Raw genomic sequence first — 57,671 nt, forward strand, 5'->3', positions numbered from 1 at the left:
TATGTACCTCAAAGTAAGGTAAATACGGCTCTTACAGATCCAGATAAGATATCATATCCCAAAGATGGATCTCTGGCGTTTATTTCTCAAAGTGGTGCCTTAGGATTGTTGACAATGGATTCTTTTGCAGATTTAAATGTTGGTTTTTCAACATTTGTAAGTTTAGGAAACAGGATTGATATAGATGAGAACGAGCTTTTAAAATATTTTTCAAGTGATGAAAAAACAAAAGTAGTATTATATTATATCGAAAACTTTAAGAATGGGCATGCATTTGCGCAGTTAGCCAGAGAGTTTACTAAAAAAAAGCCCTTAGTAGTATTGAAGGCAGGCAGAACTGACCAAGGGGCTAAAGCTGCCTCATTACATACTGGTGCATTAGGTAGCGATGATAAAATAATAGATGGAGTATTCAAACAATCTGGTGTTATAAGGGCTTACAATGAAACAGAACTTGTAGACTATGCGCGTGTATTGGCTTATCAAAAGCCTCTAACCGGTAACAGATTGGCAATACTTACCACTGCGGGGGGAGTGGGCGTCGTAACTACAGATTATGTTTCAGCATCAATTAACGGCATAGGATTGAAGATGGCAAATTTAAAAAAAGAGACAAAAGAACAGATAAAAAATATCATCGCTCCATTTGCATCTGCTGAAAACCCTATTGATATAACCGCTGGCGGTGGAGATCAACAATATCGAGAAATTTTAAAGATTCTTAATAATGATGATAATGTAGATGGCATTATAGCTTATGCGCTTTTCCAAACGAAATATGTAACAGAAAACATAATTGATATACTAAAGGAGAACATTAGAGAAAAGCCGATTGTAGTTGGAGTTATTGGTGGAGCATATGCAAGAACTATGTTAAGAAAATTTGAAATGTATAATATTCCTGCATATCCAAGTATTGAAAGAACAGTTAAAGCAATGAAAGTGCTATATATAAGAGGAGAATATTTAAGAAGGAGAGCAGATCAAAATGGAAGTTATTGAATTTTTGAAGAATTTAAAAAGAGACAATTTAGAAGAATACGAAGCAAAAGAGATACTGAAAACATATAAAATTCCAGTGCCAGCATATAAGATAATAAAAGGAGATTATATAAATCCAAATTTAAATTATCCATTGGCAATAAAGGTATCTGATCCAGAAATTTTGCATAAGACTGATGTAGGCGGAGTAATTTTAAATATAAAAGATGAGGCAGAGTTAATAAATAAATTTAATATTTTAAAAACTAAGTTTCCAAGATCCAATATTTTGATAGAAGAAATGCAGAGGCCTGGTGTTGAGATAATAATAGGAATAATAAAAGATCCCACGTTCGGATTATCTATAATGTTCGGAATGGGCGGAATATATGCTGAGCTATACAAAGATGTGACATTCAGATTAATTCCAATAAGCAGAATCGATGCCGAAGAGATGTTAGAAGATATTAAGGCAAAACAAATTTTTTATGGATTTAGAGGAATGAAGGTATACAGAGATGGAGTGATAGATTTATTATTGAAAATATCTAAAATTGCAGAAGATCTAAAACAGTATATAAACCAGATGGATCTAAACCCTGTGTTTGTAAGAGAAAATGATATAGTAGTTGTAGATGCAAAAATGATAATTAACAGCAAAAAGTAATGATAAAGTTTTTAATCAGATGCAAATATCTCTTTCTCGATGAATGATCGAGAATCAATAGTAAAGTATCTGATACGGGAAGGAAAGATCCCAGATCCTGAGAGTATCGAGCAGGTCAGGAAGGAATGGAATGGAGAAAAAGATGAGAATGAGATTAAGGTTTTATCTGAAGACCCAGAGAATTTTATAGGGGGGAATCCGCTTGAAAACTTTAAAAAGCTTTTTGCGGACAGATTTACAAATATCAAGAGCATAATTACCAGAAAGGCGGGATATGCTGGCGTAATGGATATAAATTATATTTTAAATACAGACGGAGAAGTAAGATTTGTGGGCATTGTGGACAATGTACACGAAACTAAGTATGGGTTTGCAATCGAATTTGAAGATCTTTCTGGCTCGATTACAGGTTACTGTTCTCGAGATTTTAAGACTTTACCTATTAAAGATGATATAGTTGGGGTTACTGGAAACTTTAGAGCTGAGAAAAAAACATTGCAGGTAAGAAGCATAGATTATCCGAACATAGATAACTATTCAAAAAAGGAAAAAGTATTAGATGCAGATACTGTAATTGCTATGATCTCAGATATTCATGTGGGTAGCAAAATGTTTTTAGAAGAAAAATGGAACAAATTAATAGAATGGATAAATAGTAACAAAGATACCCCCAGTAAATTAAAATATATACTTATTGCGGGAGACGTTGTTGATGGTGTTGGAATATACCCAGATCAGAATTATGACCTTTTAATACTGGATATTTATGAACAGTATCAGAAACTTTCAGAGTATTTAAAAAAAATACCAGAAAACATAAAGATAGTTATTATTCCTGGAAATCATGACATAGTGAGGGTAGCAGAACCTCAACCATCCTTGCCAAAAGAGGTCCAGAGTATGTTTAGTGAAAATATTATGTTTTTACCAAATCCAGCATATATCTCTATAGAAGGGTTAAAGATACTTATGTATCATGGTGGTAGCTTAAATGATATTGCAGAGCTTATACCAGGAATGAAATATAATGTTGCAGATAGAATGATGATGGAACTCATAAAGAGGAGGCATCTAGCACCGGTATATGGGAACAAGGTACCTATCGTGCCTATGAGCAAGGATCTTATGGTAATAAAAGAGATACCTGATCTATTTATTACGGGTCATATACATACTTATTCCGCCAATGTTTTTAATGGAATTGAGATAGTTAATGCATCAACATGGCAAGCGCAAACAAATTACCAAAAAATGCTTAATTTTAATCCAGATCCAGGGAAAGTTGCTATTAAGCAATTAAACAAATTAGGAATCAGCACAATAGAATTTTAAAAAAATAAATAGTTATTGTATCGAACCGATCTTAATTATGTACTCTTTGTATTCTTTTGCTATATAGGATTCTTGAAATATTTCTTTTGCCTCTTTTTCCAGCTTGTAAAGGTCATCTGATAATTTGTATCTTGGACTTATGTGCGCAAGCAATAACATTTTACAATTTGCTTTTTTAGCAATCTCCGCTGCCTGCCTTGAAGACGAATGACCATAATCATTAGCCTTTTCTTCAAACTCAGAGCCTGTAGTGGAATCATGCACTAGAATATCACAATTCATTGCGAAGTTAGCCAAATCTGCCATTGGAGCAGTATCTCCTGTATAAACAATTTTTCTACCGGTTCTCGTGCCAGCTATTATATCTTTAAAATATACTTTTCCATTATTTTTTAAAATATATCCTTGGTCCCTCAGGACCTTTACTTCTTTGCTTTTAATGTTGTACATATCCATTTTTTCCTTAGAAATCTTGAGTTGGGATTTCTCTTCAACAGAATAAGCAAGGGTAAATACCGGATGGAACACTCTTTTTGTTTTAACAGAATAACTTCCAAAGTCCAGCTCTTCATTATCAGATAACTCTATGATTTTAATATTGAATGGCAAGCTATAGTATCCAATCTGCAAGAAAGAAGATATCATGTTGATAGCATTTTCCGGGCCGTATATTTCCAGATCATTTTTCCTGTTATTAAGAGCCATTGTCTGTATCAACCCAGCCAACCCCAAAAAGTGATCACCGTGAAAATGAGATATGAATATTTTTGATATTTTCATAAAACTCATTGAAGAACTCATAATCGCCTTTTGTGTGCCTTCTGGGCAATCAAATAATAAAATCTCGCTATCTATCTGCACTCCTAATGATATTAAATTTCTCTCAGGTACTGGCCAAGAACCGCCTATTCCAAAAAACACCAGCTTGAATGTAGATACCATACAGAATGGTAATGTGTCTCTTTATAAGAACATTTTTAGTTTTTATGATTATGCAGATAAATCTTTAAATATAAAGTTGTAATTGTGAAATTACCCGGCTTAGCTCAGAGGTAGAGCGGCGGACTGTAGTGTTGGCATAGAAATTTCCGCCGCAGAAATCCGCTTGTCCCCGGTTCGACTCCGGGAGCCGGGACTATTTTAAAAATCAACTTGCTTTGGCAATATTTGAATAAAACATTATAATGATCATAAAAAAGTTACGCATCTTATTTAAGATGCTATATTTAAAAATTAAGAAGGTACTTCTATGACTAACTTTTCATTTGAAGCATCTTCCAGAGATTTTCTCATAGGCTCTTTCAAAAAGAATGATGTTATACCTCCAATAATCGATATCACGCCCAGCAACAGCAACAGTTCCTTTATGCCGATTACCAACAAGAGAGTAGGGAAAAGGAAAGTGCTTATTGCTGCACCCGTTTTTCCAGCTGCTGCAGATAAGCCATGTCCAGTGGTTCTGTATCTTACTGGGAAAAGCTCTGCGGGCAATATGAATGTGGTTTGATTTGGTCCAAAATCTATGAAGAAAAATGTAAGTGAATACAGTAAAAATGCTATATCGACAGGTATAATAAATCCCACAACCTTAACTCCTTTAGTTATCATCACAGAAGATACAATAATATATAAGATAGCCATCATAAAGAACCCCTGGATCTGAATGGTCTTTCTTCCCATCTTATCCAGAAGTGCTACAGCAGTAAAATAACCAAAGAATCCGACCATGAACGGCAATCCAGCAATCAATACTTTCATTGGTAAACTTGTTGAAGGAAGTATGCTGGAAACTATAGGACTTGAATATATACCCGTGCCATAAAAAGCCATATCTAGCATAAACCAGGTGCTCATAGTTATTACAAGTGTTTTCCAGTAAGATCTAATAAAGATTGAGAAAGTAGACACTTTTGTAGACGCTTTAATATTTTCAGCATTTTTTACGCCCACTACTTCTTTGGCTTTCTCAGTTATATCTTTGTTATTATTAACGAGCAAAGAATATCTCGGTGTTTCAGGCAGCTTTCTTCTTAAATATATTACCGTAAAAGCTGGAATTGCCCCAAAAGCCAGCATGAATCTCCAAGCAAAATCTGCAGGTAAAGCAATAACAGAAATAACCCCAACAGCCACTGCAACAACGGATCCTATGCCTTGGTTTGCAAAAACCAATCCTATAAGTTTACCACGATCTTTAGTGTTAGAATATTCGCTCATTATAGTTGCGCTAACTGGATAGTCTCCGCCAATCCCAATACCAACTAAAAATCTGGTAAGGAAGAGAAAAATAAAGCTTGGAGAAAAAGCGCTCAATACAGCGCCTATGGCCAATATAGTAGCTTCAATGCCATAAACCTTCTTTCTACCGAAAATATCAGCAATTCTTCCAAATAATAGCTGCCCGATTACAGCGGCAGCTATGGCAGAAGTTCCTATAAGGGCAGCCTGTATAGTATCTAGATGGAACGTTGTGGAAAATGGTCCAGTAAGAAGTATCAGAACTATTCCGATAATAAATAGGTCATATGCGTCAGTAAAAAAACCCATGCCTGATGTAAACCATATTTTAAGATGTCCCATGTTCAATCTTACAGAATCGACATCTTCAAATGGACTTTTTTCATTCATATTTTTAATCACCAATAAATGTAAAGTCTACAAATTATATATATATTTATTACATAATCTATATACCTATATATATAATATATAAAAATGTAATGTTTATATAGGAAAAAGAGATTATTATGTTTATGGAATACAGAAAACTCCAAAAAACTGGCGGAGCAACATATATTTTATCTCTTCCAAAAAAATGGATCACAACAAATAATCTTAAAGAAGGGGACATGTTAGGCATAGATATCATGTCTGGTGGAGAATTGCGAGTTCACACAAAAATTAATACTGTGGAAGAATTGCGAGAGATAACTTTATTTATAGAAGAAGGGCAGAATGAAAATCAGGTTATACGAAAACTTATCGCTCTATATTTAGCTGGGTATAATATTGTAAAGATTGTTACACAAAAGGTAATTACTGAACAAACGAGGAAAGCGATAAAAAAGTTTTGTGCCTTAGTAATTGGTGTAGAAATAATAGAAGAAAAATCAAATACGATAGTGCTTCAGGACCTATCTAATACTGTTGAATTGCCCATGAACAAGATGCTGAACAGAATGTATATTATGTGTGAAAATATGGTTAATGACAGTAAGACATGCTTTGCGCAATATGATGAATCTTTTGCAAAGGAAATTATTGAAAGGGATGTTCAGGTAGACAGGATTTACTGGCTTATTTCCAAACAATATAATTTGTCACTTCGAAGCCCAAGTTTTGCTGAAAAAATGAATATTAACTTAATAACAGCACTTAACACAAGATCCGTGGCAAAATCTATTGAAAGAATAAGTGATCATGCAGAAAATATAGTATCTATAATTAACACAATACGACATTTTGACATTAAAAAAGAACAAATAAAAGAAATAATTTCTTTATTTGACAGAGCAATAGATATACTAAAAAAATCATACAGATCATATATTTTAAAAGATGGAAACATGGCAAATGAAGTCATAGAAAATGCAGAAATATTCTCTTTTGAAGCGCAGAAGAATATTAATGAGCTTGAGGAAAAAAGATACAAAAACTTTGTTGCACTTTCATTTATTATAGAAAGCCTCATAAGAATATGTATGTACTCAGCAGATATCTGTGAAACGGCTATTAATGAAGATATAAGAGAATAAATCTCACAGTGAGTATTGGGGATGAAATTAAATATGTATGATTTGATTGAAAAAATAAAAGAGTTAAAAAAATCAAAGCTGAATATAGAGATTGAGAACAGAATAAATGAATTTGAGAATATGCAAAAAAAAGATTCTAGATGTTGGTTCTCAGAGCTTTGTTTCTGCATATTAACCGCTAACTCTTCAGCAGAAAGTGGCATAAAAGCTCAAAAAAACATTAGTAAAGACGGGTTTTGCACATATTCTTTTGAGGATTTGAGAGAAAGATTAAAGAGTATAGGGTACAGATTCTACAATAAGAGAGCTGAATATATAATTGAAAACCAAAAATATTGCGATAAAATAAAAGAGAATTTGTTGAGTTTAGAAGATAGCGATAAAAGAAGAGCATGGCTTATCTCGAACGTGAAGGGGATTGGTTATAAAGAAGCATCTCATTTCTTGAGAAATATTGGATACAAAGACATGGCCATTATTGACAGGCACATTTTAAACATACTTCATGAAAGCGGGTACATAACAAGTAAAAAAATAAATGCAAAAAAATACATAGAGTATGAGAACATATTGAAAGAAATAGCTAAAAAATGCGAATTAGATCTGGCAAAATTGGACCTTTATCTGTGGTATATTAAAACAAAAAAGATTTTAAAATAAATCTATCTGTAGAATGGAGTGCATGGTATGTCTTTGTGTTGTGCTTCTTTTATTTCACTACAAGCCTCTTCCCATTCTGGTTTTTGAATTTTCCTGTACGTCATATTAAAATATTTTAATATTCCTTCAACTGCTTTATTTCCATCCGCCACAGCTGTAATAAAGTCCTTGGTTTTGTTAACAGCATCTCCCCCTGCAAAAATCTTTGGATTTGAAGTTTGACCAACAGAATTTACAATAATTTCATCATGTTTGATATCTACAGTTTTTAATAGTTCAGGAGGTAATAGAGACGAATCAAAAACCTGACCAGTAGCCTCAATGACATAGTCTATGTTTATAAAATACTCGGTATCTTTTATTGGCACGGGTGAAGCACGCGTTCCTTCTTTTATCATTCTGTTTTTCCAGTACTTAATTCCCACGATCCTATCATTTTCTTTCACGTATTCGAAGGGGGTAACTTCCCACATAAATTCCACACCTTCTTCCAAGGCCTCTTCCAGTTCTTCCTCAGCATTGCTGGTGCCATAACCAGGTCTGTCTACTTCTCTTCTTCTATACATGATCACTACTTTTTTTGCACCAAACCTCAAAGCAGTTCTTGCCGAGTCCATTGCCGTAAATCCACCACCTACTATCGCCACGTTTTCCCCAATTTCCAGGCTTTCTCCAAGATTTGCTTTTCTTAAAAAGTCTAGGGCATGGGAAAAATTTTTTGCATCAGAACCTTTAGTGCCGGTAAATCTAGGTTTCATTGTACCGCCACCAATATACACTGCATCAAAGTTGTCTAATAAATACTCAAACGTTATATCTTTTCCAATTGTTACATTATACTTAATGTCTATCCCTAATGAAAGTATAAAATTTACATCTTTCATTATCTTCTCAAATGGTAATCTATATTTCGGTATGCCCAGCATAAGCATTCCTGCAGCTACAGGAGCAGCCTCAAAAATTGTGCATTTTACGCCATACAAGGTCAGATAATATGCTACAGTAAGTCCTGAAGGACCGGCTCCAACAATCGCCACTTTTTTACCAGAATCTGGAGCTTTTACTAAATTTAATGCTTTTCCATAATCTTCTACATGTTCGGCCGCAAATCTCTTTAAATGCCTTATTGCTATTGGCTCTTTATAAACGCAGGCATCTTCGCAGTTATGTGTGCAAATATATCCGCATATGAGGGGTAATGGTAAGTCTCTGAATATTATTTTTATTGCAAGATCATTGTCATGCCTCGCGATGGCTTTAACATAACCAGGAATGTCTAATCTATCAGGACAACCTTCTATACATAGACCGCATCCAAGGCATCTTTTAGCCTCTTCATATCCTTCTTCATCTGTGTAAGCAAGAATGACAGGCATTTTAAAATCTGAAATCCTTTTTTTAGGATCTTCAGTTTTTATTTTAACTCTTTCAAAATCTAATTTTTGGTCTAACATTGAGATGGTAATAACTCATTAATATAAAAAATTTGTAGTGGTATGCAAAATTATAATTATTGGTTATACAGTTTAAAAATATTATATAAAGATATGTTAAATAGCAATAAAATAACGTTAAACTATGTTTTAGCAACGATCTTTATAACATCTCCGTCTTTTAAGATGTGGTCACTACCAATAATTTTCTTGGTTTTTGCATCTATGCCACGTATAAAGTTTTCACCTAGATCTGTATGAACTTTGTACGCGAGATCTATTGCAGTAGAACCATTCTTTACTAGATATACGTCTGGAAGAACATTTCCATTTTTGTCACACCATTTACTTTCATCTTCGACAGGATAAACAGATATCAGATCCAGCAGAGTAAAAGTTGTATACTCTAAGACAGATTGAACACCAGTACCTCCAAACCTGCTCATATACTCTGAAATTCTGTCAAGTGCTTTTTTTTGTTGGTCTGTAAGTGAATCAGGCCTTAATATTTTAAAATCTTTTGCACCAGGATAATATTCAATAAGGCCAGCCTTCTTTGCTTTCAATAGGGCCAGTTCATAATCTGCTGAAGTAGGTATAATCTTATAGTCACTATTTTTAAACTTTTTAATAAACTCCTCTGGAGTTTTATCCGCCTTATTTGCGGCGATGAGTATGGGCTTAGAAAGGTGCAGAATATTCTTGGACAACCTCAAAAAGTCTTCATCTTTCCATTTTGTAGGAGCATCCAGGTAAGAATCTTTTACAGCTCTGATCACCTCATTTTCTGAGATTCCAAGTCCAGTCAACTGTTCGTATATTACGGTCTCTATTTTTATGTTTTCAGACTCTATTTTCCTAGCCATCTTTTTAAAATTGCTTTCAATTATGTCTTTAATCCAGTAAGATATTTCATTTTCCAGAAAAGAGATGTCATCCATAGGATTGTGAGATCCTAGATCCACAGTATTTCCCTCAAAATCAGTGCTTCCAGAAATATCTATAATATGTATTAATGCCTTGGCATTTCTCAGATCATCCAGAAATTTATTTCCCAGCCCTTTTCCTAAATGTGCATTTGGAACTAAACCCGCCACATCAATTAATTCTACAGGTATGTAACGTACATCATTCTGGCAAATTGAGTTTCTTGGGTTGCATGGTTTTCCTAAAATAGTATGGGCACAAGGTTTTCTTACATAACCGATGCCACGATTTGCAGAAATGGTTGTGAAAGGATAGTTTGCAATAGGAACCTCATGCATAGTAAGTGCCGAAAAAAAAGTAGATTTCCCCACATTTGGCTTACCTACTAAACCAATCTGCATAGTTACCATTTTACATGCACTTTTACAAGATCTAGCCCCTTAGGGCAATCAATTTTTTCGCCAACATCTATAATTGTAATTTTCATGCCATCTTTGAGACCCAACATTTTACAAAAGCTGTAATTATCACAGTCAATATTATCACAGTTGAGTTCAGAGTATGTAATTATGCCCCCATCAATCGCTTGTTTCTTTGGCAAGTTCAATTGGGCAGGAATCTCCTCTATCTCAATGCTTACCACTTTATTATCCTGGTACAATATACAAGCATGTTCTTTCGCTCTTAATCCTGTAATTCTGTAAAATTTTCCAAAATCTAGGTCAAAGCATACATTTTTTAAAGAACAATCTTTGCAATCTACCAGAGGCCCCAAAAACTGAAAAACAGTTCCGGGTTTAGCAAGTTTTTTACTAATTAAAGTTACGCTAACTTTCATGAAATCACTCCAGTATTTCTGGCTGCTTTCTCAGCAGCATCTTTTGATAGCCCCTCATCTCCAAGTATCGTATATCTATTTCGAATCTTATGGGCAATGGTCAAAGCATATACTACCTCCTCGTCCTTTAAATTCAGGTCTTTTGCAGTGGTAGGCGCACCAATTCTCTGGAGCGTATCTTTCACTTTTTGCCAGTCTTGCCCTTGCAAATAGCTCATTATTATAGTCCCTACTCCAACAAGTTCTCCGTGCAAAGATCTGTTATCTGTACTTTTTTCTATTGCATGAGCAAATAAATGTTCACTACCACTAGCAGGCCTAGAAGATCCAGCAATGCTCATTGCCACACCTGAAAATATAAGATTTTTGACAATGATCCATACAGAGTCCTCATCATTAGGCTTGATTTTTGTGCTGTATTGGAATATCTCTTCTGCAGCATATTTAGCCAGAGCATAAGCAGAACTACTAAATTCTTCGTTTTTAATTTTCTCTCCAAGCTCCCAATCTTTTACAGCTGTATAATTTGCAATTAAATCTGCTGCACCTGCAATAAGGTTTCGATATGGTGCTTTTACTAATATAGCAGTGTCTGCAATAATTCCAATAGGTACTGCAGCTTCCAGTGATATTGGACTATTATCATCTCTCAGAGATGCTCTTGGACTTACTATTCCGTCATGAGAAGCTGTGGTAGGTATACTTATAAATGGCTTACATAGGTCATATGCTGCTTTTTTTGCAAGATCTATCTTTGATCCCCCGCCAACTCCAATCAAAAAATCAGCCTTTATTTCTTCGCCATACTTTTTTATTTTTTCTAAGTTACTTAAATTTGCAATGTCCACGCTTATTACTGATACATTAAATCCTGAATTCTTCAATATTTCCTCCACTGCTTTTCCTGCAATAGTGTATGAGATAGGGCCAGTAACAATCAACACATTTTTTTTCAGTTCGAGATGTCTGCATACATTATCCAGCTTTTCCAGTGCATTATGCCCTGCATATATCTCTCTCGGCAAAACCATATGCTTTGATTTGCTAAATTCCATTTTAGAAAGATAAGTATATAATGGTTAATTAAAATTATGCTTTTTGATATTTTAATATAAAGATAATATAAAAATACGAGTATATTTAAAAAACAATTTCTCATACCAAAGAAAAGTTAAGGAAAGATAAAAAAATTAAAATAAAGATATACTTTATCAATAAGATGAGCTGATATATGTGGAGCTTAGTAACGTAGAAAAAACTGTATTATTGCGCATTAAAGAAAGAAATGGCAAAAGTGTTTTGGTATCTGAGCTTTTAAAAGAAGGATTCAAGTCTATGGTAGAGCTAATGAACGCACTATCTTGGCTGAAAATGAAAGGACTTTTAAAACTTGATGAGGTTATCAAAACAGAATATATACTTACTGATGATGGAAAATATGCCATAGAAAATGGTCTGGCAGAAAGAATAGTGTTTGATTACATAAAGGATAATGAGATCAATACGATTGAAAACTTAATTCAAAATATAAATAAGAAGATAGTGACATTAGGTATCTCTCATTTAAAAGATCTAGGATGCAGAATAGCTAATGGAAGAATTGAAATATTGGATCCTGCAAAAGTGGATATGAAAATAAGGGAAAGAGAATTATTTTTAATGAATTTTAAAACAGAAAAAAATGAGGAGTTACTTAAGCATTTTTTAAAAAGAGGTATACTAGAAAAGAAAGATATAGTAGAAAGAACAGTTACTTTAACTGATAACGGAGTAAAAATAATAAATGAAGGTATTGAGCTAAAAGAAGAGATTTCTCAGATCACATCTGAACTGATACAGTCAGGCAGATGGAAAGAGGTTGAGTTTAGAAAATACGATGTATCTCTGTTTGCGCCGAAAATATATCCCGGGAAGATTCATCCAATCACTAGCTTTATTCAACAAATACGATCTATTTTCTTGAGAATGGGATTTGAAGAGATAACGGGGGAGTATATACAAAGCGCATTTTGGAATATGGATGCTCTGTATATTCCTCAGGATCATCCGGCCAGAGAGATGCAGGATACGTTCTATTTATCTTACAAAAACTTTGAGTTGCCAGAGTATAAAAATACGGTCAAGTCAGTGCACGAAAATGGTTTTAAAGAGTCGATAGGATGGGGGTATAAATGGAATGAAGATATTGCTAAAAAGCCATTATTAAGAACCCATACCACGGTTAACTCTATCCATTACTTATTTGAAAATAGGGAAAAAGAGGCGTTTAAAGTATTTACCATTGGCAGAGTGTTCAGGAGAGAGAATATGGATCCCACCCATCTCCCTGAATTCACGCAGATAGAAGGAATATTGACTGAAAAAAATGCAAATTTATCTATGTTAATGGGACTAATAAAGGAATTTTACAGGGCTATGGGGTTTACAGAAATTAAACTTAAACCCTCATATTTTCCGTACACGGAACCTAGTGTTGAAATAGATGTTAAATATAATGATAAATGGTTAGAACTTGGAGGTGCTGGAATATTTAGAACCGAAGTTACAGAGCCGCTGGGCGTAAAAACACCAGTACTTGCCTGGGGATTAGGATTAGAGAGGCTAGCGATGCTATACTTTGGTATTGAGGATATAAGAGAACTATACGTCAGCGATATTGAAAAACTTAAAAATTTAAAAGTTTTATGACCTACCAGCCCTGCAGCTATCACAGATATTGTTTCTAATATGATCTTTACAGGCAGGTCTACCACATATCATACAAATCTCAGTGGCAGGTTTTCCACAAATATGGCAGAGTCCGACAATCATTTTTGCCTCACATATTTTATATAGAAATCTGGGTAGTAAGCATAATCGATAGGATCTTGCTTGCCGGCTTCCATAAATCCTTTAAGTCTTAATAAACAAGAATCGCATTTACCGCAAGCTTTTTTCTTACCTTCATAACATGACCAGGTAAGGTTGTAAGGAACCTTTAACTTGGTTCCGAGTTTTATTATCTCCGCCTTGCTCATGTTTAATAAAGGGGCCTCAATTTTTATCTTAGATCCTTCAACTCCGGTTTTGGTTGCAAGATTTGCAAGTTTATTAAATTCTCTGAAATATTCAGGTCTGCAATCTGGATATCCGGAGTAGTCTATTGCATTAGCTCCGATAAATATTTTTTTAGCATTTATAACTTCTGCAAAGCCTAAAGCATATGATAAAAATATTGTATTTCTTGCTGGAACATAGGTGACAGGGATCTCATTAGACATATCATCAATATCTCTTTGCTGCGGTACTGGAATATTTGAGGTTAAAGCACTACCTCCAATTGCACGCAAATCTAGTTTTATGATTTTCAAAGGCAACTTATAAAAATCAGCCACTTTTTTTGCACTATCTAGTTCTTTCTTATGCCTCTGCCCATATAAAAAAGTTAAGGGAAACACATCATAATGTTTAGATAAGGCATAAGCCGTAACAGTAGTGCTATCTAGTCCTCCTGACAATAAACTAACTACTTTCATTTTTTTCCACTTTTAATATTTTTAGAGGTATACGCGCCCTGTCCTTTTCCCTCTTCTATACCTAACTCTACCTTTTCAATATTAGAACCAAATATGTTTTTGGCAATTAATTTATCTAGTATATACTCTGATAAAGATTCAGCAGTAGTGACATTCAAGTCTAATAGCGCTACATCTCCAACAGGAAAAACATATTCTTTGTCAGAGAATGATACAATCACGCGATCCTCTATAATCTGAACATTCATAAAATCTGATTTTTTCGGAATAAGTACACGATGATCGATGGTTTCTAGTAAATCTCTCAGTATTTGTTTTATTTCTATAAAATCCATCAACATATATTTATCGTTTATGCTACCGTATATTCTAACTATTACTCCGTAATCATGTCCGTGTAATCTAGAGCACTTGCCATGGAAAGGTATAAAATGAGAAGCAGAAAATCTCAGATTAAGATCCCAACCATTTAACTCTAACATCATATTAATCCCATATTATATCTATTCTATTTAAATTTAACCTCAGCTCATTTCTAATTTTTAAGCATCAAAAAATAAAGCAAAGATTGAAAAGATAAAAGTAGGGTTGGTACGGCCAGAATTTATGCCTGTGTATATTGCAACATCCTGCTAATGATAAAATATATCTGTGCAGGCAGAAGTCGGTCATTGATGCAGAAAACACCGATACATTAGCTTAGGAATAGCTCCATGCAAAATATTATTAATGAATGTAAGTATTGAGATATCATATGATAAAAAAACATCAAAAGAACATAATACTAGGGTTTGAAATTGGTGCCAGCAAAATAATTGGAATTTTAGGGGATCTTAGTGGGACCATTAACAAAAAAGTTTATGAAAAAACAGAACATGGAGAAACAATAAGCATATTAATTAGTCAATTATGGAAACTTAAAAATAAAATAGTTAGTGAGAAAGAATATGAAGAAGTGAACTACATAAGCATTACTTTTCCCGGAATCATAAATGAAGGAACGATTGTATATTCCCCAAACTTACCAAATCTAGCCAATGTAAAATTTTCAGAACTATTAGAATCTAAGTTTCACAAAAAGATATACATCGAAAATGATGCAAATTCACAGGCTCTAGCACAGAAGATATTTGGAAGAAATCATATAAGTAATTTTGTATATATAGCAGTTGGATCTGGTATTGGAGGTGCAATAATTATAAATGATAAGTTATACAAGGGATACAATGGTTGGGCGGGGGAGTTTGGACATACGGTCATTATGACAGATGGACCATTGTGCGGTTGTAACAGAAAAGGGTGTGTGGAAGCACTTGCTTCAGGGTTTTCTATAACAAGGAGAGCAAAAGAAAAACTGCCAGATAAGAGATCTATATTAAATACTATATCATTAAGAGAATTAGATGCAAAAGCAATATTTAATGCTAAAAAAGCAGGAGATAAACTTGCAACAGAGATTGTTGAAGAAACTGCTAAATACATGGCAATTTTTATTGCAAACATAATAAATATATTAGATCCAGAAGCAATTGTAATGGGTGGTGGAGTTACAAAGAACAATGCTGATTTTATAAAACTGATAAGAGAGAAAGTTAAAACAGAACTAGGATATTATAGAAGGGATGTAAAAATAAGCATAGCAAGTGAAAAGTTGATTGAGAAAGCACCAATTGCAACAGTAAGATATTTTAAGGAATTACAATAATAATTTATTTATGTAGAATAGTAATATGGATAATAATGATAGAAATACCTGCTATTTTGATATATAAGAAGAAAATAAAGGGTTTTGGAAGCGTAGAAGAGTTGATAAGCAGTACCAGTTCAAAAACGTTATATCTTTATGATTACGACTCTTTTTTAGGCAAAGAATTTAATTTTAAATATTATTCGGATTTAGGGGATATATATAAGCTTTGGATTGAGGCAAATCTAAAGAAGATAAGGGATCTGATCGATATTTTAGTAGCAGGTGGTGAAATAGTGGTGCTGGATCCGAAATCAAAATTTTACAGAAAAAACGATGAGATCTTAAAATATACAGATCAAGTGGCTATAAAATTAGATGACTCTGTAGATTTAAAAAAATATAAATTGTTTGGTGGCAAATATGTTATATATAATAAAGATCTTGAGGATAGAGAACTGGAGGTTACAAAGCCTGTATTTTTAAGAGGTGTGATATATGATAGAGAGGTTTAAAGAAATAATATACATAGTTTCAAAGAAACTAGATAAAAAAGAGCTGACCGAGTCTGATTTTAAAAAAAGTCTGGTATACGATAGACAATGGCTTAGCCCAGACCATCTCAAAAAGTTTTTGGACATATGTTTAGAAATCAGATTATTGCAAAAAGATAACGATACTTATGTACCTACATTCTCTTTCAAGGATATACAGGTGACATTAGACACAAAGATAAGTGATAAAGATATTGATGACTATAAACCACCAACAATCCAGAAAGATATTTTTATAGAAATACTGGAATATATAGAGCAAAAAGTAGCAATGCAGAGAAACGAAATTGTAAAAAATGTGAATAAAATCAAGGGAAAAATGAGATTTGTAACCATAGAGATTGCAGCACTAATTTATGCAAAAGATTTAAATTTGGATATATCTAAATTTTTAGACCCTGTGAAAGATAAGATTTTGAGTGGTATAAAATGAGAATTGTTCGAGCATCTGAAATTTCTGAGTTTGAATTCTGCTCTTTGAAATGGTACTATCGCGTTAAAGGCATAAAAGTATCAAAAGCGAAAGAAGCAGAAAGAACCTCAGCATTTGAGAGAGGAGAAGCGATGCATAAGAAGATGGGAGAAAGCATTGTTAAAACGCATAGATTTGCATCAACATTAAAATATTTGATACTATTTTTAATAATAATATTATTGGTGACATTATGGATCTCTGGAATATTTACGTTTTTATTGCAATTATTTTAATTTTATTAATCTTCTCAATCTTAGCATATTTACGTTCTAAAAGATCATTAAAAAGAATTGGTTTAAGGGGAAATGAGATATATGCAGACATGGAAATAAGGGCGACAACATCTTTATATTCAGAGTCTCTAGGACTGGTAGGTAAGCCTGACAGAATTACCAGGCAAGGCAATGAAATCATAGTTTGGGAATTTAAATCAAGAGAAGCGCCGGCAATTCCTTTTGATAGCCATATAATGCAATTAGCTGCATATGCAATTTTAGCAGAAGAAAAATTTAAAACAAAGGTGAGCAAAGGGATTATCAGGTACAGTAACAAAACATTCGAGATCGCAATTGACAAAGCATTAAAAGAGAGAGTAACAGAACTGATTAAAGAGATACAGCGATACCCTCCGGAAGGGCAGGTATATAGAAATCATAATGACAAAGCTCGATGTTTAAAATGTGAATATAGAGAAATATGCAAATATTCTCTTATCTAACCTTTTTTATAGATACGTAGGTGGATTGCAGTGCTGTTCCAGATCCATAGCGTTCTTGAACGAGGTCTTCAACCACAAAATTGATGTTTTTTCCATCATTCAGTTTAGGCCAAGCACCTTTATATGCTGCTACTACACCTTCAGGAATATCATCAGATATTATTGCGGTCATATTCAAAGCACCTGCAGTGCTTTTTACCTCTATCAGATCTCCATCTTTAATTCCCAAATTTAAAGCATCGTTTCTGTTGACTCTTAAAGCAGTGTCAAACGAAGTTAAAATATTGAACTGAGAGTGCATGGACTTAATATGAGTTAAGCTTAAAAATATAAATTTTCCATCTATGCTATTCTTCTTTAAATCAGTATCTATATAATTAAAATTTATCTTACCACTGGAATTTGGAACCTTTATCTTTGCAAAGCCATGGTTATAAAATTCTTCTGTGTTTATATTTAACTGGCTCAGTACCTTTGAGATAATTTCAGATTCAGATTCTATAAGCGCAGGATCAGGCAATTTCATATGCTTTGCCAGTAAAGTGAATAGTTCATAGTTTGATTTGCACTCTCCTCTTGGCTCTACTATTTTCTGGTTTAAGTTGATATAATTGTGAAAATATGAAACTACCAAATCATTTTGCTCAAAAAAAGTAGTGGCAGGCAAAACGATATCTGCAAAATCAGTAGAGTCTGTAAAAAAGAGATCATGAACAACAATAAACAAACCGTTTTTGACTGCGTCTCTTAGAGCCTCTTGATTTGGTAAAGTAGCAAATGGATTACTATTGTATACAAACATGAACTTGATGTTTTTTTCTTTTAATTCTCTTCCGAGCTGAGACTGTTTAATCAGTACTCTATTATCATTTGAGCCTGCAAGATATTTATAATCCAGGTCATTTTTAAGACTGTATATAAGCCCATTCATGTTACCCAAAAGTGCTGGCAATATAGCAATTGCTTTAACGGTATCTCCACCATGCAAGCTTCTCTGAAATCCATATCCTATATGTATAATGCTTTTTTTTGTTAGATAAAGCTCTGCCAGAGCTATAATATCCTCCTTTTTAATGCCTGTGATTGAGGATGTATAATCTAAACTGTACTTTTCAACCTTAGCTGCAAAATTATCAAAACCGATCGTTGATAGACTTATAAAATCTTTATCATATTTTTTATTTTTTATGATATAATTTGCCAATCCGAGAGCTAGCGTAATATCTGTTCCTATCTTGATTTTTATATGCCAATCTGCTTTTTTAGACGTTTCAGTAGCTAAAGGATCTATAGCTATCATATATGCCTTGCTCTTTTTAGCAAGATAATAGCCATGAACATTGGTCCAAACACTGTTAATTCCCCAATATATTATCAATTCAGAATTCAGGATCTCTAATGGATCTACGCTATTGAAAGAGCCATACAGTTGTTCCAGTGCTCTAGCACCGGCTTCGTCACATGCGCTATGTAATAGTTTTGCAGTGCCAAGATAATTAAAAAAACGTTGCGGAAAATAATATGAAATCAAACCTTTATTGCCGGCATATTCTACATTTAATATGCTTTCAGGTCCATAAGTATCCATAGTTTCTTGAATTTTATCAGAAATGATTTCTAATGCTTTATTCCATTCCAATCTTTCAAATTTACCTTCTCCTTTTTTACCAACTGCTTTCATCGGATAAAGCACTCTTTTTTCTGAGTAATATGCGTCCACAAAAAATTTAGATTTATAGCATAAGAATCCATTTGTTACCGGATGTTCTTTATTGCCATTAATATATAGTTTATCATCTAGATCTGTCCATATAGAACAAGAGTCATAGCAGTCTTTTGGGCATGCACTGAAAAACCTCATAGTTTAAAATATATGAATTCTATGATTTATATTTTTGGGAAACTCCTGAAAAATATTAATAATATGATTTTCATTGTGCATCTTGTATGGAATCAACAGCACCGGCAAAAATAATATTGTTCGGAGAGCATGCGGTCGTTTATGGAGAGCCTGCCATAGCGATGGCCATAAATATACGAAGTACGGTCAAGTTAACTCAGGCAGATAAGTTTTTGATAAATGGGGAAATTCCCGATTCCAAGTTTCATAGCTACATAAAAAAGGCCATAGAACTTTACTGGAAAGAAGGACCTTTGAATGTAACAACAAAGAGCATGATTCCACATGCTTCTGGTCTAGGATCTTCAGCATCTATTACAGTTTCTACTGTTTCTTCTATTTTAGCGCTGCAGAATGATTGGAGCAAAGAAAAAATTGCAAAAAATAGTTTTGAGATAGAATATTTAGTGCAGGGCGCAGCAAGTCCTACTGATACATCTACAGTAACTTCAGGCGGTGTAGTTTTGGTATCTAGACATAAACCGGCCCTATTATGGGAAATTGAAAAAGAAGGAAATAGATGGTATATAAACAATATAGATATCAGCCAGCTATCGTTGATAATAGGTTGCTCAAGCATAAAAGGAGTAACTCATGAGCAGGTAGAAAAAGTTAGGAAATATGTAAATAACAGCAGTTTTGCAAGAGAGGTTATAAAGGAAATAGGAGATATTACAGTTTCTTCGATTTCAGCACTAAAAAATGGAGACTATGAAACATTGGGAAATTTAATGAAAAAAAATCAAAGTTTATTGTCAATTTTGGGTGTCAGTCATCCGCAGATACAGAGCATGATAAACGAAGTTGAAAAATATTCATACGGCTCTAAAATTACAGGTGCAGGTGGCGGGGGATGCATTATTATACTCACTGATGAAAAGGATGAAGTATCAAAAATATTAAAGGCCGGGGGTTGGGAAGCATACCAAGTAAAAATGGATAAAGAAGGTGTGAAGGTTTACTGATTTGTTTTCAATTTTGTAACTGCGGATACAAAATCATTCTCTTTTAAGTCAATCAGTTTCACTCCCATTGTCTGTCTTCCCAGTAATGGAACCTCTCTGATCTTAAATTGTATAGTGCTACCATTTCTAGTAATGATAATCACTTCATCATCCTCTGTTACAGATAATATGTCCACCATAGCGCCAGTTAAATTTGTAATCTTATGTCCTATAACACCAGTGCCGGCTCTCTTAATTTTTCTAAATTTATCGATTCTGGACCTTTTTCCTTTTCCAAGCTCTGTCACAGTAAAAATTTCAGTGCCTTCAGAGTCTAGACAACTACCAATTACTTGATCATCTTTCTTCAGTCTTATGCCACGTACACCCATGCCGGTCCTGCTAAGAGGCCTTATGTCTGCTTCTGAAAATCTAATAACTTTTCCATCTTTTGATCCTATAAATATATCGTTTTTGCCATTGGTAAGCTTTATACTCACAATCTCATCATCATCCTTTAAGGTAATTGCAATTTTTCCGCTAATACGTATGTTTTTATAATCTTCAATATGCGTTTTCTTAACAATCCCTTTCTTCGTAACGATCAGAATGTAAGAGCCCTCAAACTTAGATACACGTATTGTAGCCTGAATCTTTTCATTATCCTGCAATTTTGGCAAAAAGTTGACAATAGCCTTACCTTTAGCTCTTCTAGAGACCTGTGGGATCATGTATGTTTTGATGCTGTATACTCTACCCAGGTTTGTAAAAAATAGAAGATAGTCATGGGTATTTGCAATAAATAGGTCTTTTGTAAAGTCAGTCTCATCGCTGTCTGTCAAAATTCCAGTACCACCTCTTCCTTGTGTCCTGTATTCTTGCATAGAAATTCTTTTTATGTATCCGTTATTGGTTATCAATATTACCACATCTTCCGATGGGATGAGATCTTCAGTTTCTCTTCTTTCTATCTCCTCTTTCAAAATCTCGGTTTTTCTATTGTCCCCATATTTTCTTATAAGCTCTAAAAATTCATCTTTCATAATATTATATCTTAGGTTTTCGTTATTCAGGATATCTTTTAAAGATTCAATGTTTTTTAATAGATCCTTTTCTTCATCGTCTAGATTTTTTCTCTCTAACCCTGTAAGTTTTTGCAGTCTCATATCAAGTATAGCTTTAGCCTGAATCTCCGTAAAACCAAATTTGCTCATTAAATTATCTCTGGCAACTGAAGTGTCATTAGATGCTCTAATCAAAGAGATGATCTCATCAATGTGATCCAGTGCTTTAATTAGCCCTGATACAATGTGTTCTCTTTCCTGTGCCTTTCTAAGCTCAAATTCAGATCTTTTTATTATAATATTCATTCTAAACTTGACAAACTCTGAAATAAGCTCTTTTAAGTTGAGAATCTTTGGGACATTATCTACAAGCGTGAGATTTATAACATTATACGATATTTCTAATGGTGTATGCTCAAATAATTGATTTAATATTACATCAGTATTTGCATCTTTTTTTACTTTTATAAGTATTCTAATTCCCTCTTTATTAGATTCATCCTTTAAACCTATAATGCCGGTTAAAGTGCCTTCTTTTGATAGTACCCCAATAGCTTTTAACAGTTCTGATTTATTGACTTCATAAGGTATCTCTGTAAATACTAGATCCACGTACCCCTCATGTTTTTCTATGTGGTACTTTGATCGTATTTTAAAAGATCCTCTCCCTGTAAGATATGCCTGTTGCATAGAACTATGCCCAATAATAATGCCGCCAGTGGGAAAATCTGGTCCCTCAATAAAATTTAAAAGTTGTAAAATATCGCAGTCTCTGTTATCAATATAATATATTATAGCATTTAAAATTTCAGAAATGTTGTGTGGTGGCATCTTGGTAGCCATCCCTACCGCAATTCCTGAAGTTCCATTAATCAGTAGATTTGGAACTTTGGAAGGCAACAGTAACGGCTCCTCGAGTGAGCCATCAAAGTTTAGAACTTTGTCAACAGTATCTTTTTCAATATCCTCCAGCATATCCCCAGAGATCTTTGTCAGACGCGCTTCAGTGTACCTCATAGCTGCGGCAGAGTCTCCATCAATGCTACCAAAATTACCTTGGCCATCAACAAGTGGATATCTCATAGAGAAATTTTGAGCCATATGAACAATAGAATCATATATGGCAGTATCTCCGTGTGGGTGATATTTACCCATAACCTCTCCCACTATTCTAGCACATTTTTTATACGGTTTATCATGTTCCAAATTCAATTCGTACATAGAATACAATATTCTTCTCTGCACAGGTTTCAGACCATCTCTAACATCAGGCAGAGATCTGCCCACTATTACGCTCATTGCATAGTCCATGTATGATTTTCGCATTTCCTGCTCAATTGCAGTAATTTTTTCTGGCATAACAAATTCCTCCCTAAATATCTAAGTTAAGTACCTCTTTTGCATGTCTTATTATGAAAGCTTTTCTTGGTTCTACTAAGCTTCCCATCAAAATGGAAAACAATCGGTCTGCTTCGGCCATGGTTTCAACACTTACTTTCAAAAGCCTTCGAGTCTCAGGGTTCATGGTAGTATCCCATAATTGTTGAGGGTTCATCTCTCCAAGCCCTTTGAATCTCTGGATCGTAACATCTTTGCCAAGCTCTTTGACAGCAATGTTTTTCTCATCTTCTGTGTAAACATATCTTACATCTTTGCCTTTCTGTACTCTATACAATGGTGGCTGGGCAATGTATATGTGTCCTACCGTGACTAAATCTCTTGCAAACCTGTAGAAAAAAGTAAGTAATAATGTTTGAATGTGTGCCCCATCAACATCTGCATCCGTCATTATTATTATTCTATTGTATCTCAATTTGGTGAGATCAAAATTATTATTTACGCCAGTGCCTATAGCAGATATTAATGCTTTAATTTCTTCATTTCTAAACACTTTTTCCTCATACGCTTTTTCTACGTTCATAATCTTTCCACGCAATGGTAATATTGCCTGGAAATTTCTATTGCGAGCCTGCTTAGCCGATCCTCCTGCTGAATCACCTTCTACAATGAAAAGTTCAGCTTTGGTCGGATCTTCTTCTGAACAGTCTGCAAGCTTGCCCGGAAGGCCAAAAGTATCAGAGATCTCTTTTCTTTTTACATTTTCTCTAGCTTTTCTGGCAGCTTCCCTTGCCATACCTGAAATAACAATTTTCTTAACAATGTTCATAGCATCTTCAGGATGTTCTTCAAAAAAGCGTTTTAGATTCTTAGTAGTAACAGAGGTAACAATCCCTTTAACTTCACTGTTTCCGAGCTTTGATTTTGTCTGCCCCTCAAATTGTGGCTCAGGGTGCATGATCTGAATGACACATACAAGTCCTTCTCTAACATCCTCTCCCGTTATAGAAGGTATCTCTCTTAATAACTGGTGCTCTTTGGCATAATCGTTGATAACTTTAGTTAGTGCGGCTCGAAATCCAGTAATATGTGTACCCCCCTCACTGGTTTGTATGTCATTTACATAACCTAGGAGAGTTTCATAAGAAGAGTTATTGTAAAGCATAGAAAGTTGAACTACGATAGAGTCCATCTTCTCTTCAAAATAAATAACATTTTTGTGGATGGGCATGTTTCCCTCGGTCAAAAACTTAACAAATTCAACTATGCCCCCATCATATTTATATTCTTCAAACGTCTCAGATATTTTATCTTTTAGTGTTATTCTTAGTCCCCTATTTAAAAAGGCCATATTCCTTAATTTTCCTTTAATTGTCTCATAATCAAATTCTAAGGTTTCAAAAATCAAAGGATCTGCCTTGAATTTTATAAACGTGCCAGTAGGACTGTTCTCTATAATATCTTCCCTATACTTTTCATCCCATAGAATGCCATTTTCAGTGATTGTGCCAACCTCGAGAATTTCGGTCATTTTCTTTCCCCTAGAATATTCTTGGTAATACACTTTCCCGTTTCTTTTGATATATATTTTTAACCACTCAGAAAGAAAATTTACCACATGCACACCTACTCCATGCAATCCGCCAGACACACTGTATACTTTTTTATCAAATTTTGCGCCAGAATGAAGATCTGTGAGTACAATCTCTAGTGCTGGTTTTTTATATACAGGGTGGATTTCTACGGGAATTCCCCTCCCATCATCTTCGACACTGGCTATTCCATCTCCGTAAATGGTGACGTGTATATTTTTACATGCTCCAGCAAGTGCCTCATCAATACTGTTATCCACAATTTCCACCAATAAATGATGTAGTCCCCGCTGATCTGTGCTTCCAATATACATTCCCGGTCTTCTTCTAACTGCTTCTACGCCACCTAAAACCTGAATTTCATCTGCATTGTATTCCATTAATTTCTCACCTATTTTTTATCTAAATATATACTTAATGCTTACATTAAATAAAAATGTTTTGATTAATTTTTTTTAGCTATGTAGAGCAAAGAATTTTTTTTATATAATTTTTTATTTATAAATCTATCTTTTTCATAAGTTTTTTTCTCTATGATCTCAAAATCTTTTAATAAATTTAGAATCTCAAGATTTTCAAAATAATGAGTAACTATATTATTTCCCCTTAAATATGTATATTCTTCTACGGGATATCCCTTACCAACTCTGAAATCATTTATATCGAATACTTCCAAAAATAACATGCCATCATATTTTAGTAGCTTATAAACAAGATTAATTATTTTTTCTCGTTCGTTTTTCAAAAAATGATCCAATATATGGATCATCAGAATCTTATCAAAAGTTTCATCTTTAAATGGTGGTGATAAAATATCTCCCTGCACTAATTCAGTATTAGTTTTTATTAGCTTGAGAGCATAAATAGATACATCTAATCCTATAATATTGTATCCCTCATCATAAATTGGAGTAAGAGTTTTACCATTGCCACAACCCACATCCAGAATAAAATCGTCATTATTTAAAAACATTAAAATGTCATTCAAATTGTAATTTTTGCCTCTCCATAATATTCCTCTTCTACGGTACTCTAGATCCCATGCTCTCTTTGTCTTTAAGTCCATAATTCAATATTCTTTCAATTTTGCAGCAATGTTCATTGCTAGTTCAACATCCTCCATTTCCATCGCCAGGTCTGCTGCAGAATCATAGATATCTGAATATGAGTTTTTAAAAGCTTTTCTCTCTGTTTTTTTGAGGGATTTAGTATATGAATCTATTAGGTCAATGGCCGACATTAAATATTCCAATGCTTTGTTAAGTTCCCCATGCTCTCTCTCTAAATAGCTTATGTTTTGTAATGAAAGGACAAAATTCTCTAAATCTTTGTTTTTTTCAGATATATCTTTGGCTTTTTTAAAATACTCCATTGCTTTTTCTTTATCTGACCAGTAAAGTATTCCAAGATGGTTGAATATTTCAGCTTCTATGTATTGGTTTTTATTTTTTAATGCCAGATCCAACGCTTTTTGCAAATTATCTTCCGCATTTTTCTGGTCGTTTTCAAGATCTATAGTGCTCAGATATATGAGATCTTTAGCTATTTTTAAGTCGTCTCCTTCGTTAATATGTATTTCTAAAGCTTTTTCTGCATATTCTTTGCTCTTAGAAATATCTGCCGGAGAATTATATAGGTAACACTGTGAAATTTTCAAAAGTAAGTTTGACAAAAATAAGGCATCATTTTCTTTGTAATCAGAATATATCTGTAAATATCCTTTCAAAGCCCTAGAAAACTCTTCTTTGTCATATAGCTTGTCTGAGTCCTTTAATAATTTTTCATCTACCATATCTGGGATTATAAATTCTAATAATTTAAATGTAACGCCTTGGAATATAAAAAATTAATATTTATAATAACATTATTATTTATATGTAATAAGATTTATTTTTTTTAAATTTATTTTTTTTAAATTTTTAAATATTAACTGCGAATTTATATATAATAATATAAAAATATTAATTACAAAAAAATAAAGAAAATAAAACATAACTAAAAACATTTATCATAAACACTTTTAAAGGTAAATACTTGTAAATTTTATTTTTATATAATTAATTTTTTTAAAAAAATATTTATATAAAATATATACTATTAATATTATATATGTTGAGCTTGTTAAAATATTTGTAAAAAAATATAAAGAAAATAGGCTAAAAAATAAAAAACCTTAAATATGCAAATTTTATCATCGGAATTGTTTTATCAATCATTAAAGAGATAAACCTTTAATGGAGGTTAAAAAAGATGGTAGTTGGAATTCACATAATATTGGACTTCTACGGAGTAGACGAAGAGATCTTGAACTATGTAGAGAGCATGAAACCTATATTCGAGAATACAGCAAAAGAGGCTAAGCTTACTAAAATATCTTCCGATTATTATCAGTTCAGGCCAAAAGGATGCTCTGGCATAATTTTACTTGCAGAATCTCATTTATCCTTTCACACTTGGCCAGAATATAAACTGGTCACGCTAGATATTTTTACCTGCGGGGATCAAAAGCAGGCATATAGTGCATTTTATATTTTAGAAAAATACCTAAAACCTACAAAAGTATCTCAATGCATAATTGAGAGAGGCACTGATGCACCTGAAAAAACCTATCCTGAAATCTCTACCGAAGAGATAAAAATTTCAGATCTAAATTAAAGGTTATTATTATGTTTACTATTGTTCCGTCTAAAGTTTTTTTTACAAAAGGAATTGGAAGACATAAAAGTAAATTGGGCTCTTTTGAAAGAGCCCTAAGAGATGCAGAAATTGCACAGTTTAACCTGGTAGAAGTCAGTTCGATATTTCCACCTAATGCAGAGATAATATCTAAAGAGGAAGGATTGTCAGTCTTAAAGTCTGGACAAATCCTGTTTTTAGTACTTGCACAAAATTCTTCTGATGAACTTAATAGATTAATATCTGCTGCTGTAGGATTGGCGATTCCTAAAGATAGAAAAATGTACGGTTATTTAAGTGAGCATCATAGTTTTGGAGAAACTGAACAGACAGCAGGAGAGTTTGCTGAAGATCTAGCAGCAGAGATGCTGGCATCTACACTTGGAATAGAATCACATCTGGTATGGGATGAAACTAAAGGTATTTACAAGCTTGATGATAGAATATTACTAACACAACATACTGTAAGTACTACAACTGTAGAGAAGCCATCAGAATGGACCACTACATTGGCCGCCGCAGTACTCATTCCTTAAATCTTTAGCAGTGTTGTGAGCTAATTTTATTGGCTCTGGTGAGCCTTTCTTTGTCAGATTTTTTATTATTTTGTATGCACTTTCTATAGATATTTTATGGCCGGGGGAAATATAATTTTTTTGTAGGATCTTCCCAACTAAGGCATCATCTAAATATATCCTGTTATCTAAAACATTTCCAGTTAAAAGAGATTTTGCAACACCTATTGTAGTAATATCTAGTTTTACCCCAACATAGGATGCTATTCCGAATCTGGAGGGATGCAGTATTCCATTTCCATCAATAATTAATATCCCATCCTTATCAGCATATTTTAATATCAAATCTCCTTCCCGATACGAAAAATAGGTTGGGATATAAGGGAAAGAAACAGTGTCGATATACGTTTTTGTGGATACAATATCCCCGGTTCTTAAATTAAATTTAACAAAGGCTATGAATGATAAATTCCTAAAATATGAAACATCCACCCCAGTAACAAAATATGAATCAATAGAATCTTGCAAAATCACTTTTTTAGATAATTCAATTTGTTCTTTCTTTAACTTTTGAAGTGGATAATCGGATTTAAAATCTGTAAAAAGTATGTTTTTAAAGTCTATAATTCTACCTCTGTCTACAGTTACTCCTTCTCTCTTCAAAAGATTAATTTTCTCTGAGATGCCGTTTGGATGTGTGAACCCACCTAGAGTCCCATCTGAACTAACAACCCTATGGCAAGGAATAATAACTGGCTCGGGATTCTGAGATAACATTACTCCTACCGCACGTGCAGCAATTGGGTCACCTAATGCATTTGCTAGCGATCCATAAGTTGATACCCTCCCAGGCGGGATCTGTTTGACGAGAGCATAGAAAATTGAAAATAAATCCATGTTTTATCTTTAGTCTGTTCATCTATTTATACCTTCAATAAGAAATTTTATCAACTTAAAACGCTTCTAAGCATTTGTGATTTAATGTGATTTTGCTACTATTTTCAGAAGATGACCCTGCATCAATAAATATTTACGAGAACCTTTTGAATTTGACTAGCTTTGATTTTTTTGGTAATTTTGAAGGAAAAAGAGTACTTAATAATGAAAAATATTTTCTGATAAAGATTGAAAAAGATAAAACATATGCTAATTTTCTTGACCTTAAATTAAAAAAAAGCTTGAAAATATCATTTGATACAATTATTGTAGCATCTAAACACGAAAGTAAACAGAAAGTAAAGAGTTTGACTGTACATCCAGTTGGCAATTTTAATAATGCTGATCTAGGCGGTTTGCCTAAGACACTTGTCGGTGCAGAACCATCACTTATGTCTCAAGCTCTAAGAATTATGAAAGAGAATAAAGTTGAAGGATACCAAATTTCTCTAGAAGTTACTCATCATGGCCCAGCATTGCAGAATGACACTTTTTTTATTGAGATCGGGGCATCAGAAAAAGAATGGAATGATAAAGATGCAGGTTTTGCTATTGCAAAGACCATTATATCATTAGAAAAAAATGAGCAGCCCACATTTATTAGTTTTGGTGGAGGCCATTATGCGCCACAAGTAACGGATTTAGTATTAAAAAATAAGCTTAATGTAGGGCATATGGCATCAAAATATACTATTGAATTCTTAGACAGAGATCTTGTGGATCAAATGATTGAAAAGTCACATAATCCGTCATATGCCTACTTTGTGAAAAGCTTGAACATCGAAGAGAAAAAAAAGTTACAGATGCTATTAAAAAACAAAAACATAAAAATTTTAGATCAGGATACTAAGGATTGGAACCAGGCACTTGATTTGTAAATATTAAAATATTCCTCTGAGCTAGCTTTATATTTCAGTGAAGGATCTTTTTTTATAGCCATAACTAAAAAATTTTTACAAGCACTTTCATTTTTTTTCCAAGCCATTATCGCTGCCTTGTAATACCATGTAGGCGCATGATCCATTGAAACTTTAAGTATTTCATTGAAATACCCTTCTGATCCTCCAATATCCCCTGATTTGAACAAAATATACCCATTATAAAAATTATTTTTTAGATGATCTTTTAATCTACTTGCCAGTGTTTTTGCAATATCAAAATATTCTATGGATATTAAATATTCTACAATTCTAATAAGACTATTATCAGAAACTTCCAAGTCATTCAATATCTCAGGCAATTTATGCAAATTTTCTTTAAAGTCATCTAAATCATGCTCGAGGGTTGCAGAGTCTGATAAGATGGCACTTTTGATACGATCAATATTTTGATTGGATTGAGTTTCAGTTTCTATTTTTGTAGCATCTGTTTTTGTTTCGAATATGCTTTCAAACATGTTAGATGCAAGCTTATCTTTGTTACTCTCTATTTCTGTTTTATTGGGATTCATTAATTGATCCAAATTTTCCTTTAAATCAAGTGCTTCTATATTTTCTGGATCAGTGTTTAGAATATTTAATATGATATCTTTTGCATAAGTATAAAGCTTATCATTTATCAGGAATATTGCCTTTTCTATGAGCAAAGCCTGATTATCTGGATAAAGTTTTAATCCCTCGTCTATATATTTTTCGTCTTTATCGATTATAGCTAACTTTTTGTATATCTCAGGCAACTCATCCAATTTGCCTTTAGACTTTAAATATTCTACTTTTTCTAATAGCGCATCTTTATTGTTTTCATCCAGTTTTAAGATCTTATTTATTATTTCTAATCTGTCCTCTACCTTGTTAATAATCTCTTTATAAATTTCTAATGCTTTGTCCTTCTCTCCCTGAATCCTATAAATATCTGCTAAAAGTATCTTTGCATTTATGTTATCAGGATTATTATTAAAAGCTTCTTTTAAACATATTAGGGCATAGGGTAGCTGTCTGTTTTGGCTTACTAATACTTTACCAAGGTTAAACCATGCCTCTGCATTTTTAGGGTCTAAAGACTTAGCTTTTTCAAAATAGTCAATAGATGCATCTTTGTCATCTAACCTAACTAAGGCAATACCTACATCTGTTAATATTTCTGATATTTTTAAAGCATTTTGATTTAAATCCTCAACATTATCAAATTCCGCGATTGTCGGCAATATTTTTTTGTATGTCAACTTTGCTTTTTCAGGATTGGATTGTTCATAATCTTTTGCGTCATTGTACATATTGTTGACCGATTTTAAAAGACTCGAAGCGGTACTTTTTCTTTTAAGCAATGGCATATTTCAAATCACCGATAGAGATTTAAGGAGTATATTGATTAGTATTAATAAATTCTTCTATAATATCTTTTTTGCATTATATACTAATGCAATTATTAATGTGTAAAGTTTTAATTAAAAAGCTTTAAATAAAATCATTTGATTAATCTATCTATCATGGATATTATTAAATTGTATAAGAACAGAGCGAGGCAGATTGTAGAAAATAAAATAAAGGCACTATATGGAATTAACTACAATGCGATGATTATAGATGCCAAAGAAGGCTATGGAGATTTATCTTTTCCTTGCTTTGAACTAGCTAAGATATTAAAAAAAGATATAAAATACGTTAGTTCTGAGATCGTTAATATAAAAGATGATCTTTTTGAGAAAGTTATAGCAGTAGGGCCATATATTAATTTTTATATAAACAGTACTCACATCAATAAAATCACAATTGAAACAATTTTAAAGGACAATATGGATTATGGCACGTTTGATAAAAAAAATGAAATAATAATACTAGAGCATACAAGCGCAAATCCAACAGGTCCATTGCATATTGGGCGAGCTAGAAACACTATAATCGGAGACACGCTTGGTAGAATATTGAAAAAGTATGGATATACTGTGATAATTCATTATTTTGTGAATGATATTGGCAAACAGGCTGCTACCCTGATCTGGGGTATTAAGGAATTTATGATAAAGGAAGAGCCAGGGAAGCAGGACAGAATACTGGTTAAGTATTATCAAAAAGCATCAGAATCTGAAAAAAAAGAATTAAATGTTAGTGAATTAGTAGAAAAATTTGAGGCAGGAGATCTAGAGCTAATACAATATTCCAGGAAATACATCTCTAGAATTTTGAATGGCATAGAAGAAACAGTAAAAAAACTGAATGTAAGCTATGATCTATTTTTTTATGAATCTGATCTAATTTTGGAAGGATATGTGAAAGATATAAAAGATAGATTAAAGCCATATATAAAAGATGAGGCAGGCGCCAAATATATTGATATTCCTGAGTTAGAAGGCAAAGAGAAAGTATATTTGTTCAGAGCAGATGGAACTTCATTATACTTAACTCGAGACATAGCATATCATCTTATAAAGGCCAGAGAATCAAAGTTTTTAATTGATGTATTAGGAGAAGATCATAAAGCCCATGCAGAAACTATAATGAAAATTTTAAAAAAGATTGAGCCCGATCTAAATATTGTGCCTATTTTTTACTCTTTTGTATCTTTGCCAGAAGGAAGAATGAGCACTAGAAAAGGTAAGGTGATATATCTGGATGACTTGATAGATGAGGCGGTTCAAAAAGCTAAAGAAGAGATTGAAAAAAGGAGAGAGGTACCTACAGAACTATTGGATAATATAGCATTTAAAATTGGTACAAGTGCGGTAAGATATAATATAATAAAGGTACAGAATGAAAAAGGCATAGTTTTCGACTGGCAAGAAGCTTTGAACTTTGAAGGTGACTCTGCACCTTTTATTTTATATACATATGTGCGGGCAAAATCAATACTAGACAAAGAAGAAAATTTAAAAGATTTTGAACCAGCGCTGTTAAAAGATCCTCAAGAGTTAAAATTGATAAAGTTATTAGCAAAATATTCAGAAATAATAGAAATATCCGCTAAAGAGTATAAGCCATATAAAATTGCAATATACAGTTTTGATCTGGCAATGCAATTCAATCAGTTTTACAGGGACTGTCCCGTATTAAAGGCTGATACCGCAGAGCTGAAAAATGCAAGGTTAGCGCTTGTAAGAGCCTTTAAAATCGTAATCGAGAACTGTGCATCATTACTTGGCCTCAATATGCCTGAAGAGATGTAAAACAATCACGCGAACATCTGACCAGATACTATGTTTTTATTATTTTCTTCCTGCGTAGATACTTTTTTAATTGCTTTCTCAAAGTCGTACATTGTGATATAATCTCTTTTTTCACGAATAGCAAACATTCCTGCTTCTGTGCAAATCGCTTTTATATCTGCGCCAGACATATTATTGGTTTTTTTGCTTAAAACCATAAAATCTATGTTTTGTAAATTCATTTTCTTTGTATGAATCTTAAAAATTTGGGCCCGAGCATCTTCATTTGGGGCTGGAATATCTATAATTCTATCAAATCTGCCAGGTCTAATCAGGGCCTCGTCTAAAATATCAGGTCGGTTAGTGGCAGCAACTATTTTTACGTTTCCTAACGGATCAAATCCGTCCATTTCTGCCAATAATTGCATCAAAGTTCTCTGGACCTCTCGATCTCCAGAGGTAGATGCATCCTGTCTTCTTGCACCAATTGCGTCAATCTCATCAATAAACAAAATTGAAGGAGCCTTCTCTTTTGCAAGATCAAACATTTCACGAACCAATCTTGCACCTTCTCCTATATATTTTCTTACAAGTTCAGAACCCACTGTTCTTATGAACGTAGCATTTGTATTGTTTGCTACAGCTTTAGCAAGCAAAGTTTTGCCAGTTCCTGGTGGCCCTATTAACAGCACACCTTTTGGTGGATCTATTCCCACTTTTTTATATATATCAGGGTTTAAAAGTGGTGTTTCAACAGTTTCTTTTATTTCAAGAATCTGTGATTCCAAGCCCCCGATATCTTCATAGGAAACTCCAGGTTTGGTAATTATTTCAGCAGCGATCACTGAAGGATCATAGCTCTCAGGTAATACTCCAATAACTGCTAAAGTAGTTTTATTCAAAGCAACTCTTGCCCCTGCCTTAACTTTTGTAGGAGCTATGAACTCGCTTAATCCAACCACAAAAGACGGTCCAGTAGTACTCTTTACTACCGCTTTCTTATCGCTTAAAACATCCTCAACATATCCTAACAAAAGAGGCGGTGCCCTCATCCGGTTAAGTTCTCTCTTTGTCCGCTCAAGCTCTATTTGTAAACGTTTTAATTCTGCCTCTAAAAACTTTTTTTCATCCTCTGTAATCTTTAACTGTCTACTCAATTCAATTTTTTCTTCATCGAATCCTAATTCTCCATCTGTAATAGATTCATCTTTTACCATCTTAAGACCTCACATAAACAATAAACAATATATTTATCTTCTGTATATATCTTTTTTGGTAATGGAAGTATGAATTGTGAAATTTGTGGTAAAGAAATAAAAAAAGCGAATAGAATAATCATAGAATCAACAATATTAAACGTTTGTGATGATTGTAAAAAGCTTGGTAAGCCTGTGGAAGCTGCAACCGCAGAAGAGCTTCCTTTTTTGCCGCCCGAAATAATACAACAACGCTTGAAGACAGTGAATAAACCGGCAAGAGATGAGCTTGATGCAACAGAAGTTCTAGTTGAGGATTTTGGGGCAAGAATTAAGAAAGCCAGAGAAGCAAAAAAATTGACAATTGAAGATCTGGCAAAAAAGTTACTTGAAAAGAAGACATTGCTGTCAAAAATAGAAAGACAAGAAAGTAAACCTGATGATAAACTAATCAAAAAAATTGAAAAAGAACTGAACATCAAGCTCAAAGAAAAAGTTGATTACATCAAGGCTGTAGGTGCTAAAAAAGAAGGAAGCATGACTTTAGGAGACTATATCAAAAAAAAGAAAAGTTAATCTAACAACTGCGCGCGAATCAAAGATCTTACTTTTACACCATTTATTATATCCTTCCCTGTTTTGTTTACTATAGCCATTGCTAAAACTGTTTCTCCGCCATTTTTCTGTACATCTTCTATCGCTTTGCTCATGGTTTCTCCGGTACTTACCACATCATCTACAATTATCACTTTCTTGTTTTTTATAGAAGCAAAATTTGAGCTAAACGAACCATCTTCTCTAGTGGGATGTGGCCTGTAAACTGCGAGTTCTCTATCAAGCGTTAAGGATATTAGCGTTGCTAATGGTATACCATTTATTGCTATTCCTACAATTGTATCGACATCTATACTTTTGCTCTGTGTCTCTTCCACGATTATGTCACTCATCATGTTTGTCAGGTTATCTATTCTTGAAGAGTATACTCCTATTGATTTCCAGCCTATTTTTATGTCTTTAGGCTTCTCAGTTACAGTTTTGAATCCCCTGGATAATAACCATATTACAGTATTCGTAGAGAGATGCAGATCAGTAGCAATTTCCTTATCACTCAATCCTTTCTTTTTTAGTTCTAAAGCTTGATTTGCTAGATCATCTATGTTTTTCATATATTATTCACCTGCCGGTTATGGTATCATAAATCTACTGACATCCTCTCTCCGCTAAAGCGTTTGAGGTTCCTGCTTCATAGACCATATACTTCGTTATTTCCTAACTATCTCGAGGTCTCTCGAAATAATTTCTATTTCCACAGGCGTATATTCGGGAATGCCATTCCCTACTATATATAAGAAAACAAAACAATTATATAAATATAGCGATTAAAACAGAATCTCCGAATATAAATATCTAAAAGAGTATTTCAAGAGAGAGAATTCAGAAGCAGGATTTTCAGTAGAAAAAAGAGAATTTGGCTGGAACATAAGTCAAAAAAGAGAAGATAGAATATCGACAGCACAAATATGCATAGGAAGACTTCACAACATTTTTTTGATATGGGAGTAAAAAGGACTTATATTCCAGAACCGCATGAATAGAAAAATATATATTTTAATAAATGCTAACTATTCAATGCTATGAAAATGTTAGAACCACTTGAACCAGAATTAAATAAGTTTTTTGGATCAGAGTCAGCAATGTCGTTAATACTTGTTGGAGCGGCCGGTACGGGTAAAACTACCTTCGCACTTCAGATTTTAGAATCTTTTAAGGATAAATATAAAGGCATCTATTTATCAACCAGAGTCGGTGATACAGCGCTATATCAACAGTTTTCATGGATAAAAGAGCTTGAAGAGAAGACTAAGATAATAGATGCTGGCAGGCTATTTTTGGATAGCTTAAAGATAGCAGAGCCAGAAATAGAACCAGAGCATGTAGAGGCTGCAAGAGCCCTAGTTAGAAATATATATAGAGAAGAGCCTAACAAAGTATCAAGGGTATTATACAACAAATATTTTAAAGATCTTAAGATCCCAGAGCTAAAGCGTATTTATAATGAGGTAGATAATAATCTTCCAGGCAGAACAATGATGGTGATTGATAGTATAGAAGGATTGGCAAGCAAATACCGAATCAATGAAGAAGATCTAGTATACACACTCGTAAAAGATCTAGTCGAGGGCGGGAATACAAACATCATATTTATTTTAGAAAAGGAGCGATCAGATAAGTTAGAGTATATAGCAGATGGTGTAATATTTTTGGAACAATATCTGTATGAAGGGCGCAGAATAAGGAGTTTATCTTTAGATAAATTGAGAGGGATCAGCACGAACTTTAAAAAATACTTATTTACTTTAAATGGAGGGAAATTCAAAATATTGGCTCCAAAAATAGTGTTTGACTTAAACAAACGTTTTACTACTCCGATCCCTCCAACAGATAGATATTTTAGCACCGGTGTTAAAGATCTGGATACTATTTTAGGTGGTGGTTTCAGTTTTGGCACTTTTAATTTGATAGAGATAGGCGAAAATGTGGGACAGGAACATCATTTTTTAACTATGCCAATTCTGTCCAACGTTGGCTTTTTAGATAGAGGTATAATGGTAGTTTTGGCACTTGGAACATCAATTGAAGAAGTTAGAAATAGGTATAGTATATATATGGGCAATAAGACGGTGGTAGATACACACGCAATTTTTATAGACTATTCCAAATCCAGCAGTGATAAAAAATATATAATTCCACTTGGTAGTGCTAGTAGGGAAACATCAATAAAATTGATACAGGAAGGAATAACCAATCTTAAGAAGTTTGGTTCTCCTTTGTTTTATTATTTGGCATTTGACACAATCGAAAGATATAGAGGGCCCGTGGCAATTCAAGAGGTAGTAAATTTCGTAAATAATATAATAGACAACAAAGACATTGGGATTGGATTATTGTTGCCAGGAAGTGAAATCAAAGATCAAATAGTGAACATGGCAAGCACGCATGTTAAGGTAGTTTCTATAAATAATACGCTATGTATATATGGAATAGAACCAAAGACAAATATGTATGCGATAGAATCAAACGATAAGGAATTTTACAAGTTTGTGCCTATACTCTAGTCCTGTTTTTTATTTCATCCGGATTAGTGGTAATGATATTGTTTTCAAAGTCAGTACTGTATATTCTAATTGGCACTTTTACAGATCCAGCAATTAAATAAGCTCTCGAATATCCTTGATACTTTGGATTGATGTTGCTAAGTATAAGTTCTTCCTCTTTATCGCTCAGTTTATAAAATGCCTTCATGTTCTGGGTGATCTGATTATGTTTAAACAGCACATGAAACACAGCATTCTGTGCTATTGTCCGTCCTTCTTCATACTCTAAAAAGTCATCCGCTTTCTGTGATATTAATATTACAGAGCATTTCCAGCGTCTGACATGTCTCACCAGCTGTTCTAATAGCATTGCTGCAGACTTATTTTTAAGCAACTTCCATACTTCGTCAATAACAAGTATCTTAGCCGAGTAATCTTTGGAGATCTGGTTGTAAAGATATTCTACGGTCAAAAGAACATAGAACATCAGAAGATCTTCATTTACATCTTTAATGTTAAAAACAGTAAAATTATTGTTTAAATTAATAGTTGTGTCGTTATTCAAATTTTTTAATGATCCTTCCAAAAAACTTGAAAATAAAATACTTAGTTTGCTTTCATTCAATAACTCAATAAAATCTTTAAATTTAGGGCTCTTACTTTCCTGATATAATCTATTAAGATAAACATCAAGTATTGCCAAATCATTTTTATCAAATTCAAATATTGAACTAAATAACAGTTTCAGCCTGGATATTTTGTTAGGAATTGTAGAATCAAAAAGATCGAAAGGATTAATTACTGTTTTACCAACATCTATCACTGTACCTTTCATGGCATTAGCAAGATCCACAAACTCATTCATCGGGTCTATTATGTAAATTTTTGTATCTGGATGATGCAACAATTCTCTCAATATCTGTGTTTTCACAAAATATGATTTGCCAAAACCTGTGGTGCCTGTAACAAGCATATGACTTGATGGAAAATACCATCGATTTATAAATATTGGGCTGTTATTTACATCGTTCATACCCCAAAAAATGCCATCTTTCATAGCAATCAGGTCTGTTAAAAATGGGAACATAGTTGCAAGTGCTTGTGACTGGATATATTTGTCATCTTTATAATTCCTGGTGCCAGAACTTAAAAATGCCAAAAATGCCTGTTTTTGTAAATATTTAGAGAATGCTGGTTTAAACAGAGATTTCTGTAACTTATTTTTTATAAAATCTGCATTTTTTCGCATATTTTTATAATCTTTTGCTATAGGATAGAATATTAAGGTTACTCTGTATACTGTTCCTTTACCAGATACTATATAATTTTGCAAACTTTTAGAACTTTCATACTTTAGCTTCAGATCCATATATCTAGCCCTGTTTTTTTGTCTTACATTCACCAATTCTGTTTCAATGGTTTCAGATTCGACTTCTAACATTGTTAATAATTTGTTAGAAGGAACATGCTCACAGGCTATCGAGATATTTGTTGGCATGTCTGCATTCACAAACTCTGAAAAAAATCCATAAACTAAGTTTTTTGGCCATTTTGCTATAATTAGTGGCTGGATAAAAAGGTCATGAAAAAGGTAATGGTCCTTTTCGAAAACAATCTTTTTATTTGTCAAAATCCTTTTTTGATATTTGTCATTTACCTCCACTTTTTCAAAGTCTACAATAAGAATAATACTAGTAATCGAACTGAAAAACCAGCAAGTGTGATAGGGATCCAGAATAATTATAAATATTATAAACAATAGTGCTGAAACAAATATCCATTTTTTAAGATTATAATTTCTGAGATAATATACAAAGTCTAATAATAATAGTAGCAAAGTAAGACCGAACATAGAACTGTTAAATAAAGTATATATTCCACTTAGAAAAGTTAGAATAAAGAATACCAGCCCCAGATTGTCTGAATTGATAAATTTCATAAGTTCTATACACCTTCATTTATAAGGCTATAAAAGTCCAAAATTTCAGAACCGTTAAGGATATTGCAATCGATTTTTATGTTTTTTAGTGCGTTTATTATCTGTTCAGCTCTGTTGTTCAATATAATACTTACTTTTTCTAATCGTTCATCTTTAGAAACAGTGCTGAGCTCTAAACTATTCTGCTTTAATATTATGTAATACTTATACAGCACTTGCTCTGTATATAATGACTTTACAAGTGTTATATATTGATTTCCTGCCTCTTCAAATTTTTCAGAAATATGTAGGTAATGGTCACAGTCAAATTTAGAAGCTATTATCTTTATATCAAAATCAAAGTCTATTCCGTTTAAGATATTTATAAACTCTAAATATACCTTTTTCTGTTCTTCTTCACTGTAGAATTTAAGATTTAAGCCAGTAGTTTCGATAATTAACAAGTATAAACCCCCCAAATAAACAATATTCTCTTTTATATCATAAATTTCTATAAGCTTTTTAAAATCATTGTCAATATATATTTTTTTACTGAATTTATATCTCAAATACTTAAAAAAATAAAGATCAGAATCTTCATTCTCTATTTTAAAATAAACAGCAAATACAGTAATTAAAGATAAAATTATAAGATAAATAGATAAAAAGATAGTCAAAACAGCAACTATCAATAAATATATTGCAATGCGCATCATCTGATTTAAATCGAAAGGTCCAATTATTGTTCTAACCCCTAACTTTTCAGGTATATCAACTGATCCGGCCATTAGTCTCTCCTCCATAGTTTTAAATTTTTACGGAAACTTCTTGAAATATTCTCTAATAGTTTTGAGCGATACAGAAAATACTTTTCTGGATCCATCTTCAACGATTAATCTGTCCCCTCCAACAGTGCCTATATTGTATATATCTAAACCATCCATAATTTTTAAGAATATTGTTTCATTTTTAGGTTCTACTTCAACGATCCATCTTGTGTTGCTTTCTGAAAAAAGTTTGAAATCAGTTCTCAATATTCCAAGAGGTTTTAAGTTAATCTTTGCCCCAATATTTCCGCCAATAGCCATTTCCGCAATTGCTATAGCTAGCCCGCCCTGCGAAATATCATGGGCGCTTCTGATCACTTTTTTATTCGATGCTACTAGCATCTTATCTATGCTATCTCTTAAATTTTTAAAATTGCTCTTTGGAATATTTGTACTTTTTATCTGCCTCAAGGCATAGTATTCACTGCCACCCATCTCTGCTTTTGTAGCACCTATAACATATAATAAATTTCCATCATCTTTTAGATCTGAGGTCAAACAATATTTTATATTTTCCACTATTCCAATAGCCATTATTGTAGGCGTGGGAACGATGGATACCCCAAAATTTGCATTGTACAAACTCACATTTCCTGAAACATAAGGAATCTTTAAAAATCTTGCAATATCCCCTAGCCCTCTTACTGACTCTTCCAGCTGCCCCATTACCACAGGATCTTCAGGATTGCCAAAATTTAAATTATCTGCAAAAGAATGTGGCCTGGCACCCACAGAAACCAAATTTCTGACTGCTTCATCTACTGCGGCTATACTTCCCCAGTATGGATCTAGCTCTGTAAGTCTTGGGTTAACATCGGTGGTAACAGCTAATCCTTTATTTGAGTGATCCAGCGGTTTTAATACTGCTGCATCTCCATGTGTTTCCATGCCAATTTTACCCTGCAGAGGCTTGATAACAGTTCTACCCTTTACTTCATGATCATACTGCCTGATTATAAACTCTTTACTTGCAATGTTGGAACTCGATAATAACTTAAGAAAAGAATCTTTATAGTTTGTTTCTGAAGGAAGCATTTCTACTTTTTCCTGCGCTGGATATTTTACAATAGAGGGCCTGCAGTATAAAGGCCCAGAAGTTAAAAAAACGAGATCCAAGTCTAAGATTTTGATGCTGCTATAATATATATTCAGTCTTTCAGAATCTATGGTTTTACCAATTACTGTCGCTTCAACATCCCATAAACTGAATATATCTAAGACCTTTTTTGTATTTTTCTCTGATACCGCCAACATCAATCTTTCCTGAGACTCACTTACCCATATCTCCCATGGAGCCATATTCGGTTCTTTTAAAGGAACTCGATCCAGATATACATTAGCACCAACACCCCCTGCTAAACACATCTCTCCTATTACAGAAGACAACCCGCCACCGCCGAGATCCTTCATTCCGGTGATCAATTTTTTACTATTTGCTTCCAGTACCGCTTTTATCAAGGGCTCTTTTATTATAGGATTACCTAACTGTACCGCAGTTTTTTCAGACTCACTTTTATTACTTAAAACTTTAGATGCAAAATTTACTCCATGTATTCCATCTCTGCCTGTTTTACCACCCACAAGTATTAGATTATACCCGACTTTATCTATCCTGCTTCTCACGATATCTGTTTTTTTTGCAATACCTATACACCCTACATTTACAAGAATGTTATTTAAAAAAGAGCTATGAAAATATGTCATTCCTCCGATAGTAGGTATTCCCACTCGGTTACCATAATCTCTTATTCCAGCTACAACTCCATTAAACAAATAGATTGGATGCTTCACTCCTTCTTTTAATTTTTCATACGGATAATCCAAGGGCCCAAAAAAGAGCGGATCTACCAGGGCAATTGGTTTTGCACCCATGTTTAAAACATCTCTGATTATTCCTCCAACGCCAGTAGCAGCTCCACCATATGGTTCTACAAAACTGGGGTGATTATGTGACTCCATCTTAAAAACGTACGCGTGTGTTTTATCAAATTCTACCACTGCCGCATCATCCTGTATAACTACTATGTTTTGAGGTGCATCAATACCAAAAATATATTTTTTAAGCAGGTTTTTTGAAGACTTATAACAACAATGTTCGCTCCATGCCTGTGCTATAGCCTGCAGCTCAACGTCTGTTGGGTCTCTCTCGAGATCTTTGAAATAGGTCCTCAGCCGATGCAATTCCTCGTAATTCAATCCTAGATTCATCAGCTCATTTAATCTTAATAGCTCTTCATCACTCAAAGATCTGATATGTATCTCGTAAATCTCAAACGGATAATCTAATTTCTTAAGCATATTCAATTATACTCTCTCAATACTTATTGAATAGTCATGTATTACAGGATTTGCTAATAATCTTTTACACATTTGTTCAGCATCTTTTTTTGCATCTGATACGTCATCATGATCTAATAATATTTCATACTCTTTATATACGCTAGTTTTTTTAACATTTTTAAAATTTAGAATATTTAATGTTTTTGTAATAGCTAATCCTTCTGGATCCTCTACTCCTTCTTTTAGTTTTATTGTTATGAGTAATTTTATCATCACAATAGTGGATTGCATTATAGTATTAATAATTTACAGATTCTATTTTTAATAGCATGGTTTATAAATAAGATTTATCCTTGCAGTCATGGTTATTCAAGCATAGATTCAAAAAGATTGATGTTTCATTAAATACCACTTATTGTATCAACAAAAGTTGATAAGGTCATAAAAACGAAAAATCAATAAACATCTTTGTATTCTTACAGTCGTATTAAAAAGTCTATAAATATGCGGAGGTTGCCGAGCTAGGTTAAAGGTGCAAGATTCAGGGTCTTGTCTCATAGGAGTTCGCCGGTTCAAATCCGGCCCTCCGCACTATATTTTTATAACAGTCTAAAAATTCAGGTAACTTAATATATAAAATACTAATACAGATATTTATGCCAAAAAAATGCCCATTTAATATAATCTTTACAAAAATCTATTACCGAATATCAAGAAGAGCAGGCAAGAAAATTTCAATTAAGACTTTAAAAGATAAATAACCTGATAATGCACTGGTCATAAAAGTAGTTATTTTATGATATTAATTTAATATTATTCAATATAATCAATAATTTTAATATACAGTATTTATTATCCCTCTGCTATCATGAACTCTACACTAAGAACTGTTGGATTATTCATAATGTTAACTTTGCTTTTCGTATTTGTAGGATATATTATAGGAAATTTATACGGTAATATTATAATTACCATGCTCTTATTTCTAGGAATATCCATCATCATAAATGTTTTCAGCTATTTTTATAGTTCTAAGTTAGTATTGTGGTCATATCATGCCAAAATAATTGACGAGCAAGATAATCCGAGGGTATTTAGGATTGTGAGAGATCTCTCTCTAAAAGCCAATATTACAATGCCTAAGATCGCCATCGTTTCCACAGACGTTCCTAACGCATTTGCAACAGGTAGAAATAAGAGTCATGCATTTGTTGTTGTAACATCTGGCATATTAAATATGTTAAATGACGATGAACTTGAAGGGGTTTTAGGTCATGAACTCGGGCATATTAAAAACAAGGACATGCTATTGATGACTGTTGCAGCGACTATTGTCGGTGCGCTGACAATCCTGTTCAGGGTATACTTTTTCGAATCATTATTTGGTGGAAATGGAAAAAAAGAAGGAAACAATATATTAGTGCTCGTAGTTTTAGCATTAGCCGGCATAGGTGCCACACTTTTACAGCTATCTATATCTAGGCAAAGAGAGTACAAAGCAGATTATACTGGCGCACAGTTATCTGGCAAACCTCTTGCACTAGCTTCAGCATTACGTAAAATAGAAGCCTCAGTTTCAAGGAAACCTTTGAAGAAAGGAAATCCAGCTACTGCCAGTATGTTCATAGTTAATCCGTTCAGAGGAGAACGATTTGTATCTATTTTTTCAACACATCCAAGTACAGCGTCTAGAATAGAGAAGTTAGTAGAATACTCTAAAAAAATTTAGATTAGGGTCATATCTTCAATCTCCACATCTCCAACTCCTTTGATACCCCTTATTATCTGCTCTAACTTATCAGATGCACCATCCTCATCTTTTGTTATTAGAGCGATATTTATTGCATTTAATCCATATGCAATAGGCCTTACTTGAACACCCCTTATCTTTACAACAGGTTCTAAAGTTTGAATGATTCTATTTTTTAGATCTTGAATATCATCCTCTACATTTTCAGGCATTATCTTGATTATTATTGATACATTTGCCATATTAAAGTCACACCTTTTCAAGGACCTACAAAGCCACAGTGAGGGCATGTGTAAGGCACACCCATTTCTCTGCAGTTTTTGCATCTCCCTATTTCTGCTTCTCCACAGTTTGGGCATTTAAATACAGTAGTTCCTTCGCCTACCAATCCTTTACCGCATGAAGTACAAAACTCAATACTCATTAAATTCACCTTTTTTATATAGAGAAATAATATTAATAATAAATACTTTTCTTAAATAAAAGAGCAATATCCTTTTTCATAAATTTTGTCTGATATTTATAGTCTTTCCGAAAATTGTTTAAACGTGGATAGTTATATGGGAGATGTGAATGAATTTTTAAGCAGAGCAAAATACATTGCTGAGCAGATAAAAAAAGAGAAAAAAGTGAAAGTTGTATCGCATATTGACGCAGATGGTATCTGTGCGGCAAGCATTGCTGTAAAAGCTTTACAGAATGCAAATATTGAATATGACGTTCAGTTCGTAAAACAGTTTGACAATGCTATCATTGAGAAATTGAAAAATGAAAACGCACCAATGGTCTGGATCACAGACTTGGGAAGTGGAAGCATCCATCTTCTTGGCGGTATAAATGCCGTAGTTACAGATCACCATGCGCCAAGTCAATTAAGCATTGAAGTTCCAAGAGAAAAAAGAAAAGACCTGAAAACATTTTTTGAAGAAATTGAACGGACTGAAATATTGCATTTAAACCCCCACTTATTTGGTAAAAACGGTGCAACTGACATAAGCGGAGCCGGAACAACATATCTTATTGCCAGAGAAATGGACAAAAAAAATGTAGAGATGTCTGCCATGGCTATAGTAGGGGCGGTGGGAGATCTACAAGATACTGTATATTCTCGTTTAACAGGAACAAATAGAATTATATTGAAAGAAGGGAAGGATCACGGATATATTGATTACTTTATTGATGCCAGGTTTTTTGGTAAAGAAACAAGACCTATATATAAGATGTTGCAGTACAGTATGGATCCAGTCATTCCAACAATATCCAATGATCAGAATGGAGCTATTCAGTTTTTAGAAAAATTAAACATACCTTTAAAAAATAATGAGAACTGGGTTCGTTGGATAGATATATCAATTGAAGATAAAAGAAAAGTTTTATCTGAATTAGCGATATTATTGTTAAAGATGGGGTATGGATCTTTAACAGTAGAGAGGTTGATAGGAGAAGTATATATTTTATCTAAAGAGAATTCAGGTACCCCGCTCAGGGATGCAAAAGAGTATGCTACCTTATTAAACTCATGCGGGAGGTATGACCAGGCAGAGATAGGTCTTAACGTTGCATTAGGAGATCGGGAGGAATACTACAAAAAAGCCATCACGTTGCTGAATAGGCACAGAAAGACAATAGTAGACAGTATAAATGTAGTAAAAGATGTAGGTATAGTAAAACTTGAAAAAGTACAATATTTTCATGCAGGCAATAACATACCAGAAACAGTAGTGGGAACTGTTGCATCAATGGCACTCTCTTCAGGCATTGCTGATCCTGACATCCCTATAATAGGATTTGCAGAGACAGATAACGGAATGATCAAAGTATCTGTAAGAGCTCCTAGAGGAATGGTAGATAGGGGTTTAGATCTTTCAGAGGTAATGAGCTATGCCGCAAAACAAGTAGGTGGTTATGGTGGTGGTCATAACGTTGCAGCAGGTGCATCTATTCCACGTGGTAGAGAAGAGGAATTCATCACTATTGTAAATATAAAAATAGGCAAAATGATTGAAAAAGTTAATTAATATTATTGATTTTAGAGATTTTATAGGGCCGGTAGATCAGCTGGTAGATCGTTTGCTTCGCAAGCAAAAGGCCTCGGGTTCAAATCCCGACCGGTCCATTTAGTAATTATTGGAATAATTTAAGTCTAGATTCTTTGAATATCTTAAAATGATTATCTAGAGTGTAAAAATTATAACAGTTATCGATTGCATATATTTTGACCACTTTTTATATACCATTCTACGTGGGCTTATCATTCCTTATAATTTGATATAGTCTTATCAATATATTATGTATTGAGTATACATCATGTCCTTTATTTGGAAGATAAAGAAACATTCAGGAACACAACTTGAAAAGGTAGAATCTATATTTGAGAATGGACAAACAAGGCAGAAGGTCTATTACTACATAGGAAAGTAGATTGAAGGAAAGCCTGTTTAGAGAATTGTATCAAAATCCGTCAGAGTGAAGCTTTGGGCGGATCATACGTATGCACCAAAATGTGTGCATGTTAACTTTTGGTGATTGTATGAACCTCGTGGAACGTTTCGTTATCATCCTCATTTCTTTCATTTCCCTGGGATTTTTTTATCAATACAATATTGGAACAAACAACTTACCACTTTATTCAATTTTCCTTAGAATTCTGTGGTTAGAACTAACGATTAGCTTATTAGTATATACCGTATTTAAAATGGACACGAAAAGATATCCATTCTTATTAGGCTTATTTACTTTTGGAGGTCTATGGTTTATTATTAAGCACAGAAATAAGCAAGTATGGTTTACTAAGCTAAGATAGAGCAAAATTCCTTTATAAGGCCCTTTGTCGAAAAGTGTGTAACTTGAATATAAGCCGTTTGATCCGATTTTTATTTGATTTTATGCTTGTCGGTAATATTTATATTGAAAACGATTTAAGCAATAAAACGCAGGTTTTATTTCAATTTCTTTGACATTTTCCGATACAAGAAAGTGTATGTAAAAATTTATATATAAAATAGTCATATTTATATTGTATGACTTGCAGTAATTGTTTTGATTCAAAGGGAAGGAAAATAACCAAGATAAGTGTACCACATACAGAGACCTATGAGCTCGGGAAAGCTAAAGCAACTGAGGGAGTTACTGTTGTGCAATTTAAGGAAGGCCCTGCGGCAATCCTCAACTGGAAATATATCATTGAGGGAGAAACTTCATCAAACGCTTCAATTACATACATAATACAACACAACGGGAAAACAATAACAAACAAGTTCAAGACAAAGTATGTTGACACTATCAGTGGCAAAAAAATTGTTCATGTTGAAGGAAGTGGGTTGAGCTCAGATGGCAAAGTTACTATCACAAACAAGAATGTTGCTCTTTCAAACGTGAAATCAGACCCAAACGCTATTGAATGCCTTATTTGCCACGCACTTGGAACTGTGCTTTGTACCATTCTTGCTGATGGAGTTTCAGAAGATTTGGCTTGTGAAGAAGCATCAGCTATTGTTTGCCTAGAATTCATTGAGGACCCTATAGTTTATGTTGTCTGTTTTGGGGTTGTGGCATCTATCTGCGATGTTGTTCTTCAGACAATAATAGATATCGGTGTCCATGTGGCTTGCGAATTAGGTGCTGATTATATATGTGAGAAAGCAACGGGGTGCTCTCTGTGATACATTTGAATAGCTATACTCACACATAAGAAGGTGTCTTTCTATGAGGTATAGGTTGGTTTATATAGGTTTAGGCATCGCAATTATGGTTGTTGACACCGTGTTCGCTCTCAGATACCCACGAATCTTAATTTACAGTTTCTTTGGATCTTATATTGGATTCTTTATACCATTTGGAATAGGTCTATCAACTTTCCTGTATGGTGTATTTAAGGCACGGGATTACGGAATAAACACTGCAATGGGGATTTTGGGCTCTGGAGGATTTACAAGGGTCCTGAGACAAAACAGAATACAAGGAACCAGAACATGGAAAACTGACCATGATATCCTCTCTGAACTTCCAGGTGCAGTAAAATCACCCGACGGAAAAACTGTAGAATACAGTAATCTCTTCATTAGAAAGCCCTATGGAACAACAAAATATTCAAGAAGACTTAACGAAGCCGCTAATAAATACCTAAATGGTGAATTGGATGATGAAGGCTTTTATAAGTACATCGGAAAGCACGGTTCAAAAGAGGAGCAGATGCTCGATTTCATTAAGAAATTTAAGAATGCTTATAAATGAAGTGGTAAAATGGTTAGATTTCATCCAGTAAACCGGACAATGACAATTGGTACGTTCATGTTTATCGTATCTTTGATCGTGCTGGCAATTGGTTCTATATCCCATACCAATGGAACAGTCTTAGCTTACTGTTTTCTGTACGGAGGTCTTGCTTTCCTAGTCTCCTTAATCTTGTTGACAATAGGCTTAATACTGGGGGCTAGAAGCGGAAAGTTGCAAAGGAGAGGCAGTGATATATTCCACAAAGAGAAGAAATAAAATGTTTGTTAAGCATGTTAGAATAGCTTGGTGATAAAATGAAAGATAAACTAGGTGAAGATGTTAGTCCTGTAAAGATAGGATTTTTCATTGCATTTGTAGTTGTACTTGCCTTTGGACTAATTTCTGTGTTTATATTGCATTCACATATACTTGCTTTCATTACAATTCCTTTGATTTTCATACTCTTCATCATAACGGTCATTTTTCAATATAAAGATGTAAAAAGTGGTGCTTATCAGAGAAAGATGGACAAACTCTGGCAGAACACAAAGGATAAATATTATAGGAAGTGAGAATTATGATAAACTCTGAAAAAATCCTTTTGAAAGCGGGTATTTATGCCCTTCTCGTATATTCTCTTATTTCTATAGTATCGTATTTTGCACTTTACTTTAGAAAAATAGGTAATTTTACAAACTTGCTGAATTCTGGTATCGATGTTTTGCTTTTCATTCCGCTGTATGTAATAATTTTAGTATTGTATTTCTCCTACATCAGGGTAATCGATAGAAATGGTCAACATGGAAAAACTCTGTGAAAGCTTAAAAGACGGAAACCTATAAACTCAAATAATAACCTGGAATTTCCATTAATGGATAAGAATCAGGTCTAAGTGTAATTCAAAATATTTTATTGCTTTATTTTAGGTAATAGATCCTTATTTTTAGTATCCCCTTAAAACTTTAATCAAATACCGACCGGTCCACACCATCCAGATCCACTAGTTTTTGTACTGTCAGAAAAAAGTTCGATTTTCTCACCTCGTTTATGGCGTCATCTCGAGATGGATGCAGATAGATCTGCGTACTAGACAGGTTTCTATGCCTAATAATAGAGCAACATAATAGACAGACAGTCCTTTTTTCAATAATTCTGTGGCATAGGTATGCCTGGCCATATGCAGGTGAAACTTGACCTCAGCTTTTAAGGATATACGTTCGCAGAGGCTTCTGAAATAGTCATACCTCATCTTTCCTATTTTTGTAGTGAAAAGATACTTTTTAGTAGTGTGTAATCTCACTTTCAGATACTCATCAATTGCATATCTGAATGCGACACACAACATAATGAAAAAAGCAATTTCCGAAGCATTTAGAGGCGGGATAGAGAGTATTGGGTTATACCCGCAAAATTTAAGCATCAAAGAGATTATAACTTTCAAAGATGGCTGTTAACATGGTTAACAAAAATCATAACCTGGTCATTGAGAAGACAGGAAAGCATAAAATTAATATTCTCAAAAAGGTTTAGGTCATTGTCAAGTAAACCTTTTTGATAGAAGGAAAGAAGATAGATATGACAGGTTGGTATTTTGATCATTCAAAAGGAAAGCAAGTATTTGGTTTGCAGCTAGTTAATTCTGTTTATTCGGAGGGCTATGGAATATATCCAATAATATTAACACCTTACAAAAAAAATAACAGCACAGAGAAATACAGATCAAAAATAGAGAATCAAAAAGATAACATCAAAAAGTGTTTAGATAACAATTTGAAATTTAGCACAGTAGTAATGGATAACTGGTATTTTAGTAATGATTCAGTGCAATATATAGAATCATTTAGGGAGAGCAGGGTTGCAGAGACGAAACTAAATCGATTAATTAACGTAGCTGATGAATTAGTAAAGAAGAGTATTTCAAATGCATATAAATCAACAATGGCGTTAAAAACATGAAAAACGCAAAATAGCAGTAAATAATATGAAAATTGATGAAATAGACTTACCGGATAATATTCTGGAGATATTCAAAAAAGAGGGTTTAAATGAGCTTTATCCTCCTCAAGTAGATGCCGTGCCTAAAATTTTTGAAGGCAAAAATTTAGTGGTTGCAATACCGACAGCAAGTGGCAAGAGTCTTTTAGCCTATTTAGCAATATTGCGTGGATTTTTGAGAGGTATGAAGTCTATTTATGTAGTTCCATTGAGAGCACTAGCATCTGAAAAATATGAGGATCTCAAAAAATTTGAGGCGATAGGATTAAATGTAAAACTAGCAATTGGTAACTACGATTCATCTACTAACAGTGTTAAAGATGCAGATGTAGTGGTAGCCACGTCTGAAAAATTTGATTCGTTGATTCGTCATGATTTTAACTATCTTTACGATCTTGGAGTTATAGTGATTGATGAAATACATCTGTTAAAAGATCCGGATAGGGGGCCAACATTAGAAATGATTTTAACGAAAATAAAATCACTTAATACAAATGCTCAACTAATTGCATTATCTGCCACCATAAAAAATTATAAAGAGCTTGCAAAGTGGCTCAATGCGGAGTATATATATAGTGAATTCAGACCAGTACCTTTGAAAGTTGGTATCTATGAGCCTGCAGAAGAATTGTTGAGATTTGGTACAGGAGAGATGATAGAGGTAGTACCAGACAAGTTAGTTATTGGGAATTTGGTTAGTCGTGCTCTAGAAAACGAAGGACAGGTACTGATATTTGTTAATACTAGAAATGCTGCAGAGAATCTTGCAGAGATGCTAAGGAATAAAGCAAGCAAATATATCAAAAGCAAGGTAGTTTATGAACCGACTGATGAAAATGTTTATGATGAAAAAATAAAAGAGAATATATCCTATGGTGTTTGTTTTCATCATGCTGGTTTGTCTAATAAGCAGAGAAAAGAGATTGAGGACATGTTTAAGGCAAGGAAGATAAAGATACTAACTGCAACGCCTACGCTTGCAGCGGGGGTAAATTTACCATCAAGAACAGTCATAGTTAGAGACATCACTAGATTTGATGGCGGGAGATCAGTAAGGATTCCTTACATAGAATTAAAACAGATGTTAGGCAGAGCTGGAAGGCCAAAATATGATAAATATGGAGAGGCAATAATAGTTTCCAAAAAAAGCGACCTAGATTTTGAAGAACTAGAGGAAATAGAGGAAATAGAGTCATATTTAGGAGATATGACCACATTGAAAAATAACCTATTAGGATTGATATCATCAGGGATGGTAAAGACAGAGCTTGAAATTTATGATTTTTTTAGAAAGAGTTTTTATGGGCTCAGTGAGGATGTCAAGGTACTAGAGTCACATATTTCTGAATTATTGAGTTTTTTGGAAGAGCATGGGTTCATTGAAAACAAAAGGATCATAAAGGCCACAGTATTTGGCAAGAAAGTTTCTGATCTTTACATAAGTCCAGATACAGCACTTTTGTATAGAGATTCTTTCGATTATAACTATGATCAGTTAAGTGTATTATACACTATATCAGATAGCTTGGAAATGATCCCATTATTCTGCAAAAAGACAGAAATAGAAGGTTTGGATTTTATAAAAAACAAGAAGATAGAAGAAAAATGCGAGTTTTTTAAGGATAGAGAAATAGATTATAACTCTTTAAAGACTGCGTTAATGTTATCAGACTGGATCAATGAACTAAGCATTGATCAGATAATATACAGATATGTGATAGGACCCGGTGACATACATTCAAAAGTTGAAATTGCAGAATGGTTACTATACTCTTATCTAGAGCTTGGCAGGGTTGAAAGATATAAACATTTAGAAAATGTAAAAGAACTGTGGGAGCGAGTAAAATACGGGACATCACGGGAATTAATCCCATTAACTGAAATAAAGGGAGTTGGGAGAGTTAGAGCAAGAAGGCTGTACGATGCAGGGTTCATAGACTTGCAGGCAATCAAAAATGCCAGTGTTGAAGATCTGGCGAGAATACCTGGCATTGGATTATCACTAGCCAATAGCATTAAGAAGCAGGTTGAGTAAATTATATATATGAAGAATAAACTAATAGAAATATTTATATAGCGATTTGCACTCTCATGCAATTAGTCAATCATTAATCACGCTGACGCCCCTCCTCCCCTTTTTATATTTTGGTATTAAAAAATGTTTTTTTATCGATCATAAAATTGCAGAGGAAATGTAATAAAGTTTTTTTAGCATTTTTAAAGAGAAGACACAATTTTTCTATATTCATTTAAAAACTTAAATATAAAAACAATTTATACCTGATTATGGAGTTTAAAAAATCTCAATTTAATGATTGGTACAACGAAGTTATAGAACTTAGTAAACTTGCTGATAAGAGATATCCAGTGAAAGGAATGGACATATGGATGCCATACGGTTTGGCTATAATGCAGAATATAGATTCATATTACCGTCTAGTTTTTAACAATTATGGGCATCAGGAATTGAATTTCCCATTGTTAATACCTAAAGATCAATTTGACAGGGAAGAGGAACATATAAAAGGATTTACAAAGCAAGTGTTCTGGGTAGAGCGAGCTGGCGATGACCGGTTGGACATACCATTGATATTAAGACCCACCAGCGAAACAGCAATGTACCATATGTTTTCTCTCTGGATCCGTACACATGCTGATTTGCCTCTTAAATACTACCAGATCGTAAATGTTTTCAGGTACGAAACCAAACAAACGAGAACATTTATGCGAGTTCGTGAAATACACTTTTTTGAGGCGCATACCGCACACAAAAATTTTAAAGACTCTGAAAAACAGATAAAAGAAGATCTGGAAATCTGGAAAAAGATATGTGATAAGCTCGCAATACCGTATATCATTAATAAGAGACCTGACTGGGACAAGTTTCCCGGCGCATTTTATTCTCTAGGTGCAGACACGATAATGCCTAATGGCAGAGCTCTCCAGATAGGGACAATACACCAGTATTCAGACAATTTTGCAAAAGCTTATGACATCAAATACAACAATGAAAATGGTGTTCAAGAATATGTCAATCAAACTACATTTGGAATAAGTGAAAGGATATTAGGTGCACTTGTTGGCATACACGGTGATGATCATGGACTTATCCTTCCTCCAGAGATTGCGCCAACACAGATCATCATCATTCCAATCATCAGTGAAGATAAAGAGAACGTAATAAAAGAATCCAAAAAATTGTACAATAGGCTTAAGAAACGATATAGAGTAAATATAGATTTGAGAGAAGATTACACTCCTGGATTCAAGTTTTATGACTGGGAACTTAAGGGTGTACCATTAAGAATTGAGATCGGCCCGCGTGACATCAAAAATAATGAAGCTATATGCGTGAGAAGGGATACATACGAAAAAATAAGAGTGAAAAAAGAAGATTTAACTGCTAGGATAAAAGAGCTGCTTAATGATATTCAGAGCAATTTATATGTTAAAGCAAAAAAGCAAGTTGAATCGTTAGTATTAGAGACTGATGACCTTCAGTTGCTGAAAGAGCAAGAAAAAATGTTTAAAGTGTCATGGTGCGGCAGAGAAGAGTGCGGCAATAAAATTGCAGAGTTTAGTGATAAATCAGTGCTGGGCGTGCCTATTGAGGAAGAGAACAAAAAAGGAAAATGTATTATATGTGGTGCAGAAACTAATATAAAAGCATATGTTGGCAAAACGTATTAATCCTTTGATCTACCTAAAAAAATGGTGAGTATACCAAATAGTACAATTACCACGGTCATGGTGTATACTCCAACATCAAAAAACGCATTGTATAACGTAGCCCAGGCAAAATAAAAAATTAGCCCTAAAGCAAGAAGGAAAAATCCGAAATACTCTATTATTTTCTTATCGTTCATTAAATCTCGGAAGGTAATTGAATATAAAAAACTTATTCAATTTTTTACAAATCATAAAAGTTAAAAGAGATCAAGATAGAAAGTTATATCAATTGATTAAACATATCTTTTGATTATGAATTTACAGGACATAGAAAAGCAATTGGCAGCAAGAAGAGCGGTAGAATATATAAAAAATGGGGATTTAGTTGGGATAGGAACTGGGTCTACAGTAAGGTTTGTCATAGAAGAGCTGGCAAAAAAAGTAAATGAAGGCCTGAACATTAATACAGTTGCAAGTTCTTATAAATCTGAAGAACTATTAAAGCAGGCAAATATCAAGGTTTTGAAGTTTAAAGATCAGATATCAGATATTTACATAGATAGCGCTGATGAGGTTGACAATAAATTAAATATGATTAAAGGTGGGGGGGGCGCACTATTAAGAGAAAAGGTGCTGGCATACAATTCTAAGTATAGGGTCATAGCAATAGATGAATCTAAATTAAAAAACAGGCTCGGAGCCTATCCTTTACCTATAGAGGTTATACCTTTTTCATATCTATCAGTCATTAAGAATATTGAAAAAATTGGAGCTATTTGTGAGATTAGAAAAGTTACAGGCAAGATATATGTGACAGACAACAAAAATTATATTATAGATTGTAAAAATCTTAACTTTGAAAACACAGAAGTATTATATAAAAAGCTAAAATATATTCCTGGCGTAGTAGAAGTTGGCTTATTCATAGGTTTTATAGACACCTTATTGATCGGGAAAGAGGATAAAGTGGAAGAGATTTCAGGCTTAAAAACAACATAAAAATTCTCATAATAAAATTTTAATAGGGAGAATCATAATGTATGTTTATGCATATCGGAAAAAACATACCAAAAACCATATCAGATACTAAATCTTTCCCTGTTTTTGTATGGATTATATCCATAATAGTGATCTTATTTTTTGTGGTACCTATAATAAGGCTGATAACTTACGTATCTCCACAGTACCTTTTTAGCCAGTTTATGTCTGCAACAAACATAGATTCTATTAAGATCACAGTTGTAGGTGCTACCATCTCATCACTAATAGTGGTATTATTTGGATTTCCGCTAGCATATCTCTTAGCAAGGTATAAATTTGTAGGAAAAAAGATAATGGACTCAATTATAGAAGTTCCTATAATGATACCACATAGCGTAGTAGGTATCGCACTTTTATTAGTGTTTGCAACTGCTGAACCAGGAGGTAATTTTCTGAACATTTTTAATATATCGTTTGGCTATAATATGTTAGCTGTAGTGATGGCATACATATTTGTTAGTGGAACTTACGCTATTAAAACTATGGAAGAGGCAATAAAAAGTATAGACCCAAGAATAGAGCTAGTTGCCAGAACACTTGGCGCGTCACAATGGCAAGTTATTTCTAAGGTAATGATTCCCCAGACAGCCAGAAGCATTCTTACAGGCACTATACTGAGTTGGGGTAGGGCAATGAGCGAAGTAGGGGCCATACTTATTGTGGCACCTTATATACTACCAGCGTATCAACAAATTGCGGGAGTGCAAGTATACAACCAGTTTGAAGTTACAGGGTTGACAGGCGCGGTTGGGCTATCTTCAGTATTAATAATAATCTCGATTGTAATTTTTATAGTATTGAAAATTGTACAGGGACAACATAAAATATTTTATGTGCCGGGAGTTGAGAGATGATCAGAATTGAAGAGATATCTCTGAGCGTACCAACGTTGACAATCAATGAGGTCAATCTAAAGATACAGGATAATGAATATTTCATATTGTTAGGCCCAACAGGTGCAGGTAAAAGCTTATTTTTAGATATAATAGCAGGAGCATACCGACCTGATAAAGGGCACATATTTTTAGATGAGGAAGAGATTACTTTTAAAGCACCTGAACTAAGGCATATAGGATATGTACCGCAGGAATATTCACTATTTAATAATATGAGTGTGAAAGACAACATTACTTTTGGATTGAGAGTCAGAGGCATATTTAAAGCAGAAGCAGAAAAAAAAATTGCACCACTTACCAAAACGTTGGATCTTGAAAAGTTACTAAATAAAAGGCCGGAAGTGCTTAGTGGTGGTGAAAAGCAAAAAGTTGCGATTGCACGAGCGCTGGCAATAGAACCCAAATTACTATTGTTGGACGAGCCTTTAAGCGGCCTGGACTTAAATATAAAAGAGAAATTTACTTATGAACTAAAGAGGATACATAAAGAATACGGTCTTACTACTATCCATGTTACACATGAACCTACACAGGCAATAGATTTAGCTGACAGGATAGGAGTATTTAACAGCGGTAAATTAGTGCAGGTTGGAGATTATAACAGTATAATTTCAAAACCTAATAATGAATTTATAGCTAAATTTATGGGATTGAATAACATAGTTAAAAATCAGGAACTAAACAAAAGGTTAGGCATTGGAGAAAATGATAGCATAGCTTTCAGGTCCGAGGACGTGATATTAAGTGAAGAAGGGGATGAAGTTGAAGTAGAACAAATTATAAAAATAGGGAACAGTTTCATGATTCTAGGTTATTTATTTGGTGAAAAAGTAGAAATAAAAACAATTGATAAAATAAATATTTCAAAAGATATTATAAAAATAAAAATAAAAAAATTTACAAAAATATCATGAAGAGTCACCCATTATGGCAGTATTGCCAGATCCAGTTTGTAAATAAGGAGGCAGTGTTTCTGTAAATGGTAGCAGCTGAGCCGGAATGCTGCCACCAGCGAATGGTACAGCATATGGGACTGGTATTGGATCAAAATATGTATTTTTAAATATTTGCTGGCCTATCTGGCTAAGAAGCAACACGACATAGTCTAATGCCAGGCTTGGATCAGGTGCATTTTTTGGAATAGTAACAGCATAAAATATTGGACCGGCAGGACTGCTAGCTTCAGTGGTGCTGCCACTTAATAAAAGTGGAGCGCCACTGCTGTTTACCTGTGCATAATAGTTTACAGCAGTGCTGTTTATAGATCCTAAGTTTATCTGCCAAGGAAGCTCTACAAACCCCAATCCATATGATTTAGCAAGGCTCCTGTATGAAATTCCATAATAAGGAGCACCCGTGGCGATCATTGAATCTAAGCTAGCTTCGATACCAACCGGTCTCAGCTCATTCGATTGTGTTTTATGTATCCATATTTGTTCAAAAATAGCATTTGTATCGTTTATTGGATATCCTAGAACATTGTGGAACCAATCATTATATGCTTTATTGTTTTCTTGCACCAGATATATGCCAGCAAGTTTCATTGCTTGGATAGCTTGAAAACCAGCAGGATCAGTGCTTCCATTACTTACTCCAATAGTAACACCAGGTGCGGTTATAAACATCCACCAGTTAGTAGAATTAATCTGATTTGTGTTATAAGTTACATTGTTAATGGATATTTTTGCAGTAGAATTTTGTTCATATAATATAGAAATTTCGTTTGTTGCAAAAACAATCATCCAAGAGGCGTATGTGGGTGACAGTACCATTGGTATCACATCTGAAGCCGCAGATGCAAATACATCATATTTCTGCCCCAGGTTTGCAATCTGATCTGCAGCTTTAACGCTGCCCATAAATATACCCCCCGTTGAGAGTATTGGGTTGTTCGGATAGAGCGCCGACCAGTTTTGTGCAACATCTCTAAAAGCATATCCTAGAGAGCCAGCAGCAATTACTGTTACTCCCTGTTTTGCTTGCGGAGATGAAGAAATAGTGCTGTACTCAAATCCTGCCATAAAGCCTAAGATTAGTGCAATAACTACTGTTACTGTAACTATTGTTTGTACATTCATAATAATCCCGATATGTATAATGTTACATAAATATATAAATCTTGTTCAAAATAGATGTGGTCACTTTTGTTGAGACCTAACTATAATTTATCAATTACTGTTTGAAACATACTCTAAAAGCAGTTT

At 33.7% G+C, this 57,671-nt stretch carries 56 protein-coding genes, 3 tRNA genes and 1 pseudogene; 35 read left to right on the plus strand and 25 right to left on the minus strand.

Translation table 11 applies throughout. The features are described 5' to 3' along the window. The 3 genes from QXQ25_00475 to QXQ25_00485 form a co-directional block, all read left to right on the plus strand. A partial coding sequence (locus tag QXQ25_00475; GenBank protein ID MEM0160185.1) for a CoA-binding protein occupies positions 1-1,002 on the plus strand: 1,002 nt, incomplete at its 5' end. Continuing rightward, the gene (locus QXQ25_00480) at positions 989-1,648 is read left to right on the plus strand and encodes an acetate--CoA ligase family protein (GenBank protein ID MEM0160186.1); all 660 of its coding nucleotides are present in this window, start codon (positions 989-991) and stop codon (positions 1,646-1,648) included. The genes QXQ25_00475 and QXQ25_00480, both read left to right, overlap by 14 nt. Positions 1,649-1,687: 39 nt before the next feature. Continuing rightward, on the plus strand, positions 1,688-2,980 hold the full coding sequence (locus QXQ25_00485; GenBank protein MEM0160187.1) for a DNA-directed DNA polymerase II small subunit: 1,293 nt from the start codon (positions 1,688-1,690) through the stop codon (positions 2,978-2,980). Between the two features lie 12 nt (positions 2,981-2,992). Here QXQ25_00485 and rnz read toward each other — a convergent pair whose 3' ends face one another. Then, positions 2,993-3,922 carry a ribonuclease Z gene (rnz, locus tag QXQ25_00490; GenBank protein ID MEM0160188.1) on the minus strand — a complete coding sequence of 310 codons (930 nt, stop codon included), beginning with the start codon at positions 3,920-3,922 and terminating at the stop codon, positions 2,993-2,995. A gap of 93 nt (positions 3,923-4,015) precedes the next feature. Between rnz and QXQ25_00495 the strand changes: the two genes are divergently transcribed. Continuing rightward, positions 4,016-4,115, plus strand: a tRNA-Tyr gene (locus tag QXQ25_00495). Between the two features lie 98 nt (positions 4,116-4,213). Here the strand turns inward: QXQ25_00495 and QXQ25_00500 are convergent. Next, complete coding sequence (locus QXQ25_00500; GenBank protein ID MEM0160189.1) at positions 4,214-5,608, minus strand: MFS transporter; 1,395 nt, start codon at positions 5,606-5,608, stop codon at positions 4,214-4,216. Between the two features lie 125 nt (positions 5,609-5,733). Between QXQ25_00500 and QXQ25_00505 the strand changes: the two genes are divergently transcribed. Together QXQ25_00505 and QXQ25_00510 are read left to right on the plus strand one after the other, a co-directional pair. Beyond that, positions 5,734-6,735, plus strand: coding sequence for a PhoU domain-containing protein (locus QXQ25_00505; GenBank protein MEM0160190.1), 1,002 nt, complete (start codon positions 5,734-5,736; stop codon positions 6,733-6,735). Between the two features lie 33 nt (positions 6,736-6,768). After that, positions 6,769-7,395, plus strand: a complete 627-nt coding sequence (locus QXQ25_00510; protein MEM0160191.1) for an N-glycosylase/DNA lyase — start codon at positions 6,769-6,771, stop codon at positions 7,393-7,395. A 2-nt stretch (positions 7,396-7,397) separates the two neighbouring features. On the opposite strand, the gene QXQ25_00515 is transcribed toward QXQ25_00510, so the two are convergent. The 4 genes from QXQ25_00515 to QXQ25_00530 form a co-directional block, all read right to left on the minus strand. Continuing rightward, a complete protein-coding gene (locus QXQ25_00515) occupies positions 7,398-8,849 on the minus strand; it encodes an FAD-dependent oxidoreductase (GenBank protein ID MEM0160192.1) in 1,452 nt (483 codons plus the stop codon). Positions 8,850-8,971: 122 nt separating this feature from the next. After that, a complete protein-coding gene (locus QXQ25_00520) occupies positions 8,972-10,165 on the minus strand; it encodes a redox-regulated ATPase YchF (GenBank protein ID MEM0160193.1) in 1,194 nt (397 codons plus the stop codon). Further along, positions 10,159-10,593 (minus strand): UPF0179 family protein, encoded by a 435-nt coding sequence (locus tag QXQ25_00525; protein MEM0160194.1) that lies wholly within the window; start codon positions 10,591-10,593, stop codon positions 10,159-10,161. Before QXQ25_00525 ends, QXQ25_00520 begins: the two co-directional genes overlap by 7 nt. Next, positions 10,590-11,648 (minus strand): NAD(P)-dependent glycerol-1-phosphate dehydrogenase, encoded by a 1,059-nt coding sequence (locus tag QXQ25_00530; GenBank protein MEM0160195.1) that lies wholly within the window; start codon positions 11,646-11,648, stop codon positions 10,590-10,592. The genes QXQ25_00525 and QXQ25_00530 overlap by 4 nt, the downstream gene beginning before the upstream one ends. A 178-nt stretch (positions 11,649-11,826) precedes the next feature. Here QXQ25_00530 and QXQ25_00535 point away from each other — a divergent pair, with 178 nt between their 5' ends. Beyond that, positions 11,827-13,281: a phenylalanine--tRNA ligase subunit alpha gene (locus QXQ25_00535; GenBank protein ID MEM0160196.1), complete on the plus strand. Its 1,455-nt coding sequence runs from the start codon at positions 11,827-11,829 to the stop codon at positions 13,279-13,281. A 119-nt stretch (positions 13,282-13,400) separates the two neighbouring features. On the opposite strand, the gene queC is transcribed toward QXQ25_00535, so the two are convergent. Together queC and QXQ25_00545 are read right to left on the minus strand one after the other, a co-directional pair. After that, a complete protein-coding gene (queC, locus tag QXQ25_00540) occupies positions 13,401-14,108 on the minus strand; it encodes a 7-cyano-7-deazaguanine synthase QueC (protein MEM0160197.1) in 708 nt (235 codons plus the stop codon). Then, positions 14,105-14,593 carry a 6-pyruvoyl tetrahydropterin synthase family protein gene (locus QXQ25_00545; protein ID MEM0160198.1) on the minus strand — a complete coding sequence of 163 codons (489 nt, stop codon included), beginning with the start codon at positions 14,591-14,593 and terminating at the stop codon, positions 14,105-14,107. The genes queC and QXQ25_00545 overlap by 4 nt, the downstream gene beginning before the upstream one ends. 269 nt (positions 14,594-14,862) lie before the next feature. Here QXQ25_00545 and QXQ25_00550 point away from each other — a divergent pair, with 269 nt between their 5' ends. From QXQ25_00550 to cas4, 5 genes are read left to right on the plus strand one after another with little or no spacing between them, the layout of a single operon-like run. Further along, positions 14,863-15,813, plus strand: coding sequence for an ROK family protein (locus QXQ25_00550; protein ID MEM0160199.1), 951 nt, complete (start codon positions 14,863-14,865; stop codon positions 15,811-15,813). Positions 15,814-15,848: 35 nt separating this feature from the next. Next, on the plus strand, positions 15,849-16,310 hold the full coding sequence (locus QXQ25_00555; GenBank protein MEM0160200.1) for a hypothetical protein: 462 nt from the start codon (positions 15,849-15,851) through the stop codon (positions 16,308-16,310). Then, positions 16,294-16,782: a DUF2240 family protein gene (locus QXQ25_00560; GenBank protein ID MEM0160201.1), complete on the plus strand. Its 489-nt coding sequence runs from the start codon at positions 16,294-16,296 to the stop codon at positions 16,780-16,782. Before QXQ25_00555 ends, QXQ25_00560 begins: the two co-directional genes overlap by 17 nt. Continuing rightward, a complete protein-coding gene (locus QXQ25_00565) occupies positions 16,779-17,057 on the plus strand; it encodes a hypothetical protein (GenBank protein ID MEM0160202.1) in 279 nt (92 codons plus the stop codon). Before QXQ25_00560 ends, QXQ25_00565 begins: the two co-directional genes overlap by 4 nt. Then, entirely contained in the window at positions 17,015-17,542 is a 528-nt protein-coding gene (cas4, locus tag QXQ25_00570) for a CRISPR-associated protein Cas4 (GenBank protein MEM0160203.1), read from the plus strand. Before QXQ25_00565 ends, cas4 begins: the two co-directional genes overlap by 43 nt. On the opposite strand, the gene QXQ25_00575 is transcribed toward cas4, so the two are convergent. Further along, positions 17,535-19,403, minus strand: coding sequence for a molybdopterin-dependent oxidoreductase (locus QXQ25_00575; protein ID MEM0160204.1), 1,869 nt, complete (start codon positions 19,401-19,403; stop codon positions 17,535-17,537). The genes cas4 and QXQ25_00575 overlap by 8 nt on opposite strands. Positions 19,404-19,489: 86 nt before the next feature. On the opposite strand from QXQ25_00575, the gene mvk reads away from it, so the two are divergent. Continuing rightward, the gene (mvk, locus tag QXQ25_00580; protein MEM0160205.1) at positions 19,490-20,407 is read left to right on the plus strand and encodes a mevalonate kinase; all 918 of its coding nucleotides are present in this window, start codon (positions 19,490-19,492) and stop codon (positions 20,405-20,407) included. On the opposite strand, the gene gyrA is transcribed toward mvk, so the two are convergent. From gyrA to QXQ25_00600, 4 genes are all read right to left on the minus strand, one after another. Further along, complete coding sequence (gene gyrA, locus QXQ25_00585) at positions 20,401-22,809, minus strand: DNA gyrase subunit A (protein ID MEM0160206.1); 2,409 nt, start codon at positions 22,807-22,809, stop codon at positions 20,401-20,403. The genes mvk and gyrA overlap by 7 nt on opposite strands. A gap of 13 nt (positions 22,810-22,822) precedes the next feature. Beyond that, complete coding sequence (locus QXQ25_00590; protein MEM0160207.1) at positions 22,823-24,760, minus strand: DNA topoisomerase subunit B; 1,938 nt, start codon at positions 24,758-24,760, stop codon at positions 22,823-22,825. 65 nt (positions 24,761-24,825) lie between these two features. After that, entirely contained in the window at positions 24,826-25,446 is a 621-nt protein-coding gene (locus tag QXQ25_00595) for a class I SAM-dependent methyltransferase (GenBank protein ID MEM0160208.1), read from the minus strand. Between the two features lie 3 nt (positions 25,447-25,449). Beyond that, positions 25,450-26,172 (minus strand): hypothetical protein, encoded by a 723-nt coding sequence (locus QXQ25_00600; GenBank protein MEM0160209.1) that lies wholly within the window; start codon positions 26,170-26,172, stop codon positions 25,450-25,452. A gap of 458 nt (positions 26,173-26,630) precedes the next feature. Between QXQ25_00600 and speD the strand changes: the two genes are divergently transcribed. Both speD and QXQ25_00610 read left to right on the plus strand, forming a co-directional pair. Then, positions 26,631-27,035, plus strand: a complete 405-nt coding sequence (gene speD / locus QXQ25_00605; protein MEM0160210.1) for an adenosylmethionine decarboxylase — start codon at positions 26,631-26,633, stop codon at positions 27,033-27,035. An 11-nt stretch (positions 27,036-27,046) separates the two neighbouring features. Beyond that, positions 27,047-27,592 carry an arginine decarboxylase, pyruvoyl-dependent gene (locus QXQ25_00610; GenBank protein ID MEM0160211.1) on the plus strand — a complete coding sequence of 182 codons (546 nt, stop codon included), beginning with the start codon at positions 27,047-27,049 and terminating at the stop codon, positions 27,590-27,592. Here the strand turns inward: QXQ25_00610 and QXQ25_00615 are convergent. Beyond that, positions 27,548-28,468 carry an endonuclease V gene (locus QXQ25_00615; GenBank protein MEM0160212.1) on the minus strand — a complete coding sequence of 307 codons (921 nt, stop codon included), beginning with the start codon at positions 28,466-28,468 and terminating at the stop codon, positions 27,548-27,550. The two genes, QXQ25_00610 and QXQ25_00615, sit on opposite strands and share 45 nt — an antisense overlap. An 86-nt stretch (positions 28,469-28,554) precedes the next feature. Here QXQ25_00615 and QXQ25_00620 point away from each other — a divergent pair, with 86 nt between their 5' ends. Continuing rightward, a complete protein-coding gene (locus QXQ25_00620; GenBank protein MEM0160213.1) occupies positions 28,555-29,385 on the plus strand; it encodes a D-aminoacyl-tRNA deacylase in 831 nt (276 codons plus the stop codon). On the opposite strand, the gene QXQ25_00625 is transcribed toward QXQ25_00620, so the two are convergent. Then, positions 29,346-30,776: a hypothetical protein gene (locus QXQ25_00625; protein MEM0160214.1), complete on the minus strand. Its 1,431-nt coding sequence runs from the start codon at positions 30,774-30,776 to the stop codon at positions 29,346-29,348. The two genes, QXQ25_00620 and QXQ25_00625, sit on opposite strands and share 40 nt — an antisense overlap. Before the next feature lie 156 nt (positions 30,777-30,932). On the opposite strand from QXQ25_00625, the gene argS reads away from it, so the two are divergent. After that, entirely contained in the window at positions 30,933-32,606 is a 1,674-nt protein-coding gene (gene argS / locus QXQ25_00630) for an arginine--tRNA ligase (protein ID MEM0160215.1), read from the plus strand. A 5-nt stretch (positions 32,607-32,611) separates the two neighbouring features. Here the strand turns inward: argS and QXQ25_00635 are convergent, their stop codons facing one another. Further along, the gene (locus tag QXQ25_00635; GenBank protein MEM0160216.1) at positions 32,612-33,802 is read right to left on the minus strand and encodes a proteasome-activating nucleotidase; all 1,191 of its coding nucleotides are present in this window, start codon (positions 33,800-33,802) and stop codon (positions 32,612-32,614) included. Between the two features lie 69 nt (positions 33,803-33,871). On the opposite strand from QXQ25_00635, the gene QXQ25_00640 reads away from it, so the two are divergent. After that, positions 33,872-34,357, plus strand: coding sequence for a multiprotein bridging factor aMBF1 (locus QXQ25_00640; GenBank protein MEM0160217.1), 486 nt, complete (start codon positions 33,872-33,874; stop codon positions 34,355-34,357). On the opposite strand, the gene QXQ25_00645 is transcribed toward QXQ25_00640, so the two are convergent. Then, positions 34,354-34,947 carry an orotate phosphoribosyltransferase-like protein gene (locus QXQ25_00645; protein MEM0160218.1) on the minus strand — a complete coding sequence of 198 codons (594 nt, stop codon included), beginning with the start codon at positions 34,945-34,947 and terminating at the stop codon, positions 34,354-34,356. The two genes, QXQ25_00640 and QXQ25_00645, sit on opposite strands and share 4 nt — an antisense overlap. A 232-nt stretch (positions 34,948-35,179) precedes the next feature. On the opposite strand from QXQ25_00645, the pseudogene QXQ25_00650 reads away from it, so the two are divergent. After that, positions 35,180-35,344, plus strand: a pseudogene (locus QXQ25_00650) (ISNCY family transposase). A gap of 71 nt (positions 35,345-35,415) precedes the next feature. Continuing rightward, positions 35,416-36,897 (plus strand): gas vesicle protein GvpD P-loop domain-containing protein, encoded by a 1,482-nt coding sequence (gene gvpD, locus QXQ25_00655; GenBank protein MEM0160219.1) that lies wholly within the window; start codon positions 35,416-35,418, stop codon positions 36,895-36,897. On the opposite strand, the gene QXQ25_00660 is transcribed toward gvpD, so the two are convergent. The 4 genes from QXQ25_00660 to purS are packed head-to-tail and all read right to left on the minus strand — an operon-like array spanning position 36,887 to position 42,174. Next, positions 36,887-38,815, minus strand: a complete 1,929-nt coding sequence (locus tag QXQ25_00660; GenBank protein MEM0160220.1) for an ATP-binding protein — start codon at positions 38,813-38,815, stop codon at positions 36,887-36,889. The two genes, gvpD and QXQ25_00660, sit on opposite strands and share 11 nt — an antisense overlap. A 5-nt stretch (positions 38,816-38,820) precedes the next feature. Further along, a complete protein-coding gene (locus QXQ25_00665; protein MEM0160221.1) occupies positions 38,821-39,582 on the minus strand; it encodes a hypothetical protein in 762 nt (253 codons plus the stop codon). A 27-nt stretch (positions 39,583-39,609) separates the two neighbouring features. Beyond that, positions 39,610-41,919, minus strand: coding sequence for a phosphoribosylformylglycinamidine synthase subunit PurL (gene purL, locus QXQ25_00670; protein ID MEM0160222.1), 2,310 nt, complete (start codon positions 41,917-41,919; stop codon positions 39,610-39,612). Between the two features lie 6 nt (positions 41,920-41,925). Then, positions 41,926-42,174: a phosphoribosylformylglycinamidine synthase subunit PurS gene (gene purS / locus QXQ25_00675; protein MEM0160223.1), complete on the minus strand. Its 249-nt coding sequence runs from the start codon at positions 42,172-42,174 to the stop codon at positions 41,926-41,928. Between the two features lie 233 nt (positions 42,175-42,407). Between purS and QXQ25_00680 the strand changes: the two genes are divergently transcribed. Together QXQ25_00680 and QXQ25_00685 are read left to right on the plus strand one after the other, a co-directional pair. After that, positions 42,408-42,492 (plus strand) — tRNA-Leu (locus QXQ25_00680). 277 nt (positions 42,493-42,769) lie between these two features. Continuing rightward, complete coding sequence (locus QXQ25_00685) at positions 42,770-43,630, plus strand: zinc metalloprotease HtpX (GenBank protein MEM0160224.1); 861 nt, start codon at positions 42,770-42,772, stop codon at positions 43,628-43,630. Here QXQ25_00685 and QXQ25_00690 read toward each other — a convergent pair. Together QXQ25_00690 and QXQ25_00695 are read right to left on the minus strand one after the other, a co-directional pair. Further along, positions 43,627-43,893 (minus strand): elongation factor 1-beta, encoded by a 267-nt coding sequence (locus tag QXQ25_00690; GenBank protein MEM0160225.1) that lies wholly within the window; start codon positions 43,891-43,893, stop codon positions 43,627-43,629. The genes QXQ25_00685 and QXQ25_00690 overlap by 4 nt on opposite strands. A gap of 17 nt (positions 43,894-43,910) precedes the next feature. Further along, positions 43,911-44,075, minus strand: a complete 165-nt coding sequence (locus QXQ25_00695; protein MEM0160226.1) for a zinc finger domain-containing protein — start codon at positions 44,073-44,075, stop codon at positions 43,911-43,913. 136 nt (positions 44,076-44,211) lie between these two features. Between QXQ25_00695 and QXQ25_00700 the strand changes: the two genes are divergently transcribed. From QXQ25_00700 to proS, 10 genes are all read left to right on the plus strand, one after another. After that, the gene (locus QXQ25_00700; GenBank protein MEM0160227.1) at positions 44,212-45,669 is read left to right on the plus strand and encodes a DHH family phosphoesterase; all 1,458 of its coding nucleotides are present in this window, start codon (positions 44,212-44,214) and stop codon (positions 45,667-45,669) included. Positions 45,670-45,694: 25 nt separating this feature from the next. Next, positions 45,695-45,767: transfer RNA gene (locus QXQ25_00705), tRNA-Ala, on the plus strand. 904 nt (positions 45,768-46,671) lie between these two features. Continuing rightward, positions 46,672-47,313 carry a hypothetical protein gene (locus QXQ25_00710; protein MEM0160228.1) on the plus strand — a complete coding sequence of 214 codons (642 nt, stop codon included), beginning with the start codon at positions 46,672-46,674 and terminating at the stop codon, positions 47,311-47,313. Between the two features lie 43 nt (positions 47,314-47,356). Continuing rightward, positions 47,357-47,884, plus strand: coding sequence for a hypothetical protein (locus QXQ25_00715; protein MEM0160229.1), 528 nt, complete (start codon positions 47,357-47,359; stop codon positions 47,882-47,884). 9 nt (positions 47,885-47,893) lie between these two features. Then, complete coding sequence (locus QXQ25_00720) at positions 47,894-48,142, plus strand: hypothetical protein (protein ID MEM0160230.1); 249 nt, start codon at positions 47,894-47,896, stop codon at positions 48,140-48,142. 38 nt (positions 48,143-48,180) lie between these two features. After that, complete coding sequence (locus tag QXQ25_00725) at positions 48,181-48,438, plus strand: hypothetical protein (protein ID MEM0160231.1); 258 nt, start codon at positions 48,181-48,183, stop codon at positions 48,436-48,438. 5 nt (positions 48,439-48,443) lie between these two features. After that, positions 48,444-48,683: a hypothetical protein gene (locus tag QXQ25_00730; GenBank protein ID MEM0160232.1), complete on the plus strand. Its 240-nt coding sequence runs from the start codon at positions 48,444-48,446 to the stop codon at positions 48,681-48,683. A gap of 734 nt (positions 48,684-49,417) precedes the next feature. Further along, positions 49,418-49,822, plus strand: coding sequence for a hypothetical protein (locus QXQ25_00735; protein ID MEM0160233.1), 405 nt, complete (start codon positions 49,418-49,420; stop codon positions 49,820-49,822). Positions 49,823-49,847: 25 nt separating this feature from the next. Further along, positions 49,848-51,896, plus strand: coding sequence for a DEAD/DEAH box helicase (locus tag QXQ25_00740; GenBank protein ID MEM0160234.1), 2,049 nt, complete (start codon positions 49,848-49,850; stop codon positions 51,894-51,896). A gap of 248 nt (positions 51,897-52,144) precedes the next feature. Then, complete coding sequence (gene proS, locus QXQ25_00745; GenBank protein ID MEM0160235.1) at positions 52,145-53,551, plus strand: proline--tRNA ligase; 1,407 nt, start codon at positions 52,145-52,147, stop codon at positions 53,549-53,551. Here the strand turns inward: proS and QXQ25_00750 are convergent. Next, positions 53,548-53,727 carry a hypothetical protein gene (locus tag QXQ25_00750; protein MEM0160236.1) on the minus strand — a complete coding sequence of 60 codons (180 nt, stop codon included), beginning with the start codon at positions 53,725-53,727 and terminating at the stop codon, positions 53,548-53,550. The two genes, proS and QXQ25_00750, sit on opposite strands and share 4 nt — an antisense overlap. A 115-nt stretch (positions 53,728-53,842) precedes the next feature. On the opposite strand from QXQ25_00750, the gene rpiA reads away from it, so the two are divergent. From rpiA to QXQ25_00765, 3 genes are read left to right on the plus strand one after another with little or no spacing between them, the layout of a single operon-like run. Continuing rightward, a complete protein-coding gene (gene rpiA / locus QXQ25_00755) occupies positions 53,843-54,529 on the plus strand; it encodes a ribose-5-phosphate isomerase RpiA (GenBank protein ID MEM0160237.1) in 687 nt (228 codons plus the stop codon). Between the two features lie 47 nt (positions 54,530-54,576). After that, the gene (locus QXQ25_00760; GenBank protein MEM0160238.1) at positions 54,577-55,425 is read left to right on the plus strand and encodes an ABC transporter permease; all 849 of its coding nucleotides are present in this window, start codon (positions 54,577-54,579) and stop codon (positions 55,423-55,425) included. Further along, complete coding sequence (locus QXQ25_00765) at positions 55,422-56,381, plus strand: ATP-binding cassette domain-containing protein (GenBank protein ID MEM0160239.1); 960 nt, start codon at positions 55,422-55,424, stop codon at positions 56,379-56,381. Before QXQ25_00760 ends, QXQ25_00765 begins: the two co-directional genes overlap by 4 nt. On the opposite strand, the gene QXQ25_00770 is transcribed toward QXQ25_00765, so the two are convergent. Continuing rightward, the gene (locus QXQ25_00770; GenBank protein MEM0160240.1) at positions 56,376-57,545 is read right to left on the minus strand and encodes an extracellular solute-binding protein; all 1,170 of its coding nucleotides are present in this window, start codon (positions 57,543-57,545) and stop codon (positions 56,376-56,378) included. The genes QXQ25_00765 and QXQ25_00770 overlap by 6 nt on opposite strands. Between the last annotated feature and the right edge of the window lie 126 nt (positions 57,546-57,671).

The sequence above is a fragment of the Thermoplasmata archaeon genome, assembly GCA_038729465.1.
Classification (GTDB): domain Archaea; phylum Thermoplasmatota; class Thermoplasmata; order Thermoplasmatales; family ARK-15; genus JAVRLB01.

Excerpts from the sequence above, each read along its gene's own strand:
- QXQ25_00480 (MEM0160186.1), top strand. The coding sequence starts at position 989 with ATGGAAGTTATTGAATTTTTGAAGAATTTAAAAAGAGACAATTTAGAA.
- queC (MEM0160197.1), bottom strand. The coding sequence starts at position 14,108 with ATGAAAGTAGTTAGTTTATTGTCAGGAGGACTAGATAGCACTACTGTT.
- QXQ25_00715 (MEM0160229.1), top strand. The coding sequence starts at position 47,357 with ATGAGGTATAGGTTGGTTTATATAGGTTTAGGCATCGCAATTATGGTT.
- QXQ25_00740 (MEM0160234.1), top strand. The coding sequence starts at position 49,848 with ATGAAAATTGATGAAATAGACTTACCGGATAATATTCTGGAGATATTC.
- QXQ25_00625 (MEM0160214.1), bottom strand. The coding sequence starts at position 30,776 with ATGCCATTGCTTAAAAGAAAAAGTACCGCTTCGAGTCTTTTAAAATCG.
- purL (MEM0160222.1), bottom strand. The coding sequence starts at position 41,919 with ATGCTTAAGAAATTAGATTATCCGTTTGAGATTTACGAGATACATATC.
- QXQ25_00600 (MEM0160209.1), bottom strand. The coding sequence starts at position 26,172 with ATGGTAGATGAAAAATTATTAAAGGACTCAGACAAGCTATATGACAAA.
- QXQ25_00485 (MEM0160187.1), top strand. The coding sequence starts at position 1,688 with ATGAATGATCGAGAATCAATAGTAAAGTATCTGATACGGGAAGGAAAG.
- QXQ25_00690 (MEM0160225.1), bottom strand. The coding sequence starts at position 43,893 with ATGGCAAATGTATCAATAATAATCAAGATAATGCCTGAAAATGTAGAG.
- QXQ25_00520 (MEM0160193.1), bottom strand. The coding sequence starts at position 10,165 with ATGGTAACTATGCAGATTGGTTTAGTAGGTAAGCCAAATGTGGGGAAA.
- QXQ25_00505 (MEM0160190.1), top strand. The coding sequence starts at position 5,734 with ATGGAATACAGAAAACTCCAAAAAACTGGCGGAGCAACATATATTTTA.
- QXQ25_00720 (MEM0160230.1), top strand. The coding sequence starts at position 47,894 with ATGGTTAGATTTCATCCAGTAAACCGGACAATGACAATTGGTACGTTC.
- QXQ25_00545 (MEM0160198.1), bottom strand. The coding sequence starts at position 14,593 with ATGATGTTAGAGTTAAATGGTTGGGATCTTAATCTGAGATTTTCTGCT.
- QXQ25_00565 (MEM0160202.1), top strand. The coding sequence starts at position 16,779 with ATGAGAATTGTTCGAGCATCTGAAATTTCTGAGTTTGAATTCTGCTCT.
- QXQ25_00700 (MEM0160227.1), top strand. The coding sequence starts at position 44,212 with ATGGGAGATGTGAATGAATTTTTAAGCAGAGCAAAATACATTGCTGAG.
- gyrA (MEM0160206.1), bottom strand. The coding sequence starts at position 22,809 with ATGCCAGAAAAAATTACTGCAATTGAGCAGGAAATGCGAAAATCATAC.
- QXQ25_00770 (MEM0160240.1), bottom strand. The coding sequence starts at position 57,545 with ATGAATGTACAAACAATAGTTACAGTAACAGTAGTTATTGCACTAATC.
- QXQ25_00555 (MEM0160200.1), top strand. The coding sequence starts at position 15,849 with ATGATAGAAATACCTGCTATTTTGATATATAAGAAGAAAATAAAGGGT.
- mvk (MEM0160205.1), top strand. The coding sequence starts at position 19,490 with ATGGAATCAACAGCACCGGCAAAAATAATATTGTTCGGAGAGCATGCG.
- QXQ25_00515 (MEM0160192.1), bottom strand. The coding sequence starts at position 8,849 with ATGTTAGACCAAAAATTAGATTTTGAAAGAGTTAAAATAAAAACTGAA.
- QXQ25_00750 (MEM0160236.1), bottom strand. The coding sequence starts at position 53,727 with ATGAACGATAAGAAAATAATAGAGTATTTCGGATTTTTCCTTCTTGCT.
- QXQ25_00550 (MEM0160199.1), top strand. The coding sequence starts at position 14,863 with ATGATAAAAAAACATCAAAAGAACATAATACTAGGGTTTGAAATTGGT.
- rpiA (MEM0160237.1), top strand. The coding sequence starts at position 53,843 with ATGAATTTACAGGACATAGAAAAGCAATTGGCAGCAAGAAGAGCGGTA.
- QXQ25_00615 (MEM0160212.1), bottom strand. The coding sequence starts at position 28,468 with ATGGATTTATTTTCAATTTTCTATGCTCTCGTCAAACAGATCCCGCCT.
- QXQ25_00575 (MEM0160204.1), bottom strand. The coding sequence starts at position 19,403 with ATGAGGTTTTTCAGTGCATGCCCAAAAGACTGCTATGACTCTTGTTCT.
- QXQ25_00685 (MEM0160224.1), top strand. The coding sequence starts at position 42,770 with ATGAACTCTACACTAAGAACTGTTGGATTATTCATAATGTTAACTTTG.
- QXQ25_00660 (MEM0160220.1), bottom strand. The coding sequence starts at position 38,815 with ATGAAATTTATCAATTCAGACAATCTGGGGCTGGTATTCTTTATTCTA.
- rnz (MEM0160188.1), bottom strand. The coding sequence starts at position 3,922 with ATGGTATCTACATTCAAGCTGGTGTTTTTTGGAATAGGCGGTTCTTGG.
- QXQ25_00500 (MEM0160189.1), bottom strand. The coding sequence starts at position 5,608 with ATGAATGAAAAAAGTCCATTTGAAGATGTCGATTCTGTAAGATTGAAC.
- QXQ25_00645 (MEM0160218.1), bottom strand. The coding sequence starts at position 34,947 with ATGAAAAACATAGATGATCTAGCAAATCAAGCTTTAGAACTAAAAAAG.
- gvpD (MEM0160219.1), top strand. The coding sequence starts at position 35,416 with ATGAAAATGTTAGAACCACTTGAACCAGAATTAAATAAGTTTTTTGGA.
- QXQ25_00695 (MEM0160226.1), bottom strand. The coding sequence starts at position 44,075 with ATGAGTATTGAGTTTTGTACTTCATGCGGTAAAGGATTGGTAGGCGAA.
- speD (MEM0160210.1), top strand. The coding sequence starts at position 26,631 with ATGGTAGTTGGAATTCACATAATATTGGACTTCTACGGAGTAGACGAA.
- QXQ25_00635 (MEM0160216.1), bottom strand. The coding sequence starts at position 33,802 with ATGGTAAAAGATGAATCTATTACAGATGGAGAATTAGGATTCGATGAA.
- QXQ25_00640 (MEM0160217.1), top strand. The coding sequence starts at position 33,872 with ATGAATTGTGAAATTTGTGGTAAAGAAATAAAAAAAGCGAATAGAATA.
- QXQ25_00525 (MEM0160194.1), bottom strand. The coding sequence starts at position 10,593 with ATGAAAGTTAGCGTAACTTTAATTAGTAAAAAACTTGCTAAACCCGGA.
- argS (MEM0160215.1), top strand. The coding sequence starts at position 30,933 with ATGGATATTATTAAATTGTATAAGAACAGAGCGAGGCAGATTGTAGAA.
- purS (MEM0160223.1), bottom strand. The coding sequence starts at position 42,174 with ATGATAAAATTACTCATAACAATAAAACTAAAAGAAGGAGTAGAGGAT.
- QXQ25_00510 (MEM0160191.1), top strand. The coding sequence starts at position 6,769 with ATGTATGATTTGATTGAAAAAATAAAAGAGTTAAAAAAATCAAAGCTG.
- QXQ25_00765 (MEM0160239.1), top strand. The coding sequence starts at position 55,422 with ATGATCAGAATTGAAGAGATATCTCTGAGCGTACCAACGTTGACAATC.
- QXQ25_00760 (MEM0160238.1), top strand. The coding sequence starts at position 54,577 with ATGCATATCGGAAAAAACATACCAAAAACCATATCAGATACTAAATCT.
- QXQ25_00530 (MEM0160195.1), bottom strand. The coding sequence starts at position 11,648 with ATGGAATTTAGCAAATCAAAGCATATGGTTTTGCCGAGAGAGATATAT.
- QXQ25_00665 (MEM0160221.1), bottom strand. The coding sequence starts at position 39,582 with ATGGCCGGATCAGTTGATATACCTGAAAAGTTAGGGGTTAGAACAATA.
- cas4 (MEM0160203.1), top strand. The coding sequence starts at position 17,015 with ATGGATCTCTGGAATATTTACGTTTTTATTGCAATTATTTTAATTTTA.
- QXQ25_00730 (MEM0160232.1), top strand. The coding sequence starts at position 48,444 with ATGATAAACTCTGAAAAAATCCTTTTGAAAGCGGGTATTTATGCCCTT.
- QXQ25_00725 (MEM0160231.1), top strand. The coding sequence starts at position 48,181 with ATGAAAGATAAACTAGGTGAAGATGTTAGTCCTGTAAAGATAGGATTT.
- QXQ25_00610 (MEM0160211.1), top strand. The coding sequence starts at position 27,047 with ATGTTTACTATTGTTCCGTCTAAAGTTTTTTTTACAAAAGGAATTGGA.
- QXQ25_00560 (MEM0160201.1), top strand. The coding sequence starts at position 16,294 with ATGATAGAGAGGTTTAAAGAAATAATATACATAGTTTCAAAGAAACTA.
- QXQ25_00590 (MEM0160207.1), bottom strand. The coding sequence starts at position 24,760 with ATGGAATACAATGCAGATGAAATTCAGGTTTTAGGTGGCGTAGAAGCA.
- QXQ25_00710 (MEM0160228.1), top strand. The coding sequence starts at position 46,672 with ATGACTTGCAGTAATTGTTTTGATTCAAAGGGAAGGAAAATAACCAAG.
- QXQ25_00595 (MEM0160208.1), bottom strand. The coding sequence starts at position 25,446 with ATGGACTTAAAGACAAAGAGAGCATGGGATCTAGAGTACCGTAGAAGA.